Origin of the sequence: Paenibacillus sp. UNC217MF (genome assembly GCF_000686865.1) — a bacterium.
Lineage (GTDB): Bacteria > Bacillota > Bacilli > Paenibacillales > Paenibacillaceae > Paenibacillus_B > Paenibacillus_B suaedae.
In genome coordinates this window covers 1,180,270-1,235,552 of sequence record NZ_KK366027.1, presented here as the reverse complement: position 1 = coordinate 1,235,552, position 55,283 = coordinate 1,180,270, and the positions used below count along the sequence as shown (strand labels likewise).

Here is a 55,283-nt window from a genome sequence, read left to right as displayed (position 1 = left end):
CGGTGTATGTAGAAACAAGGCCTTGTTCCTTCATAATGCGGCCAATTCGACGTCTTGATACGATAAGTCCACGTTCGTGAAGCTTTGCTTTAATCTTTCTTGTACCATATGCATTTCGGTTCTTCTGGAAGATTTCAACGATAAGCTTCGTAATACCATCTTCATTGCTGGAGTTTTTTGCTTCATAATAGTACGTACTTCTAGTTATTTGCAGGACGTCGCACATTGCTGATACCGAGTATTTGTCGCGATTTTGATGGATGACACTTACTTTCGTCCCATGATCAGCGCTGCTTGCTTTAGAATGTCATTCTCCATTTTGAGTCGTTGGTTTTCTTTCCGTAATGCAATAAGTTCATTTTCTTCTGGAGAGCGGTTGTCCTTCTCTGAGAAGGAACCTGTTTGGTGGGCTTGTTTAATCCAGCGATCCAATGCAGATGCACTCAACTCATACTCACTTACAATGTCTGCTCTTGATTTCCCATTCTCGTATAGCTGAACCATCTGTTTCTTGAATTTATCTGTAAATGTTCGTCTTATTCTTGGCATAGTAGATCCGCTCCTTGTTATGATGTGTTAATTCTACTAGCCCTTAATTTTTCTGTCCAACTAAGTGTAGCCGATCTACTTCAAAGTCAAGTAGATATGAGGTTTTCCTTTAAACGGTGCACTTTACACAAAGACCTCGGTCTTTCCAGTCGGAAAAACCAAGGTCTAAAGAGTTTAAGCCGAATACAACAATGAACTTCTTGAACTTCACAATGAACTCTATTTAGGACGGCGTTGGTTTTATTTTTGCTTTCTTGTTCCTCTGCTGCTATTGCATTTATTCTCTGTCAAAGGATCATCGACCACACGAATGCTGGCAATTTGGTTCGATCGATAGAGAATTTGAACGGGACCTGCACACTTAAAACATTTCCACAGTGTAATCCAACTTCTCCCTTGTCTAACGACTACCTCTTGTACAAAGGAAGGAAACCCTTTATTTTGGCCCTTAATACGTACGAATACATATTTACCGACGTACTTTTTTAGACTGGCTATTGACATGGTACCACTCCCTTATCATAGGCATATTTTTTTATATTCTGTTCACTCCTTCGTTGTGTGGGTTACCTTTGCAGTTGTATGATCGCGATGCGTGGCCGATGGGTAGATGGAGTGTGCATGTCTCGTTGTGATAAACCCGTCTTCAATATCATGCGACCGGTAACAAAGATGAAACTACAGGATTGGGGTCCGAGTCTTTTTACTTTCAACATGTTCTTAAAGAGCTTTTATTGAACCTGTCTTGGATAGGGAGAAAATGGAAAGAGCCCTTGTCTTAACAAGGGCTCGGAAAGCTTCTATTCGATCACATGTATGTTTGGGAGGACATATTTTTGAAGATGGGTAAAACAAGGTACTGAGGGATACAGCATGTTGTATTCTTGCAGAACTAATTTAGCGTGGAGCTAATGTATAGGTTTCACCCAGAGCTGTAATGTTGCTGAGAGTATCTTTCCAGCCTGATTTTTCTACAAGAGTTTTAACGCCTTTTGCAATCTCCTCATAGAACTGCTCTTGTTTTTTGTTGTATTTGGGATTGTCGTGAGGATTCGGAGTGATTTTGTACGTATGTTGACCTGGGTTGAATGTAATCCCTCGATTTTTTCCGAAAGATTCTTCGATATATTTATATGTTTCTTTGTTGATCGTGATTGAGCCACTTACCCCTTTAGCATCTACATTAGTGCCGGAGAAAGGAAACACGATTAAAGCAATGGCCAAAAACAGGGACAATGATACGGCAAGAAATCCTTTTTTCATGAAAACACTCCTTCTTTCGAACTGAGAGGTGGCCACCTCCTTATTTTATATATTCCATTTTGCGTGATTAATACCTTAAATTTACTTTTTTTGTTATGCGAATGACGTGTTGGTGCTGCACCATAAAAAAATAAAGCCTCGGATTGCCCGAGGCTTGTTTGTTACTTCAGTGGCTCAGTTTTGAACTTGGAACGCATCTCATCATAATTTTTCTTCATACTCTCACTTTTGCTATCAGACTCGAAGCCGAATCCTATTTTCCCATCCATCGTTAACACGATCATTTCTTTATCTTTCCCGTCTACAGTTCCTGACAGCAATACAAGAATAGCTTTCTCTCCATCCTTTTCATACTCCGTTGATTCAATAACTTTCGGGTTTTTGTACATATTCTTTTCAGGAATTTCTAGGTTTATCCCCATAGCGAACAGCGGCATCGCTTCTGGATGTACCTTCTCTTCAACGAACTTTTTCTTAGCCTCTTTGTCGGTGCCGTTTAGGTATGTATTGATGTAATCGAGTGCTAAAGCTTCATCTTTGGATGCTTGTCCACCTCCGCAGCCTACCAATACTAATACGCAGATTAAGAATATTGCACTAATTTTCTTCAAATAAATAACCTCCTTTTTTCTACATTATATGACCAATTGCTCATATACGCACGAAAAACATCATAGACGAAACTGATTCGTTTGAACGTACCTATTAGGATTGAACGAATTGATAGGAAAAAGGAGTTACGAGGTCGAAAAAAACGGCAACCCAATAGGTCGAGTTAGGGCTTGCAAGTGCCTCCATACTCGACTTTTTGGTTTACCTGTACATATGGATTATCCATAATTGCAGCGGAGCGTCCTTACTCAGAACCGTTATTTTCCTCGGATTTGGATACTTCAATGGCTGCGGCATCGACCGCCTGTTGGCCTTTTTCATCGATTAGAATTAACGCTTCTTCAATGGTTAGTTTATTCGCAATGACGTCCTCCACGATTTGGTTCCCGACGCTTTTGAAAGCGTTGATGATATCGTAATGAACGGATTCATATGGATTGTGATTGGATGGGGAAGCCTTAAGCATTGTCAATGGGGATAGGTCATGTCCCTTCACGGCAGCAATAAGTTCGGTTCGCGCCGGAAGTCCGTGGTTGATTTCCGTAGAAGTCACGGCTCCTCCTTGCATCATCCACTTCAGCAATTCCCAAGCTGCTTCCTGCCGCTCCGAAGCTGCTGAGATTCCGTAAATTTCCTCAATGCGATAGTAATCGCTGTATTCCGGCTTGCGCGGATCTACAGGGACAGTTACCATGTCCCAATTAATAGCCTTTCCGCCTTCGAAATTACGATTGATGTCAAAATTATAAGCGGCGACCTGGGATTGCAACACCATAGCGGCATTGCCTGTGTAGATCGGGTCGAGTGACATCGTACCTTCGGCTTGCTGCGTTTGCTTATAGATGCGTCCAGAGCGCAGCGCGTCAATCGTTCTACTCCATATTGCCTTCCATGCGGGTGTGTTCATCTGGATTTTCAGAGTTTCGGGATCGATGAATCGCAATCCTTCCGTTTGTCCCCAACGCATAATGAGCGAGATTCCTACATTTTCATAGTAATTGGGCTTAAATCCGTATAACGGTTCTCCATCATCGGTCTGCAATGGAAAGCGGGTCGCCAAGTCAAAGATATCTTTCCAAGTGGATTGATTCTTCGGAAACGGGATTTTGTATTTAGCAAACAGATCTTTATTGTAGTAAATGGCGTAGCTTGAGAAGGTAGGCGCCAAACCGTAAAGCCGGTCTCCAGAAATCATTTTTAAGGAATCGAACATGATCGGAGATATATTCTTCCACGCATCAGGATCTTGCTTGATAAACGGTTCAAGATTAAGTAGATCACCTGAGTCGCTAAGCTTCTTATAAGCGGATAAATTGTCCATATAACGTAGATCAGCCGGTGATGACTGATCCGCCTCGGGGATAACTTGAATGCTAATAAAGGAGGATTTTTGCTCAAAGGCATGACCATATCTCTTGTAGAACTCGGTTGGTGAAGGATATTCCACCGTGATCGTTATCGGCTTCTCGACTTTGCTTTGGCAAGCTGATACTAATAGCATCGAGAGTATAATACAGAGTATTGCAACTTTGTTCTTCCCCATGATGATACCTCCAACGAATATAAACAGAATATAAACTGGAAAACAGGGTGGGAGGCCCACCCTGTTTAGCTATTACCAAGAATCGCTTGCTGATGATTGATCGCTTTCTGTTCCATCCTTGTAGTATGTACGCGACAATGCATTCAACTTGTAGGAACCTGTTGCACTGTATTCGCTTGTGTACCATGCTGTTTCATCGCCGCTGGTAGTCGTAGAATTGGTTCCTTGTTCCTTTTGGGTTGATCCCTCGTAAAAGGTGCCGAACACATTGATTTTTTTCATGTTTGAATTGGTTGTCCGGGCATAGGCTTTGCCTTTCACTTTCTTTTGGTTTCCGATTACATAGCCAATGTAAGCATCCGTGGATGCTTTCGGGTCTTTATCGGCAGCAGATACGGACATTGCACTTACGAGACACAAGGCAGTTGCCAGGCACAACACAGTAATTTTCTTTTTCATTCTTCACATCTCCTTCATTTATTGTTGCAAATCCATTCTGCAGTTCTGCGGTGCAACAATGAATCACCCCCAGCAAGACGTAGTAACGACTCACTTGTACATTCTGGATGATGTGATATATGTAAACGGAATGATCCGCATACAACGAAATTATTGTGGAAGCCGCTGCGCCTCGTTCTGTAATTGTTCCAAAGCATCTTCCAGCGACTGACTGCCATTCAGTATGTTTTTGATTGCAGCATTCGCCTTATCTACAAGTTCAACCGGTACTTCTCCCATGGGATGATAGGATTGCCGCGACGCATACATGGCAGATAGTCGTTCACGTTCCTCTTGATTCGTGCTCAATTCGTTTTGTAAGGTGGAAAAGCCATATAAAGAGCGGTAATTCCATTTCGCAACGGTGCGAGAATTAAGAAACTTCACCAGTTCCCAAGCTGCTTCTTTCTCTGTAGATTGAGCGGATACTGCATACAATCCGTCAATTAGCATTGTATCGTTGTTGTCTGACTGGTTGGGGTTAACAGGAAATGGAGCTAGCGCCCATTGAAATGTAGTTTTTTTCTGAGCGGCCAACTGCTTGTACTCTTCATACGTAACCACAGCCATTGCTTGCTTGCCGGCAAGGAAGGCCTCCATATACGTATTGAGATCGGAGCTATTTATTAATAGTCCACTCTTCAATAGGGGAAGCGTAAGCTGCCAAATTTGCTTCCAGGAGTCGCTTGAGACTGTCGCTTGGGGCGGATTGCCCTGCATCATGGTTAGGCCTTGTCCGAAGCCGACTTTCAGCATGAATTCAAAGGAAGAAGAATCATTGGTTCCAAGACCGATAAGCGTGTTGCCACGCCCATCATCCTTGGGAAATTTACCGGACAAGCGGAGCAAGTCCTCCCAAGTCATTCCTTCTTGCGGATATTCGATATGGTACGCTTCGAAAAGGTCTTTATTGAATGCGATAGCTTGTCCGTAGAAGGTAGGAGGTAACCCATATAGCTGCCCATTTCCAATCGAGCGGGCATATTCGATGACTTGCGGAATGTACTCTTCCAGCGGGAAGGAATCTCGTTTTATCCATAAGTCTAATTCTTGCAAATCGTTGCGTTCAGCCATTTCTTTTACTAGATCAGGCGGCAAATAGATAATATCGAATTTGTTCTGCTGAACCCAATTCTCCACAGATAACTTCTTAGTCATGAGAGGAATCGTGGAAACGATAGAAAGCCTTATATTAGGGTACTCTTGATTAAATAGATTGCCGTAGCGCTTTAGAAAAGCATTTTCATTCGTATACGCAATCGTAAGCTCTGCCTTTTTATCCTTAGAGAATGAAGGGGCCTCGTTTTTTTGACACCCCGTTAATATACTAGCTAAGCATAGAATTGAAGCGAGAAGCGTTGGAAAGAGTCTTCTTTTCAATAGAAACACCTCGATGTAGAAATTAGACTTCTAAAATATACCAATTAGTCTGTAAGTCGTTTATACTATATATTGGTATAAATGTAAATAGGGAGTGGGGAAGTTATATTGAGGTGTTAGAAGAACATCTATATAAGTCGCAGTTGTTCGGTTGGTCGACGAGCTTTCACGGAACAACAATGATGAGTACGACTAAAGAGTATGTTTAATTAAATTTAGCCCGTTGCTTATGAATGTTCAGATAGTTAAGATTAAAGATAGAAAGATAGAGAGAAAGAGCAATTCTACATAAAAGGTAAACAAGCAGCTGAAATCTACGTGTATGATTTCAACAAATGGTGCTGTTCAACAAATTGTCTTCGACCTCCAATAGCGTAAAATCTCCGGGGGATCGACGACAATTTGAAAATTGAAGATATCGTCAGTAAAAAGTAGATGTTTTGAGATATGGTATTGTATTTGGGAAAATAGAAATTAGTGAAGCTGACTTGTAGGAGTAATTGCTGTTTGGTATTATTGGCGTAGTGACGCCACTTGTTGGGGTTTTGAAAGTACCTATAAGGAATTGAAATTTTGATGGGGCAATGTAATAGCATAAGATGGGTTATAAGTTTTGAAATTACCTATGAGGAATTGAAATCAATGCGGACAGGTGAAGTATGTCTTCTCTATTCCACGTTTTGAAAGTACCTATAAGGAATTGAAATTAGTAATGCAAATACCTCGTCTCAGCGCTCAATCTTGTGTTTTGAAATTACCTATAAGGAATTGAAACTCTGGCTTTGCTTCAGTTTCCCTCATAAGATGTTCTCAGTTTTGAAAGTACCTATAAGGAATAGCAACCATGAGAAAACACAGGAGAATCAGGGGGCGAAGCATCTGCTCGCAAGGTTAACGAAACGAAATGAATATGATAAAATGATCGCAATATTGAGAAACGTCGTCTTGTCGAGAAAGCTTTAATGACAAAAAATAAGTCAATAGCATAAACATTCAGGTCTCGCTTACGGCGTGGCCTTTTTTGATTGAGAGGAGGTGAAGGATGTGAACAACGAATAAGGGAGTTCGTGAGGGAAGAGCTAGCTGCCCTACAATCTGGGCAGCTAGAGGAATAATCATTGAGATCGATAAAGCAGAGTTGCGAAGAACGATTGCGGAGGCTTTGAAAAGCAAAGAAGAAAAATCCTATAAGCTATTACTTTCTATCTACTCTGAATCGATAAGTTCGAGGCGCTCAAGAATTTTAATTGTCGTCAGAGCTGATAAGCGAACAGTCAATTCAACATTATCTGTTAAGACAGAATCATCTTCCAGGGCTTCTTTATTTTTGGCGAAAACCTCTTCGGTAACTTCGTTAACTAGTTTAAGAATTATAGACTTATCCATAAAAATAACCTCCATTTCGTCGATAGCTCTACATACTTCGACAAATAAGGAGGTTTTTCCTTGCGAACAAATGTTTCTAAAGGGAGCGCGATAAAAGCAATGGCCAAAAACAGAGACAATGATACGGCGAGAACCCCTTTTTTCTTAGTAGCAAATAAACAAGAGCCGTTGAGGAAAGTGAACTGCACCCCGTCAAGTAGACAGTATAAAAAATAAAAATCAATTATGCGGCCTTGGTTCTGAATTCTATCGGACTAAGGCCGTTTAGTTTTGCTTGTAATCGTTCGTTATTGTAAAAGTGGATGTAGGCACGGATGTCTCTCTCGAGATCATCAAAGGTATGGTAGGTATGTAAATAATATTTCTCGCATTTTAGAATTCCCCAGAAAGATTCCATCGGTCCATTATCAATACATCTTCCAGCACGGGACATACTCGGAGTTATTTCGTTATCATCCAAGATTTTCTTGAAGCCCAAGGAGGTATATTGATAACCCCGGTCGCTATGAAGCAAGGGCTTGCTTCCTGGAGCTTCTTGCAAGGCGTGTTTCAACGTCTGAAATACGAGAGAATTGTTATTGGAATGCCCTAATACATATGAGACGATGGATTTATCATGAAGGTCGAGAATAGCGCTTAAATACGCTTTTTGGCCGTTGCCGTACTTGAATTCCGTCACATCCGTAACCCATTTTTCATTTGGCGCGTCTGCAGTGAATTTGCGGTCTAGTACGTTCTCAGCCACCTGCTGTGGAATGGAACTCGTATATTTCTTCTTCTTCCTCCGGATGACGGATTGAATTCCTTTTACTTTCATCAAACGGTATACACGCTTTTGGTTAATCATTTTCCCCGTTTGGCGACGCATGTGTAGAGTCAATTGACGGTATCCAAAGGTACGCTCCACTTTCTCATAAATGGACATCATGACATGCGTCAGCTCTACATTCTCCTGCTCACGGTAACTGGGTTTGGAACTTCTCCACTTGTAATAGCTTGAACGCGGAATGCCTGCAATTTCACACAGCAACTTCATGCTAAATGTTCCTTCTTGTCGAATGCCTTCAATGGTGCGATAGACCATCTCTTGTCGGTATTGGCTCAACGTCGCCTCCTTTGGAATTCTTGTAGCTTTTTTAGGAAAACATTTTCTGCCCGCAGCCGCTCATTCTCATATTCCAGCTTTTTCATCGCCAGTCTTTGGCGATCTGCTTCCGATAGCTCCTCTGGTATCTTCTTTCGTCCTCGTCCGTCTTGTAATGCATCCTCGCCACCAGCTTCATACTTCTTTACCCACTGATATACTTGCTGGTATGAGACCTGATATTGATTTGCTGCCTTCTGATACTCATGGTTATGGGCAAGACAATAGTGAACAATGTCCACTCGTTCTTGCCAAGTTGTAGACCGACCCCTAGCCATAGCTTTCGTTCCCCCTACATAGGTTTTTAAGCTGCTATGACTATTATACTTCTTAATCCAGTTACGGAGTTGGGTACGAGAGGCAATCTTGTATTTCAGAATAACTTGCCGTTGGGATAAACCTCCGAATAAATGATCTTTTACCGCTTGGAGTTTGAGCTCAACAGAATAACTTCGGTTATGGGGCTGGTGTTCCAACCCCCTATAACCATATTGTTCATAACGATCCCGCCATTCAAGTAGGGTTGTTCCCCCAATGCCGTACTTTTTGGCGGTTGACTCGATTCCTCCGCTTTTCAGTTCCTGTAACACCGCCAGTTTCTCTTGTGCGCACCATTTTTTTTGCATGTAAAAGCTCCCCTTAAGCAGAAGGTTTTATTATTTCACCTGTCTACTTTAAGGGGAGCATATCAAAGAATCCCACGGCTCTTTTGCAAGAAGTAAATTTAAATTGTTTTTTTGAACTCGAACTTGTATTTCGAATTAGGATCGAAATCGTTCGGCCCAACTGGCATTACGCGATAAAAAGCTTTTTCTCGCGGCTTAACGGTTCCACTATGAAACTCTTGTAAGCCCGGGCCGTTTTGGTTTATATATTGAATCGAGATAATATTGTTATCATAATCCGTTCGAACGTATTGGAGTTGCAAATTCAAACCAAATGGGGGAGTCAACAATACATAGTAATTTTGTTCCCATTGTCCGTAGGAATTATCATAGACATACCAATCTTCGTCAGTCAAGCTTTCGAGAGGTACCCAAGACTGGTAAAAAGAACCGTCTGACATGTCGTTAGCTGTTCTCATTGTATCTCCCCAACCATGGAGTGCAAACGACGAACTTGATCCAAAGACCATTAAACAAGCGACCAGCGCGATTGATGCTGATAGTTTCTTTAATCTCTGCATATTTCATGCCTCCCATTATTTCAGAATCTGAATGTAGATCCTAGTAGCGTGTATGAAATACCAAGATGTAAAAGAACTCAGTTTCTGGCTGGCCAACCATGATTAATCTTAACATACATTATTGTCCGAGTATATAGTATTTATGGATATTATTGGATTATTTTTTTGTGTTGAAATATAGTTGGTTATTCCGGATATTGGTTCCATTTTACAGTTTTGATATAATGATGATACAGATCTTTACAGCAGCTGGAGGAAATATGTTCAAGGAGAGAAATGGGGTTGGGTATTTTCGTATTTTCTCATTCACAACATGCATCATACCTTATGGTGCGTTTTTTAGTTCAATAAACTAAGCATATATGTCAGATTGACAAGGAGAGGTGCTGAATGCCAGTAAACGTAATCATAGGTGATTTATTGAATGCGAAGGAATTGATTATTGGACATCAGGTGAACTGCCAAGGGGTAATGGGCTCTGGTATAGCGAAGGCGCTGCGGGACAAATACAGTACATTGTATCCAAGCTATAAGCGGTATTGTTCCCAGCATAACAGTCCAGATGAACTGCTGGGCAAGTGTCATATCGTCCAGGAAGGTTCCAGACATATAGCGAATCTGTTCGGCCAATTAGAATATGGCCGACAAAAGAGTAGAGTATATACGAACTATGAGGCGCTTCGAACCTCCCTGACTACGTTACTAGAATACGCTGTACAGAACCAATTATCTGTTGCTCTGCCGTATGGTATCGGTTGTGGCTTGGCAAATGGAGATTGGGATGTTGTCAGTGAGATGATTGAACATGTATTCGTCGATTATGATGTTAAGTTGTACAAGCTATAACTGTATCGTTTCGATATTCCAATCAATACCTCTTCCCGCTACTTATCGATGTTGGTACTGATCTCGGAGCTGATTGACAGGTACTGAGGAGATTGTGGCTCGATCAACTCAGGCAGGTGAATGAGGAAGACTACTTCTATCTTGTATTTGCCTCTAGGTACCGGCTTGTCTTCATGGTCTAGAAAAGACCATCGTTCCTCATAGCTCATCTTCTCATCATTGTTCAAGGTTCGTTCGACTACTTCTGCGGTAAAAAATTTATTCAACGACCAACGGTACACTTCCTTGCCAACTTCATTCGTGACGATAAAGTCATACGGTTGCGAGCCGTAGGAAATGACCAGATCTTCTCCTGCCACATTGTGTATCCCGAATTGCAGTGTTATGTAGTCCTTATGCTGCTCTGTTGAGAGAAACGTTGTAAGCATATGACTCGCCCCTTATCTATCCATATGATAAAAAACAGAAACAACCTCACCCCTCATAGCGTGCAACTGCTGCGAAAGATTCCACCCGAGAGTTACTATCCCCGAAGCCGGTTTCTCTTACAAATTCTCTTCCCATCTCTATCCAAACCTGAGTGAGATGTGCCAAATCCGCTGCACCTGACCTCGGTACAACGGCAGGAAATAAGTATTCGACCTCTGCTGCTCCCCCTGTAATCGATTCTACCGATGTTATATCCAAAATGTCTCATAGAATAACATTACAATTAAGCTCGCAAGTACACCAACCACCACCCAACCCCATATGTTTGTGAACAGGCTGTTTTTATATTCGCCCATATACTTCTTGTTGTTCGTTAGAATCATGATGAAGATAAGAACTGGCACCATCAGCATGCCGCCTATTGCTTGTGTGAGTACAGCGATGAAGTTGAACGGCAAATCCGGGATCAAAATAAGTAGTGCAGCTAATACAAGACTGCCGATGTAGACGAGATAGAACTTCGGCGCTTCTTTTATCTTATTGTTTAAGCTATGTTTCCAATTGAATGCTTCTGCAAACGTCCATGAGGAGGATAGGGAGATCGTGATTGCTGCGAGGAAGCCTGCGTTGAATAGGCCGAATCCGAACAGGCTACTTGCCCATGGGCCGAACAGATCGTGCAGAGCCATAATGATTGTCGACGGATTATCTTCATTCAAGATTTCAGCCTGACCGAATAATGAGGCTCCGATTACAATACAGCAGATCGCTATGAACACTTGGCACACGCTGCCGATAATGGTGTCAATGCGGGCGAGACGCAGGTCTTTGGCGGTAATGCCTTTGTCAATTATGGCGCTGCCCTGAAAGAAGATCATCCACGGTGCGACAGTATTGCCGATCGTGGCGACAATATACCAGATAAGACTGCCCTGAAGTAATTCAGGAACATTCCAGCTGGCAAATGCGCGACCGATATCGGAAATGCTCGGACGAGTAATGAAGGTGACGATCACAAATACCAAGTTCAATGCGCCAACGAACAGTGCCAGACGTTCCTTCGTCCAATATCCAGTGAAGATCGCAACCGAAATGACCAGCAATAAGCTGAGCAGTGTACTCAGCCATAATGGGATGCCAAGCAGCACTAAGCCTGCGGTCATACCAATGAATTCGGTCATGAGCGTGAACAGATTCTCGAAAAATAGGGAGAATATGTGATAGAATCCCCAGCCCCGTCCGAAGTGCTCGAAAATAAGCTTCGTGAATCCTTTCTGCGTAACCGCACACGGTAAAGGTGATCAACGCAAGGCAAGCCACTAAAGGAATAAACAGCCCAATTCCGAAATGAGCCCCTGTAATGACATACTCCAGCACTCCGCCAGCATCATTATCGCCGATCATTGTGAGAAGCCCTGGCCCCATTAAGGCCCAGAATAGTAAAGCGTGGCGTCTAAATCCTTTTTTTCGCTTCGAAATTAAATGTTGAAAGGTGGATAATCCCGTCTCAGCACTTTCTGCATTCTGCTCTTGCTCCTGCATGCCAAGCTCCTCCTCGTTGTGAGATGAGAATATCCTATGAGTCATGTTGCAAAAAGTGCATGGGCACCTAAAATTTTGTTGTGATTTTGCAACAGAGCGGCTAGGAACAAGCAGAGTGTTGAGAAATTCTCAACATCAATTCAGTTGGACTAGCACATTTTGATCAACAGGAGAAGTAGAATATAGAAATATTTTACAGGAGGGGAAAGGTATGAGTACAGGAGCATTTATTCTAATGGTGGTTTCGACAATCGTATCGTATTCGCTAGGAATATATGTGTTGAATAAATTTCATGGGAGAAGAAAGTAAAAGTAACTTTGGTGATTCACGTGTTTTTGAAAAAAGAATGAAACAATTCTGAAAATATTAGAATATAATATAAATTCTGTATTTTATAGGTAATATTGTTTAGACAGGTTCATGTTTCTTCCCTAAGATAGTTGAGGAAAATAAATCAATGGGGGTAAGAGAGATGAAAGCATCGAAGAAGTACCTGGCATTTTTAGCTTTTATGCTAATTTTGCTGGTGGTACCACAGAAGGGTTATGCAGCAGTGGATTACCGTGGAGGGATATTAGACGGGGTTGGTCTGTATCTCAATTCGAGCGAATACGTAGGCGGTTCGCTATTGAATGAAGCTACGGACAATAATGAAGAAACAAAAATCGCGATGACAGGCCGAAATGTCGGCGGTGATCGGGATCATATCGTGAAAGCATTCACGGAACCTGTAACTGTTAGTGAAATCAGAGTAAAAGCCAATAAATCCATTAATGTCGGGTTTTACGACAAAAGCGGAGAATATATAAAAGTTAACGGAAAAAATCTGAATAAAATCCCTGCCGAAGAAGCAGACGGAAGATTGATTTCGATTCCGCAAACTAGCGGTATTTATAAAGCCATTTTGTTTAACGACTTAAGTGTGCCCGTGGATGTTTACGAATTCAATCTCTATAACGGGAACGGTTATATGTCTGAATCTGTACTGACTGCCAACGGAGCCGTTAGTAGTGTGAACTTGAAATGGGATCCAGTAACCAATACAACCGGATATACAATCGAGCGTTCCAAGACGCATGGCGGCCCATATGAGAAAATCGCCACTGCTAGCGTAACAGAGACTACCTACACGGATTTGAACGTTGTGAACGGCACAACGTACTACTACATTGTTACTCCGTTCAATAACTCGGGAATAGGACCTAGAACGAATGAAGCTTCGGCTACGCCTCTCGTTTCAGAAGTGACCCTGGACATTGAGTCCGCGAAGGACAAAGTATTTCTGAATGAGATCTTTACCGTACAAGCCGTATTGAACAATGCAACGAACATTTACGCAGAAGATTTTAACGTGAAATATGATAAAACGCGTTTCCAGCTTGTAAAGGTAGAAGCGGCAGACCATATGGGGTTATTCCATAATGGAACAGTAGCTGATGATACAGTAAGATTGATCACTGCAAGTTTGGGTAAAGATTATGGCATCAACGGAAAAGGTACATTGGTTCACTTTACGTTCAAAGCAATCGGTCTTGGAAAAGGCAAAATTGACGCAACAAAAGGGAAAATCGCGGATAACGGAACCACTGAGGTTACATTGACCGAGGAAAATTGCGGTGAAAAAGAGATTGAGGTCATTGGTGGCGAATTGACAAATTTTACGCTGAAGCACCTTGGTTTTTTAGGCTTTAACTATTCAGAGGACAAAAATAAATTGACCGATGAGTTGAAAAACTTGTTGGGCTCCACAGGCAATGTTGCGGATGTCGATCTCGTTCAGTTGACGAATGCAATTTTGGCTAATCCGAACTACGATTTCAATAAATAATAGGTTTGCCGCTCCTTATGGGGGCGGCTTTCTTTGTTTGATCAAGCAAACAGAAGAGTTTCAATACCAAAATCGTCTTGAATAATTTGGAAAATGGATCTATAGTAAGTATGACGTTAACATACTAACCGGTCAGTATGTTGGGTGAAGGGAGGCTATGCCAATGAATTTCGATTATTCCAAGAAGGTTGAATCTTTGCGGAAAACGTTGCTGGAATTCATGAATGATGTGGTGTATCCGCAAGAACGAACGTACGAGGAACAGCTTGGTCAGGCCGGAAGCAGATGGGAGATCCCTCCGATCATGGAGCAGATGAAGGAGCAGGCTAAGCGGGCCGGTCTCTGGAACCTGTTCCTGCCGGACAGCGAATACGGTGCAGGCCTCAGCAACCTAGAATATGCGCCCCTGTGCGAAATTATGGGACGTTCCCTTATTGGCCCAGAGGTATTCAATTGTTCGGCGCCGGATACGGGCAACATGGAGGTGCTTGTGCGGTATGGGACGCGGGAGCAGAAGGACAAATGGCTTGTTCCTCTGCTTGAAGGGAATATCCGTTCATGCTTTTCGATGACGGAACCGGATGTCGCGTCCTCAGATGCAACGAACATTGAAGCGACCATCGAACGGCAAGGCGGCGAATATGTCGTAACCGGACGCAAATGGTGGTCTTCCGGTGCCGGAGATCCGCGCTGCAAGGTGGCGATCGTGATGGGGAAGACGAATCCGAACGCGCCGGCCTATGAGCAGCAGTCTATGATTCTCGTGCCGATGGATGCACCTGGTGTGAATGTCAAGCGCATGCTGCCCGTGTTCGGCTACGATCACGCACCGCACGGACATGCGGAAATTGAGTATGATCGCGTACGAATACCGCTCGATTCCATGCTGTGGGAACCGGGCAAGGGATTTGCCATTGCGCAGGGAAGGCTTGGTCCAGGACGCATTCATCATTGCATGCGCCTGATCGGTGCGGCAGAACGCGCGCTCGAAGTACTGTGCAAGCGTGTACGGCAGCGTACGGCATTCGGCAAGACGCTAGACCGTCAGGGCGTCGTGCAGGATTGGATTGCCTCCTCGCGTATTGAAATCGAGCAGGCGCGCCTGCTGACGCTGAAGGCGGCTTACATGATGGACACAGTCGGAAATAAAGCGGCGAAAGCGGAAATTGCCATGATTAAAGCGGTCGCTCCCAATATGGCGCTGCAGGTCATTGACCGGGCCATTCAAGCGCTTGGGGCCGCAGGTGTCTGCGAAGACTTCCCGCTTGCCTCGCATTGGGCCAATGCAAGAACGCTGCGCTTAGCGGACGGGCCGGATGAGGTGCACAAGGCCGCCATCGCCAAAATGGAGCTTCGCAAGTACGAAGAGATGAAAGCGATTACGATGTGAAAAGGGTAGAAACGATTAGAACAAATTTGAAGGTACAAACGAGACTTTAGCCTTTTCATGAATGGGGGATGGAAGGTGAACGTCAAGCAATTATTTGACTTATCGGGTAAAACGGCGATTGTAACTGGCGGCGGGCGAGGGCTCGGCGAGCAAATTGCTCATGGCTTGGCTGAAGCGGGTGCGAATCTCGTTCTCTGCTCGCGCAGGGTTGACGCATGTCTGGAGACGGCGGCCCGAATCCAACAGGATACAGGCTCCTCATGTCATGCGATGGCTTGTGACGTTAGAAATCCAGACGACGTACGGCGTGTGGTGGAACAGACGGCAGAAAAGTTCGGTCGTCTCGACATTTTGGTGAACAACAGCGGTGCTTCTTGGGGCGCGCCAGTTGTCGATATGCCGCTCGAAGCTTGGAATAAGGTAATGGACATCAATGCAACCGGTACGTTTTTGATGTCACAGGCAGCTGGGAAGATCATGATTGAGCAGCGCGGCGGCAAAATCATTAACATCGCTTCCGTGGCAGGACTGGGCGGGTCGGATCCGGAATGGCTGGATGCCATTGGCTATAGCGCAAGCAAGGGCGCGGTCATTGCATTCACGAAGGATCTCGCGGTCAAATGGGGCAAGCACAACATTCATGTCAATGCGATTGCTCCGGGATTTTTCCCAACCAAGATGACCCGCGATGTTCTTCAACACGGAGGCGAACAAATAGTAAGCCTCACCCCGTTGAGACGGCTCGGATCTGATCGCGATCTGAAGGGAAGCGTCGTATTTCTGGCATCCGAGGCTTCCGATTACATCACCGGTGCGGTGCTGACTGTGGATGGCGGCATGACAGCCATGTAACTGTCCCTGAATCGCGATCCATGGCAAGTGTCTCGTCTTTTTTATCCAGTAAAGCTATTTTGAAAGAATGAAGGAGGTCTGCATACCATGACGTCCAGGCAAGAGACATTACAGCAGGATACGATTCCCGTTCGCAAGGGCGAGGAGTTGAATGTTGCTGCGCTAGAAGAGCATTTACGTGAGCATCTCGATCTTCCGGAAGCCCCATTGGAAGTGGAGCAGTTCGGGGAGGGACATTCCAATTTAACATACGCGATAAGGAGCGGGGATTGGCAGGCAGTAGTGCGCCGTCCTCCATTGGGGCCAGTCGCTCCTAAGGCACACGATATGCAGCGCGAATATACGATTCTCTCAAGACTGCATCCATTTTTTTCGCTTGCGCCTCGTCCGTATTTGTACTGCGGCGACACCTCAATCATTGGCAGTCCTTTCTTCGTGATGGAGCGCCGGAACGGAATCGTGTTGGATCGAAGCTTTCCTTCGGATGTGGAATATACTCCTCAACTGGGCAGGGACATTTCCGAGACGATGGTCTCGACATTGGCCAGGCTGCATGAAGTTCCTTATCGGGAAACGAATCTAAGGGCGATTAGCCAGCCAGACGGCTTTATGCGTCGGCAAGTGCATGGCTGGATAGAACGTTATGAGCGAGCCAAGACGGATGAGATCCCAGGAGAAGAGAAACTCAAAAAATGGCTGGCTGATTTCTTGCCGAATTCACAGACACCGACCGTCATCCATTACGATTATAAGCTGAACAACATCATGTTCGCAGGCGACAATCTTACAGAGATCGTCGGCGTATTTGACTGGGAGATGGCGACGGTGGGCGATCCAATGGCCGATGTCGGAGCAGCGCTCAGCTACTGGTTTGAACCGAATGACCCGTCGGAGCTGCTGCACGGCTTGGGCCATGTTCCGCTTACGGTTCGCTCCGGCTTCATGTCACGTGCCGAATTCCTAGAGGCATATGCGTCAAAAAGCGGGCGAGATGTATCGGAGGCCCATTACTACTTGACCTTCGCTTACTTCAAACTGGCGGTCATCTGTCAGCAAATTTACTACCGTTGGAAAAAAGGGCAGACGAGCGATGAGCGCTTTGGCCGTTTCAACGATACCGTACAGACGCTGATTGCACACGCTTGGCAGCAAGCAGAACGTGGCAAGCTGTAAACTAGATTACGATTATTGCGCAAGATAGAGTTGCGGTTCATCACAATAGGGAGGTTCTTTGAGATATGGGCAATGAGCATTTACTTGTACAAAAGATAGGGCATGTTCTGTCGTTGAAGCTGAATCGTCCAGAGAAGCTGAATGCGTTCAGTCCTTCGATGATTCGGGGGATTATCGATGCGCTGGAGGAGGCGCAGAGAAATACAGACATTCGAGTCATCTGCTTGTCGGGGGCAGGACGCGCCTTCAGTGCAGGCGGAGACGTGACGACAATGAGCGGCGCAAAGCCGAATAACGTCTATGATCATATTGGAATGATGAATGAACTGGTTCATTCCATTAAAGAAATCGAGAAGCCCGTGATAGCGGTCGTGCATGGATTCGCGGCAGGTGCAGGTTTCAATCTCGCGTTAGCTTGCGATTTGATTGTTGCAGCCAATGACGCCAAATTTGCGATGAGCTTTGCCCAAGTCGGTCTCATCTCCGATGGAGGGGGATTGTTCTTCTTGCCGCGCCTCATTGGCATACACCGAGCTAAGGAACTGCTATTCAATGCCGAGCCGATCGATGCGGAATATGCCCACCGCTTGGGTATCGTAAATAAGCTGTATCCTTTGGAGCAATTGGAATCCGGTGCGCTGGAATACGCCTCCCGCTTGGCGAAGGGTCCCATTAAGGCGTATGGGATGCTTAAGAAAATCGCCGACCAGTCGTTGACTTCCTCGTTGGATGACATATTAGAACGGGAGAGAGTTACGCAAGCCATGATGGTCACGACCGAGGATCACCAGGAAGGTGTTCGGGCGTTCGTCGAGAAGAGACAGCCTTCATTCAACGGTCTGTAGCACTTGTCGGTTTTTATTCGTTCTGAATGACAAAATGGTTAGCAATGAGGAGGCGATTTTTGATGACGCAGTCCCATTATGCGTATTGGCCCGCACGATTGCCTGTTTCCATTTCAGTTCCGGACACGACGCTTACTGACAACTTGGAGGTTTCTGCCCGCCGTTATCCGGATAAGACGGCCATCATTTATTATAACAACTCTATTTCCTATCGAACCTTATGGAAAGAAGTCAATTTGATGGCCGCTTATTTGCTCCATCTCGGCGTAGAGCAAGGCGATCGCGTGCTGTTATATATGCAGAATAGTCCTCAGTATATTATCTCTTATTACGCGATTATGCGATCCGGCGCTATCGTTGTACCTATCAATCCTATGAATCTCACCGAAGAGCTTTCCTACCTTATTGAAGACAGTAATGCAAGAGTTGGCTTTGTGAGCCAGGAGCTGTACTCACGTATCGAACCGTTATTATCAGATCGTCGCCTCGAACGCATCATTGTTGCTACCTATTCGGAATACTGCAGCAATGTGGGTGAAGAAGTGCCTGACATCGTCAGGGCATCACGTCTTGAATCAATATCCCCCCAAGCTGTGTCCTGGACGGAGGCCATGAAAGTAGCGACTGTTCATCGGGGTTCCTTCCCGACGACGAAGGGAAGTGATCTGGCAGTTCTCCCGTATACATCGGGCACGACCGGCAAGCCAAAGGGGTGTATGCACACCCATAAATCCGTACAAGCGAACGTGATTTCATCTGCTTACTGGGGAGGATTGACACCGGAGGCAAGGGGATTGGCGACACTTCCCTTCTTCCATGTCATCGGCATGATTCATGGCATGCACGCTCCCATTTTTGTCGGTGCAGCCATGGTCATCATGACGCGTTGGGATCGCAGCACGGCCGCCCTGTTAATGGAACGCCACCAATGTACGTATTGGACAGGAATCAGCACGATGATTATTGACTTTTTAGCCAACCCTGAACTATCTCAGTATGATTTGAGCTCGCTTATGCTGATTAACGGTGGCGGAACTGGGCTGCCGGAGGTCGTAGGCGAGAAGCTCTACCAGGTTACGGGACTGCGATTTGTAGAAGGGTATGGCTTATCCGAAACGATGGCGCAGACGCACTGCAATCCGCTTGACCGTCCGAAGCTGCAATGTCTTGGCATTCCAGCCTTTGGCGTAGACTCGCGGGTCATTGACCCGATGACACTTGAAATAAAAGGGCCGGGGGAAGAAGGAGAAATTATTATAGATGGACCGCAGTTATTTCAAGGCTACTGGAATGATTCAGAGGCTACGCGGTCCGCTTTTGTAACGGTGGAAGGCAAATCATACTTCCGCACGGGAGACATTGGGCGGTACGACGAAGATGGATACTTCTTCATCGTCGATCGAATGAAGCGCATGATTAACGCCTCGGGATTCAAAGTATGGCCGACGGAAGTAGAATCGATTCTATATCGGCATCCGGCGATCCAAGAAGTATGCGTCATTGGCATTCCGGATGAGCGCAAGGGAGAGGAAATCAAGGCTTACATCGTCCTGCGCGAAGGGGAGCGCGGCAACGTGTCGGAAGGCGATATGATAAGCTGGGCGCAGGAGCACATGGCAGCTTATAAATACCCTCGAATTATCGAATTTGTCGCTTCGCTTCCGGTTACTGGTAGCGGCAAAATTTTGTGGCGCAAATTGCAGGACGAGGCATGGAAGAAAGCCGGGGAAAAATCGAGCTCCAGATAGAAGAATCGTATCAACGATTTGAAATGCAAAATATCCACTTGTTCCCTTTACATGTCTCTATTGTTCAAGCTAACATAGAAACATATTATTCGACATGAGGGGAGAATCACGCTTGGAGCTGTCCATGAAGGATAAAATCATCAGACACAGTATTGCGCTGTTCGAATCGAAAGGGTTCAGCGAAACCTCGATTCAAGATATTGTCGACACGCTCGGCGTGACAAAGGGCACTTTTTATTATTATTTTACGAGCAAAGAACAGCTGTTAACGCATATTCATCTGCAATATATTGACTATTTACTAGCAGAACAGCAAACCATTTTTGAACGCCCGGATAGATCGTGTCAGGAAAAGCTGGCTGGCGTAATCAACATGATGATTCGGGAAATCGCGGAAAAGGGTGCCAGCGCACGGATATTTTTTCGCGAACTTATTCATATTTCGGGCGAGGATCTAAATGTAATCAAGGGGAAGCGGGATCAGTTCCGGTTCAATTTACAATCCGTCATCGAGCAGGGAATGGAGAACGGAGAATTCCGCAATGATATCCCGGCGGATATGATGACATTCGGTATCCTTGGTGCCTGTAACTGGTGTTACACCTGGTTCAATCCGGAAGGCGCCGTATCCGATGTCGAGGTTGCTTCGATCTATACGAAGATGTTTTTGAATGGTTTGAATAAGCAATAAAACGTATTCTTAATTGACAATACGCTTCAGGCTGTGGAGGTTCGTGAATCACGGCAATTCCATCGTATTTATTGGCCACTATAGAGACGAGACCTCCCGTTTCGAATCTATCCCCGGCAAGGAGCAGACCAAGCAATCCGTGGTCTGCTTTTTGCGTGTGCAAGACAATCATCGCGTAATCGCAAGTTTCGTACACCCAACTGTTTCGAAAGGTTCTACCTGGAATCGTTCATTTCCTTGTTTCCTGCTGGAACTTTAATAGATGATGATCCAGCTCTTGGCTTAAGACAATTACCTTCTCATCGGTAAGGCTTTTTCTCTCTGTTGCCACCTTAAGCAATTGCTGGCGAATTCGCTCGATTTTATCTTTCAAATCTTCTTTTTTCTGATCATCAGAATTAGACGGGGCAATAGCCACTCACCCTCTCTACGTTGATAAATGTTGTCTGGCTCATTCTGGCTCCTATAATGAAAAATATACCACATCAACTTTTTTTTGAATCTAAAACTTGCCGAATGTGTTCCATTAGCAAGATAAATGTGATTATTGTGTTGAGGGTATTTTATCCTAAGGAAATATAAGTTGGGAGATATTATGATGTTTATCGGAGATTTGGGAGAGTTTATGAAGGGTTTTTCTATAAAATGGGACAAAAGTACAAGCTCCAATTCGCATCGCGAGATGACCAAATCGAGTAAAATGAGATATTGCAGATTCGAATTATAGATAAAAGAAGTAACCTATGATAAAACGATACAATGCGATTCATGATAGGAGAGGCATGACAATAGAATAGGAAAATCGTTCCACACGATAATATTAAAATAGACCGTTCCCAGCAAGGAAACGGTCTATTTTTCTTTCTATTCGGTTTTAAATTTCGAAGAAGCTTCCTTCAGTTGCTTGGTAAGGCTGTCAATTTCCTCAATCATCGAGGACAATTGCTGCACCATAGCCGATTGTACTTGAATCGTAGAGGTTACCTGCTCAACGGAAGCAGACACTTCTTCGCCAGAAGCGGACAAGTTCTGAGCCAGTTCCATAACGTCCTCTTTGCCCCGCTTCATGTTGTCCATTTCGTAGGCCATGCCCTTGACTTGATCAGTGATGTCAACAACGTTGTTCAAAATGGCTTCAAACGCCAGCTTCGTATCGCCCACGTATTGATTCTGCTTGGCAGATACATCTTGAAGGCTTCTTACTGATCCGTTTGCCTCTTGCGCCAAGCTTAGGTTGTCTGTGATGATTTCCTCGATCTCGCTTGACTGCTTTGCACATAGCTCAGCCAATTGTCTTACTTCGGAAGCAACAACAGCGAATCCTTTGCCATGCTCCCCAGCTCGTGCGGCTTCTATCGATGCGTTAAGCGCGAGCAAGTTCGTTTGCTTTGCAATCTTGCCAATGGTTTCTGTAATGGAGGCAATGCGCAAGGAGCTTTCCTCCAGCTTGGCCGTGATGGCTGCGATTGAAGCAACTTCCTGTTCACTGTCACCATGGGTATGTATCAGCTGATTCACGATCTCATTTCCACTATGGAAGACTTCAATAATGGAATCCGTCCGATCCTTCACAGCGGATGACAATTGATTGACAACTGCAATTTTATCCCCGAGATCACCGAACTTATTTACGATTTGCTCGGTATCAAGCGCTTGGGACTCTATAGCTTTGGCGATTTCCATGGTCGTAATCGAAGTTTCCTGAATGGATATCGTCGTTTGCTTGGAGGCGGTATCCAATTCACTTGTGCTTGTGTTCAAATGTTCGATTGAGTGATTCATTTGGGAAATCAGGCTCTTATTTTGTTCGACCATGATGGTGAAGCTGTCCGCCAAGTCTTTGAATTCACTCTTGTAGTTGCCTGTTGCAGCAACGGTAAGATCGCCGGACGCCAATGTCTTGAATAAGTCGGTTAGTCTTGCGATTGGCCGCGTAATCGTACGTGAGATGAGGATACCCACCGTCAAGGATATCAATAGGGCAACAAGCGTAATGATCGATATTTTGGCGAATAGATCATTAAGAGGTTTCTTAATGTTCTTATAGCTGTCTTGTACCACAATTGTCCAATCTGCTTTCGGAATTTTGGAATAACGGATAAAGTATTCCGGATCCTCAATACCTCCTCGGGAGATTTGCCCCTTAACCGGAGTCTGAACGACTGAATTAAATTTGTCGGATTCGACCATATTTCCGATTGCCGAATTATTGTTCGAGTGGAAGATGGTTCGGCCTTCGCGATCCAAGATTATGGTGCTTCCTTGCCCATTATCGTCCGCATGCTTCAGTTGGTCTACAAAAAACGAGGTGTTCACGGTCATAATAAACACACCTTCAACATTCGAGCCATCCCCCAGGATAGGCTGAGCGAACACAACCACCTGACTGCCAGTACTTTTGGATACAATCGACTCGCTGATGAACGATTGTCCTTTCATTGCCGCTTGGAAATAGGCCCGATCCGTGCGGCTGCTTCCAATGTTGTCTCGGTTCGAACTCGCAATGATGATGCCGTTCTTATCGATGAGACTGCCCGAGCTCGTTTTGAGACTATCAGCCATCAGCTTATTCGCCTTCATGAAAAGCGGATTACGTTCAGAGAAAAAATCGGCATCCTTTAAGGAATGCTCCGCCCGAAGCTGCAGCAAGGAGAGGTATGTCTGATTAATAGACGCCAAATAAATGGACTGCTCCTCCAGCTGCACGGACGACCATAACCCTTCACCGATGCGGTTGGCATTCAAAATCATGTTGTTCTTGCTTTCCTTCAAAAGCATGTCGGATCCGTACCAGTACAATATGGAACTCGTTCCGATCAACATGCATACCGCCAAGGTGCTGATTAACAACGGAAGCTTTACTTGCAGTGACATATTCCCGATGCGAAAGCCCCACTTCTTAGATTTTATCATCCTCGTCTCACCCCTGATGTACAAAATATGTTCCAATGACTCCTATGTAAATCCGATTTTCCATCTCTGTATATGCCTCCTTCCAACTATTTGGAAAAAATATGATCAGAAGTCTGTTAATCTATTCAACGGAAATATTTACGTGTTTTTATATAGGTAAATTACGGTAAATGGGCGCAGTGAACACTTGAGTCAAATAAAGAAAGGGGCGTCCCTAGTCATGTCAAATGACTTTTGGGAGCCCCATTTTGCATGCTATTCGGTTTTAAATTTCGAAGAAGCTTCCTTCAGCTGCTTGGTAAGGCTGTCAATCTCCTCAATCATCGAGGACAATTGCTGCACCATAGCTGATTGTACTTGAATGGTCGAAGTAACCTCCTCAACGGAAGCCGATACTTCTTCGCCAGAGGCGGATAAGTTCTGTGCGAGCTCCATAACGTCATCTTTGTTCTGTTTCATAATATCGATCTCATAGGCCATGTCTTTAATCTGTTTGGTGATATCCATGACATTATTCAGGATCACTTCGAATGCTTGTTTTGTCTGGTCGACATATTGATCTTGCTGAGTGGATACGTTTTGGAGACTGCGTACGGAATCGTTCGCCTCCTTGGTCAAGCTTAGGTTATTTGTAATGATTTCCTCAATATCACTAGACTGCTGTGCACACAGTTCTGCGAGCTGTCTGACTTCGGAAGCAACGACACCGAATCCTCGGCCATGTTCACCGGCGCGAGCGGCTTCAATCGATGCGTTCAGTGCTAATAAGTTCGTTTGCTTGGCGATTTTGCCGATCGCTTCCGTAATCGAAGCAATGCTGATCGAGCTTGCCTCTAGCTTGGTGGTTATGGTCGCAATGGAGCTGACCTCTTTCTCGCTGTCGTCATGAGCCCGGATGAGCTGGTTGATAACTTCATTTCCGGTATGGAAGACGTCAATAATAGAGTCCGTACGCTCCTTAACTGCCGACGACAATTGGTTAACGACTGCGATTTTGTCACCGAGATCACTGAATTGATTAACAATATGTTCAGTATCGAATGATTGAGATTCCATCGCTTTCGCGATTTCCATCGTGGTGATCGAAGTTTCCTGAATGGATATATTCGTTTGTTTGGAAGCAGCGTCCAATTCGTCTGTATTTGTATTCAACTGTGCAATGGAGCGGTTCATGTGGCCAATCAAGTTTTTATTTTGTTCTACCATGACCGTGAAGCTGTCTGCCAGGTCTTTGAATTCACTCTTATAGCTTCCTGTAGCAGCGACGGTGAGATCGCCGGAAGCCAGCTTCTTGAACGATTCTGTTAATCTGCCTATTGGCCGCGTTATGGAAAGCGAGATAAGTAAGCCAGCAGCTACGGACAGCAGCAGAGCGCCAAGCGTTATAATTGATATGTTCATAAATAAATGATCGAGTGGGCGCTTAATGTTCGCATAACTGTCGAACGAGAATACAGTCCAATCTGCTCCTGGAATCTTCGAATACAGAACATATTGATCGGCATCGTCAAGATTACCGCGAACAATATCCTTGTTTCCAGAAGCTTGGAAAATCGATTTCAGCTTGTTGGACTTAATCTGTTTTCCAGTCGCGGTCTTATCCTGTGAATGGAAGAGCGTATGGCCTAGGCGGTCTGTAATAATAATTGTGCCTACATTATCGCTGGTCATTTGCTTCAACTGCTCCACGAAGAACGAGGTGTTGACTGTCGAAATAAAGACACCGTCTACCTTCGAGTCGTGCGCTGATATCGGTTGGGCGAATACGACGATTTGGCTTCCAGTGCTCTTCGAAGTTAAAGCGTCACTGATGGTCGGCGTTCCCTTCATGGCAGCCTGGAAATAGGCGCGATCTGCGCGGCTTTGCCCGATGGCTTCCGGAGTGGAGCTTGCAATGACGATCCCTTTCTTATCAATGAGCTGATAGGATTCCGTGCCCGTACTGCCTTGGAAACTTTGGGTTAGCAGTCTATTTGCTTCGTTGAACAAGGAATTATCCTTCGAAAAAAAATGAGCATCATCCATAGACGACGCTGCTCGAAGATCCAGCAATGAGCGGTATGTACCATGTATTGAGGCCAAATATACGGACTGTGCTTCCAGCTTTACGGAAGACGATAATCCTTCGCCGATGCGGTTGGCGTTCATAGTCAAACTATTTTTGCTTTCCTTCAAGAGAATGTCAGAACTGAACCAGTACAGTATCGTACTCGTTCCAATCAACATTGCTACTACCAATGTGCTGATTAACAGTGGGAGCTTTACCCGCAGCGACATATTGACGATGCGTGAAATCCACTTCTTCTGTGTTACCATGCTAGTCCACCCCTGCTGTTCTATTTTGCGATGCTATGGTCTGCTTCTACGCGATTGAACGCCTAGACACCTCCCTTCTGAATAGGTTGGAAAAATATGATGTAATGCTCATTCAATCTATTAAACATTTAATTTTAAGTAAATTTCTATAGGTAAATTACGGTAAGTGGGGTGAGTGAGGGGGGATCTCGTTCAAGAAAAAAAGGCTGCCTCGTCTTGGATGAAGATGAAGGCAGCCCGCGAGAGCATTTACAGATTGGTGAGCATTTGAAAATCATATAAGTAGACGCCGGAGGAGAGTTTCGAAGTCAGGTTAGGAATAGGGAGTTTTTTTAGCAATTTGCCATCCGACAATTGGTATTGTTCAATCTTATGTACTTGGTCGGCGTCATCATAGCGGAACAGATAATAGAAAGTGCCATATACATAGCCCATCGCATCGTTTACATTGGATGACCGCTGGAACTTGGCAAGGGTGTTGGAGTTCACAGAAGCCTTTGTATCCAGTGAGAACGAGAAGATTGTACCGTAGCCGTCTACATAATAGAGCATCTTATCCACGATGCCGATACTATTGGCGCTAAGCGAGAAATATGCATTGTCTGGCTCTTCTCCGTATGTATGAAGCGAATAGGTTGTTGCCGTATGTGTGGACTTATCAATTTCCATAAGCTGAAGATGGATACGATTGTGCTCATCTCGGGTTGAGAAGACCACGTACATATTATTTTGTGTGGAAACCATCTTCGATTGCACGATGAGCGATCCTGTATAGATGTCCAATAGAGGATATTTCGTTTGTTGAAGCTTGCTTCCCTCTAGCTCCATCACAACAAGGTTTAGGCCTTGCAGAGAGGCATGATCAGAGGTCAATACATAAATATGATTCTCATCGCTGCCCTGCGCCTCAACAAACTCTGGAATATCCGCGCAATTATGGTGCTGCGCATCTCCCCAGCGGATGGTAGATATATAGTTGTCATGGGTGTCAATCCCTTTGTTGAACAAAGCGTAATACAACTTGCTCGAGGTTAAGTAGCCCGACATCTGCCTATACCCTGCACTTACTCTACAACGTGAAGAATATGTATCCTCAATTCCCTTGCCTTGCTGCACATGAACCTTCTCTCTTGCTTGGATGACAATGCGATTCGAGTCCTGAAGCTGGACAGGGGCATTCCATTCCAATCCATCTCCGTTCCGAGTCTGAATGCTCCCGTCCTTGTCGATAGACAAGAAGTGAGAGTTCCCGCCGCCGATGATTTCCTGAGATAAGGAAGTAGAGTAGTAGACAAGGGCGACGGGAGGGTTATTCAGCTTGGTATTATTGTCTTGTGGAGACGATTGAGAACAAGAGATGAGAAGAGAGGAAATGGCTAGGAAGACGGTATAGATAAAGATGCGTAACATAGCATGATTCGAGGTCTTCAAGCTTCTCATCTCCGTTCCAAACAAATTAATAGCTTCTTAATGTTGTGAACATGGATGAGTCGCGAATATCGACAGGATATACACCGAGTCCGCCATCTCTATCAATATCGATGTTGGCTTTCTCTTTGAAGGCGCACCATACTAACTTGGAGCAGTTCTTGTCGCCGGAGCATGAGGTAAGACGATTCGTAGCAAAATTGTAGGAGTACTTTTCACCGATGCGGCCATTTGCCCAGTCAGCAGCTTGGGACCGCGCAGTTGCGTTGGCATATTCGTTCTTGAGGGTGAGAATCTTGGAGCCGCTATCTACTCGCTTATCAATAAGCTTTACTTTGCGGACTCCTGTGCTAGGGACAGACTCGACGATATAATCCGGTGTGTAGTAGATGCCTACATGGCCGTGAGGGATGCCGATCGTCGAAGCGGTCTCGAAGAACACATCGCCTTTGCTGGAAGAGGCGAGCTGATAAGCTCCTTGTCCTTTGTCCCCTGAGGCGATGCTCATCTGTGGTGTTACCTTCTTAGAAAGGAGCTCCTTGTACATCTGTTGGATGATGACGTTGCGTGGCTGATTTGTAACACGGGAAGCGTAATCAATTTCGGACAAGAGCTGTTCCTTCGTCACATCAGGGTATACCCCTAACACGCGATCCAACTGTGCTTCTTCATCTTGACCCAACGCGCCAACGGTAGTAGGAACGAACAACGTCAACAGAAGCATAACAAGCAAAATCTTTTTCATTCAAATCCTCCCATCTATCAATTGGTAACTTTCACTCCTATCATACAATCATTTTGGATAAAAATTCAATAATTTTACTAATTATTAATTTTTTTGTATTAAGGAGTTGCATTGAGCCATTGTTCGATGACATTTACGGATTGCGGAGCCCAGGATAGTTTTAAATGATTGAGCTTCAAGGTAACATTTCCTGTGACAGTTCCAATTCCATCCGTTGCGGAAGCACTGTTCACGAATACCACTCCATCACTAGGCCCTGTATGCTCATTGTGCACATTCGGAATGTTGTTTTCATTGCCAGACAGCAGGTAAGTGTTAATTGTACCTGGTATGCCAGAGCCTATAAGTTTGTTAACAAGCGAGCCCTGCTGGATTGCGGCATCGATCCCATCTCCCTTCGTGAAGAATCCCGTACCTCCATAATAGGTTGTGAACCAATCTTGCTCAGTCGCGGGAAGCGGGTACGCAGTGTCCCATTTCGCCAACATTTGCTTTTGCCCGGGGAAATAGTTACCTTGAGATGTGCTGTATATGGACAGCTCGGGATGATTGCGCCAGATGCCATAACAGATCATTTGTGTGTGGGGAGAAGGGGCATTGACATTGCCGCCGCACTCTGGAATGATTCCATAATTGAAGGTCCACCCGTGCCTGAAGATAAAGTCCGTTCCTTTATTCGGACTGCCAATGAGAATAAGTTTTCGAATATCATTGGCATATGGAATTCCGCCGCCTTTCACTACGGAGGAAGCATACATCCGCGAGGCGAAGGCCCCTTTGCTCCAAGCGACAACATCAACTTTGCTGGCACCCGTTGTTTGCTTAATAATGTGGATGGCATTCTGGATGTGCTCGGCGGCATAGTAATTGTCTCCATGCTTGTGGCCGAATCCGATTGCAAATACTTTATATCCTTGGCTGACAAGCTGCTGCATCAGGCCTGTGCTCGGGCATGTGGAAGCTCCACAAGTATTCGGCCCGAACTCATTTGGGTTAGCCCAAGCCCGGTCGGCATTGTCGTTGGCACCATGGACAAGCAGAACGGGTGTGGATTTTGCATTGGTGTCATATTGAGGTGCATAGTACAGCAAGAAGCGGCTTGAATGGGGCTGGCCAACGCCTCCGAAGAAGGTGAGCCGCTGTCCATTCTGATCTCCCCGGCCATCTGGGGGATATTGTTCCGCTGTGAACATGGGATTACTGTCCTTCCAGCGTTCTACCTTCGCCCAGCCATTGGCGACATTTGGGAATGATTGCTCCATGGCCAGCGTTGATCCGCCAGCCTGGGCTTGCGAGAAGGGAATGAGCAGCGTGCACATGAGAAGCGCGATGAGGGCCACCTCGATCTTCTTGCCATGCTTAAAACGGGACATAGCATCCTCCCTTTCCTGGACTGCTTCGAGGCAGTCATTCATTAGTTATCGGGAGTCCGTGAAGGAACTCCTAAATTTCATTATAGAGAAAGCGGTTACAATTAAGTTGCTGAATTGCCTGCTTTCATCCAAAGATCGCTCTGACGAGGATTCTTATATTCAATTATTCCGGCAATCGGAGACTCATGTATAAGTTTCCTGAACTGGAATTAGTTTTTTGTTGAGATGAAGAAGAAGTCTCCTTGAATTTCCTGGACGCTCAATCACATAATAAAGTATGGAAAGGGGGAGCTTGATTATCCGTTACTTATACGAGTTTATACAGCACCAAGACGATTTGCCTATCAAATTATTCGTAAACAGCGTGAAGCATATCCATTTCCATTGGCATAAAGAGATTGAAATCATTTATGTTCTTCAAGGCACGGTGGTCATGTATACGGATCAGCGTCAATATACCCTTCGTCAGGACGATATTATTGTCATCAATAGCATGTCTGTGCACAAGATTGAGCGCACGAACGAGGATAACGTGCTGCTGACGCTGCAATTCGGCCCGGAGTGGCTCGATACGAGCGCGTTTATTCATTGCAATTCCAGTACACAGACGGAGGAGAATCGCAGCAGCTATGATGTCATTCGCCATTATTTGGCGAAGATGGTCTATGAGATTAACAAGAAGGCAAGCGGCTTTCGCAGCTACACCCTGGGGTGCCTACAGATGCTGTGCGGTCATCTGCTGCGCTATTTCGCATCAGGAACTAACGAGGCGGTAGAGGAAGATACGAAGTCGTATGATTACAAGCGGCTGAATCGGGTGCTCGAGTACATTGATCAGCATTATAACCAGAAAATTTCGCTTCAGACGATGGCGGATCAGGAGCATTTAAGCCTGCATTATTTTTCGCATTTCTTCAGTGATAAGATCGGCATACCCTTTCAAAAGTATTTGACGCTTGTTCGTCTCGAGAAAGCACAGGTAGAGCTGGCTAATACGGCGAAGAGCATCACGGAAATTGCGCTCGACTGCGGCTTTGCCAACGTCAAGCTGTTCAATAAATATTTCAAGGAAAAATACAACAGTACGCCGAGCGCGTATCGGGAATCTTTCGCCTTGACCGATTTGCCGGATCCAGACCGAAAGCCGCTCACCTATGAAGAGTCATCCAGCGGAGACTATTATGAAACCGATACGATTCAGGCAATGTCTTCACTATATCGCTACCTTCATCTCCATACGGACGAGGGAATTGAGTCTAGGCCCGTTTCCTCGGTGGCGGGAACTATATCAGCGGCTGCTTCAACGTCGGTGAACGTAATGGTTCAAGCGAATGAGCAGGGTGCGCCTTTCGATAAGCACTGGAACGTCGTCACGACGGCAGGGCGGGCGGTCGAGGGATTAAGAGAGGACTGGCGATGCCAGTTCAGCGGGATGCAGCGCCGATTCCCTTTTCAATATATTCGCTTCCATGGCATCTTTAATGATGAAATGATGGTATATAGCGAGGAGGCTGACGGTACGCCGATCTACAATTGGTCCTACGTGGACAAGCTGTATGATTATTTGCTTCAGCAGGGCGTAAGGCCGTTTGTCGAGCTTGGGTTTATGCCGAGCCTGTTGAGAAGGTCGAATGAGACGGTCTTTTGGTGGAAGGGATGCATTTCCCCACCTAAAGAGCAGGCCAAATGGGATGCTCTGATTCAGGCCTTCGTCCGACACTGCTTGAACCGCTATGGCTGGGACGAGGTGAGCCGCTGGTACTTTGAAGTATGGAACGAGCCCGATCTGTCCGGCGTGTGCTGGGCAGGGACGAAGGAGGAATACTTTGCGTTCTATGAATCGACGACGCAGGCGATTAAGTCCATCTCACCGGAGCTTAAGGTCGGTGGACCTGCTCTTGGCTACGGTTCGTTATGGAACGATACCTGGGCAGAGGAGTTTTTGGCGCATTGCAGCGATCGTCAGGTGCCGCTCGACTTTTTCTCCTTCCATGTGTATTCGGAGTACCCTTTCCAGAAGGAGGAGAACGATCGCCTGACCACGATCATGCCGCCGTCCTTTTATATGGAGAGTATTGAACGATTGAAAGCCAAGCTCTCGGTTACGTCTTATCGCGATGTGGAACTGTTCATGACCGAGTGGAACTTCTCGCTGTATGACCGCAATCTCGTGCATGATACGGCGTTTATGGCCCCGTTCGTCATTTATCATGCGCTCACAACGCTTGGCACTATGAAGGGACTTGCCTTCTGGTCTTTTACAGACGTATTCGAGGAAAGCATCGTTCCGTCATCCCACTTCTACGGGGGATTCGGGCTTATGAATCGGGACGGACTAAGGAAGCCAAGCTACTATGCCTTTGAGCTGCTGCACAGGCTTGGGGATCAGATCATCGCTCGCGGAGACGGTTATTTTGCGACAAGGCACAGCGACGGCAGTGTGCAGCTGCTTCTGTACCATTACGTGCACGTCGATCAGCTATTCGCAAGCGGAGATTGGTCGGAGCTGTCCGATATGAATCGGTATGCTGTTTTCGAGGAGAAGGGGAATAAAAGATTCCATATCCGCCTCGAAGGGCTTGTTGGGAGCTATAAAATGACAAGCTACCTGCTGGATCGCGAACACGGATCTGTGTTCGATGAATGGGTTCGACTTGGCACCCCTCAATTTCTCACCGAGGAGGAGCTTCATTATTTGGACGCCAGAAGCGGGCCGGTGATGAATACCCGGATGATTCATGCTGAACAGGGCTGGCAGCAAGAAGTGACCCTTTCGCCTCATGGTGTGATGCTGCTTACGTTTGCAAGGCAATTCTAGTCGGCCTCAGTTACAGCAGGAGGCTTCTGTTTCTTAATTACTGGTGCCATGAAACACAAAGCGCACCCCTTCTCGGAGGGGTGTTTTTTGTTGTGTAAACGGTTTCCATTCTGCAAATGCTAATCTGGTCGGATGAAGGAGAACAAGAAACGTCCCTAATTGCAGCAAAGAAGAACGGGAAAGCGCTATCAATCAATTCTATACTTAAGACATGACATAACCAATCAATAATATGTTGCGAAGGGGGAATATACATGGATCGTCTCATGAAGTGGATGAACGAAAAATTTGCGCCGCGTTTGGAGGCGTTTACAAACAACGTATGGGTATCTTCCATTCAGGAAGCCATTATGGTTACCCTACCTATGATTTTTATTGGATCGTTTGTTACCTTGATCTCGATTCTGAAAGACTTTATTCCGGGAATGCCGGACTTAACGCCTATAACTACATTCAGCTTTGGCCTGCTGGGAATTTTTATCGCTTTCCTAACGCCCTACACGGTGATGCAGAAGAAAGGGCGCGACAAAATCAAGCTCATTGCCGGAGCGACAGGCATCTCCTTATTCCTGATGCTGCTGAAGCCCGTCACGAACGAAGACGGAACGATTCAGTTCATTATGGAACGTTTCGGGCCTTCTGGAATGATTACCGCGCTGCTTGTCGGAGTTGCGGTGGCCGTTGTACTTAATGTGTTCAACAATTTTTCATTTTTCAAAGAGGATTCGACTCTGCCAGAGTTCATCATGGAATGGTTCGACTTCCTCGTTCCGATTGCGATTATTCTTACGCTCGGATGGGTGCTCGTATATCAGCTGAACTTCGATATCTTTAATCTGATTGTAAGCGTATTCGAGCCAGTTAACGCATTAGGCCAAACGCTATGGGGCTTCCTGCTCTTTAACATGATTGGCGTTGCGTTGTACTCCTTCGGGGTCAGTCCGTGGGTGATCATCCCAATCTTCTATGCAATCTGGATTCCAGCGATTGAGCAGAACGCAGCCCTGGTGGCGCAAGGTCTTGAACCGGTCAACATTAATACGTTTGAAACATTCTTCTCCGGTTGGCTCGGAGTAGGCGGACTTGGTGCGACCCTGCCGCTTATCATCTTGTTCCTGTTTGCCAAGTCGCAGAAGCTGAAATCGATTGGCAGGGCGACGCTTGTTCCATCTTTATTTAACATCAACGAGCCTGTGATATACGGAGCACCGATCGCATTTAACCCGATTTTGATGATTCCGATGTGGATCAACGGTATCATTACACCGATTATCGTATACTTGGCGCTAGACCTTGGATTCGCTCAGATTCCAAGCAAGGTGTTCCAGCTCTGGTATACGCCGATTGGAATCTCCACATACCTCATGTCCGGCTTCAATGGGCTTATCCTGTTGGCAGTCGTACTGGCTATCATCTTTGCCGTATGGTATCCGTTCTATAAGATTTATGACGCGCAAGAGCTGAAGAAGGAGCAGGAAGAAGCGAAACAGCAATAAAACGTAGAAAGTGGGGATATATTATGAATCAAAAGATAAACGATTGGATGAAGGAATTAACGCTAGAGGAGAAGGCTTCGCTATGTGCAGGACTGAATATGTGGATGACGAAGGGGATCGACCGCTTGAACATCCCACCGATCCACATGTATGACGGTACGAATGGCATACGCAAGACGAATAGCGATGAAGAGATGGGGATTGCTACGGAGGGAAATATTCCAGCTACGTGTTATCCAACCGGCTCCGCGATTGGTTCCTCTTGGAATATGGAGTTATTGCACGAGGTTGGTGTAGCGCTTGGCGTTGAAGGGAAGGAAATGGGCGTCGAGCTTCTGCTAGGGCCTGGCATCAATATGAAGCGCACACCGTTAGGCGGCCGCAACTTCGAATATTATTCCGAAGACCCTTGTCTGTCCGGTGAGCTCGGCGCAGCCTTCGTGAATGGGCTCCAAAGTCAAGGCGTTGGCGCTTCCGTGAAGCACTTTGCCTGCAATAACCAGGAGTTCGAGAAGATGGTGACAAGCTCGGAGGTTGATGAGCGTACCCTGCGCGAGATTTACCTGAGTGCGTTCGAGCGAATTATTAAGAAGGCCGATCCGTGGACAATTATGTGCTCTTACAACCTGCTTAACGGCTCCTATACGAGCGAGAATGAGCATCTTCTGGATGACATTTTGCGTAAAGAATGGGGCTATGAAGGCGTCGTGCTGTCAGACTGGACAGCAGTCAACGATCGTATTCGCGGTCTCAAGGCAGGACTTGATGTTGAAATGCCAGGACCTGCTCATTACAATACGACTGCGATTGTAGAGGCGGTTCAGAATGGCACCTTGCTGGAAGAACAGCTCGATAAGAGCGTACGGCGCATTCTTACATTGGTAGAACAGGTAACGGCCAATGAAGAGGAGTCGAATACGGCTGCAATCGATTATCATAAGCTGGCGAGAAAAGCAGCGGCTGAGAGCATTGTACTGCTCAAAAATGATAACGGCATTCTGCCGATCGACCCTGCTAAAGCTCAATCTATTGCCGTGATCGGTGCATTCGCGAAGAAACCGAGAATTCAAGGCGCCGGAAGTGCCGAAGTGACGCCAACGCGTGTCGACATCCCATGGGAAGAGGTGCAGAAGATTGCTGGCGAGTCTGTACAATTCAGCTATGCGGAAGGCTACCCGAAGGATGAGCGAATTGATGAGGCCATGATCGAAGAGAGCGCAGCGCTTGCAGCGAAGTCTGATCTAGCGATTCTGTTCGTCGGACAACCCGAATATGCGGAGTCCGAAATGCATGACCTTGAGAGCATCGATCTTCCCGAGCATCAGGTGAAGCTAATTCAGGCGGTAGCGGCTGCACAGCCGCGATGCATTGTCGTAACGAGCAGCGGTACTGCAATGGCGATGCGCCCTTGGGTGCAGCATGTACCGGGTGTGCTCCACTCCTGGCTGACAGGGCAAGGCTCAGGCCGTGCGATTGCGGAGATTCTATTCGGAATGACGAATCCATCCGGCAAGCTGTCCGAGACATTCCCTGTGAAGCTGTCTGACAATCCATCCCATATGCGAATCCGCGGCGAGAACGGCAAGCTGTTTTACCGTGAAGGACTGTTTGTCGGGTACCGCTACTATGACCGCAAGGAGCTTGCACCGCAATTCCCGTTCGGCCATGGATTGTCCTATACGACCTTTGCTTACTCGGACATGAAGGTTTTACAGCATGACCGCCGCGTAACCGTGTCTCTGCAAGTAGAAAACACGGGAGCCGTAGCAGGGAAAGAGGTTGTCCAACTGTATGTTCACGACGAGGAGTGCAAGTGGACGCGTCCAGAGAAGGAGCTCAAGGCCTTTGCCAAGATCGAGCTTCAGCCGCATGAGAAGAAGGAAGTCGTGTTCGAGCTGGAAGAGCGGGACTTCGCTTACTACAATACAAAGTACAATCGTTGGGTCGCCGAAACGGGCTATTTCAAGCTTGTTGCAGGCAGCTCTTCCCGGGATATTCGCCTGACGGAGCGCGTATTCTGTGACTTTGGCAAGGAAGAGGTGTCTTTCCACAAGTTCAGCCTGTTAAATGACTGGATCGCTGATCCGCTTGCCAAATCGGTATTGGAAAAGTGCTTCAATGAGATGAATAAGCATGTTATCGACCAGGTGGTATTGAATGAAGGGTTTGTCGGATTCTGGGGAGACTTCCCAGCGATAAAGGTTCTGCAAATGTTCGGTCAGAACTGGCTCGTTCACCGTACTCCAGATCAAGTAATAGAAGAGCTGATTGCCGAAGTGGATCGCGAGCGCCGTCAAGCGGTTCAATAAAGGAAAAATACGCCGTGGTTATTCGGTTAATTCATAGATAGGAAAGAGGAATCCCCCCATGCGTTGCCATCGGGGGATTTTTCTTTGTTTGCGGAATATCTATAATTTGCTTGCCGCTGTGATCGATTTCAAAAAAACGTTCGTTGAAAAGGATAATAGGGAGGAAATCCATTTGCTGAATAAGCAGGGTGTTGATACTGGGAGTAAGGGGAGTGTGGATGTGAAGACGAGTTAGAGGAATAGCTGTAGGTTGAATGCGTCGTATCATCGACTTCCTGTTCACAACATGCTTGGCAATCTGCCGGTGGCCCGATGACAACGGTCTTTGTAATTGGGGCTAATGTATCTTTTACTTTCGCCTCATCAAGGCAATACGAATGCGCCCAGGCTGCTGGAGGGGTCAATCGGAGTATATCTGAGCCGAAGATGACTTCTGGAGTAGGTGCATCGAAGATCGCAATCAGATGCGTATTGTCTTGGTTCGCAACCTCATAATGCCACCAGCCTTGGGGCACATTGGCGACCTGGCCTGGCTTGATTTGATAGTTTAATAATTGATTCGTGAACGGATTAATGAGGCTGACAAGTGCTTCTCCTGCTACACAATAGACCAATTCACTCGCGTTCTGATGAATATGGGGTTCTACGGTATTGCCGCTGCTTAAATAGATATCCAGTAACGAGGCGTTGCCTAGCGTGTTTAATTGGCTTACGCCTAATACGTTAATGTAGTTGTTTGCATCTTTGCGAAAGAATAAGGACTGATTCACATCATAAGCAAAATGAGCATCCGGTGAAGCGAAATCAATAGAGTTATTGGTAGCCACTGCTCGTAACCTGCCTTTACGGGAATTTGTATGCCATATCATATGTATTCGCCTACAAGACGTGAGCCCAAATTCTCTAGTTGGAGTGCAAACCTCAGGTAAGGTAGAATGAAGTGGTAATCTATGGATAGGTGCTAGACGCATTTATAGATACGGAAGGACAAGGAAGTTGCGACAACATGGAAAAGGGAGGCATCATGATGACATATGATGTTATATGGAAACGGCTTGAAGGCGAAGGCCTTGAATACTGTACAGTTACTTTGCAGCCTGCAACGGTAATTCAAGGCAAAGTAATCTGTGCCGATGCGGATCGCTGCTTCGTTGAATATGAAGTGAAGTGCGATGCAGAGGGGGGAACTGAGGAAGTCGTGGTGCGTTACCACGAAGAACAGAAGTTAAGAACGCTCAGGCTGGAGCGGGATCATCAAGATCGCTGGACAGTGAATGGGGTAGTTCGAGAAGAACTAACAGGCGCCAAGGATATTGATATCGGTGTAACGCCATCGACCAATGTGCTGCCTATTCGGCGTCTGCAGCTCGAGATTGGCCAATGTGCCGAGGTTATGGCGGCATGGATCTGTTTCCCCGAATTCACGGTGCAGCCATTGCTGCAATCCTATGAGAAGACAGGTGACAACACCTATATCTATCGCTCCATCGATAGCGGATATATGGCCCATCTGCAGGTGGATGCGAATGGGGTTGCTATGAATTATGAAGATCAGTGGAAGGCATTATAGGCATTCTACAGGTACAGGCAGGGTGCTGAAGCTGGAACAAGAAGATCAGGATTAACAAGTTTCCTTAGTTTGCCTTGCTTATCGCGAAAATAGAGCAGACCCCATGCTGTATGTGGCGGCAATGAGGTCTGCATACTCTCATTCATTCACTTTACTTGTTCAAGTGCTTCGTTAAATAATTGACGATTCCATCCTTCGCATCTTGCGAATATTCCCAGACCATTGCACCGCCCAGTTCATGCTCCTTAATGTATGCAATCTTAGCCTTCAAGGCCTCCTCATCTTCATAGGAGATGAAGGTATCACCATTAAACAAGTAAGCGGCCTTAGCGGTCTCATCGAAATAACGCTTGAATCCCTTCTGATTCAAGTATTTCTTTACGATCGTGCTATAGCTCAGATCGATCTTGTCAATGTCGATAGGCTTGCCGACGGAGAAGGCGCCATTGCTGCCCGGCTCCCTCTTGACCTTCTCCCATCCATAAGAATAGGCGGGGATGCCCAGCAGCAGCTTTTTGCTGTCTACATCGTGAGCCTTGTAGCGCTGAATAATGTCATGGACGCTCTCTTTGGCTTTGCCCTTCGCATCTTTGTACAGATTCGCATTATAGTCGGTCGTATCCGACCATCTTCCTGTTAAGTCGTAGCTCATGACATTGATGTAGGAGACGTATTTCTCTATTTCCTTGACGTCGACCTTCTCGAAATACCAGTCCTGCGTGCCCGCGGCAAAGGTTAACAAGTACTTCTTATGCACATGCGGAAGTCGGTTCAACTGTTCCCTCAATTCCTTCATCAGCGCTGTAAAGTTGACGGAATCCTCAGGACGTGCCTTAATCGCACCCCAGGCATCGAAGGCGGGATACTCCCAGTCGATATCGACACCGTCCAAATCCAGTTCCTTCACCATGCTAATAATGCTTTCCGTGAACGAATAGCGATTTCCATCCATCGCAGCGTCAGAGAAGCCATCGGCATTATATCCGCCAACGGCGAGCACGAATCGAGTCTGAGGGTGCTGTTCCTTCAATTTCGTGATTTGCTGCTTAATCCGCTCATTTTCGTCCTTGTTCTCGTGGAAATAGATGTTGTTCTTATCAATTCGGGCAAATGCAATAAAGGCGATATCAATCGCTTGATCCTTCCAGTTCATTTGACTGATATCTTTCCAGATTGGAATATACACCGAAGTGATCTTCTGTTCGGCCTGACTGCTCACATTGTAAGCATAGAGAGACATTCCAACCAGCAGAGCAGCAATAAATAATTTCGTATAGAGACTGACCTTCATTCGCGCTTACCCCTTTCCACCGAACAGAACGGTAGTCATGACCTTGCTGAGATTCAACATTTTCACAAGCAGATAGCTGACAGTGAATACGGCGATAACATTGAACACGAGATTGGATGATGTCTGGAGTAGGGACGCTTCTGTTTCGGCCCTTCTCGATACAAGCAGCTCAATCAATAAATGAATGAGATAAATACTGAAGCTTGCTTTCGAAATCGAGCCAATCATTTTTTGTAGCTTGTAATTGACTCGCTCATGCAGGGTTGGTTCCTTCTCCTTAAACCAAATAAACATGGCCACAGCCATGAAAAAGGTCGTAATGGAATAGTTCCCGTAGAAGGTCTCATCCAATATCCCTAGATGTCTAGAAGCGAAGTAGGTGGCCACTGGTGTTAGGAAGAAGGAGACGATGCCTAAATTGAACAATACCTGCTTCCATTTGTCCGGCAAGCCATATGTAAATAAATAATGTCCCAAGATGAAGTAGCCGAGAAACCCTGTGAACAGCGGAATGTTCAATAGCGGGATATTGATATACTGTCCCGTCAGCTTGACGATAATGTCTGAAATAAATCGGTAACCGATGCTAATGGCAGCCCACCAGGATAAGTAATAGCGCAAATCCTTCTCACTGCATGTCTTAACAAGCTTGCTAATTAAGGGAATCGTCATATAAATGGCGATGATCGCATACAGGAACCAGAGATGGACGTAGTTGCCGTCCGTCAACAGCTTATAGCCGAAATCCTGCAGAAACGCAAGTGCATTCATCTTGCTGTTAACGATAACGTATTGATTGTAAAGCGCATAAATCAGTGACCAGCTGATTAGTGCGATGACGAGTGGAAGTACTCGTTTTATATAAAAATCCCTGTATGTGGTAATGTTCACCCGCAGCATCATGGCGCCGCTTATCATGAAAAACACAGGAACTGCAAATCTCGATACGGAGTTGAAAATATTGCTGACCCACCAAGACGATGTGTCGAAATCATTCGTTCTCGTCAGCAAATCTGCAGTAATATGCAGCACGATGACGGCAAGAATGGACAGAATGCGTAGTATATCTACATAAATGATCCGATTGCTCTTCCAAATACTCTCCATATTCTCCCTCCCAAAATGAACATGCGGCATTCTATTTGTTATATGGCCGCAATGCTGGTTGCGCAGATACAGGTATTAACTAATGGTGGCTACGCCTTTGCGTTCTACGAAGCCCCAGCCCTCATCATTATCAAAGTACTTAATGGTGCCGACAATATTCAAGTACAGCAGTAGATTACGGTATGTGAGCAGCTCGTACTGACTGAACAAGAACATATAGATATAATCTCGGAGCGAGTAGCTGCTGTCGTACTTCTTGCATAAATACAATGAGGTGATGATTTGAGCGGCATTTACGAGAACAATGATAGAGAACAGGATGAGCATTTGTGTGATACTGCCGCCGAATAGAAGCATGTTAATAAGATAGATAATCGTCGTGAACGCCGTAAGGGTTCCCAGCACAAAGCCATCGATAGCAAAAAATAGGCTGACGCCTAGGCTGAATTTCTGCGATAGCTGGGACCAATAGATCAAGATGCAGTCTACGAAAGCCTTCTGCCAGCGTATCCGCTGTTTATTGAAGTTCTTCAGATTCTCAGGGCATTCCGTATAGCATACGGCTTCAGGTGCATAGACCAGCTTCTTCTTCAGTTGATTGGCCTTCATGTATTCATGAATCTTCAAAGTAATGTCGATGTCCTCGCCAACGGTGCTGCGGAAGCCATTCACTTGAACCAGCACATCTTTGTAAAAGGCGCCAAACGCTCCAGAAATGACGACGATCGAATTGAATACGGATTGGGTTAGCTTCCGGACATAGAATCCGTGAATGTAATTCAGAATTTGGCTCTTGATTAGGCCTTTCCCCATGAATTTCTCTACGATGACGCCATTTTTCTTCTCAGCGCCCTGCACAATCTTGACCGTACCGCCAAGTGCGATAATATCCTCATTGTGGAAATATTGATTGACATACTTCAATGAATTGAATTCCAGCATACTGTCTGCGTCAAGTGTAATGACGATATCCGATTGTGCGCAGTCAATGCCGGCATTGAGCGAATCAGCCTTGCCGCCATTAAGCTTGTCGATCACGAAAATATGCTTATATGTAGTAGAGCCATAGATGCCCTTGATCGCTTGATACGTTAGCTTGCCGTCGCCCGTACGCTGAACTGGCTTCAAATCAAGGAGCTCATCTAAACGCTGCATGGTATTATCCTTCGAGCCATCATTAATAATAATGACCTCGAAGTTGTGGTAATTGACACTGTTCATTGCCTCGATGCAATTTTTGATCGTGAGCTCTTCGTTGTAGGCAGGGACGAGTACGCTGATTGACTTTTCGCTCAGGTCATTATTCAATTGCTTCACCTTGCTGAACAATAAGGGAACGATCGTATACAAGAGCTGAAATCCTAAAAAGATGAACGTTGTCACATAGAAAAAATACTGCATGTAGTTTCACTCCTTCTCTCTCTAATTCGAACGAAACATGAAAAATCTTCCTTGCTTTGTGGTGATAAAGCGAAAAAGTGTGTAGGTGTATGTATGCGCGAGATGAATAAATTTGATGCTGCTTCAACAAAGTAGGGTATCGTGCCGTGATGATGTGGTCTAGGTGGAAAAGCATTGCGGTGTGGGAAATATTGACCAAGCGTTTATTCGTGTTTCCATTATCCTCCAATCTGTTAATTAGGCCATATTCTACCTAATCACAAACTATCCTAATGATTACCATATGTAAAACCGCTTTAACTTTCAAGAAAACGAATACATCACTTTCTATCGTGAGCAGACGAGCATTTTTGTCATTTTTCGTGGAACAGTGAAATTTAGGAAGTCTTTAACATTGTGAAACATAAATGACATATCAAAAAGAGCCGAGTGCTTAATGCACCGGCCCTTCGTCATGAGATGATAGTAGATATGGAACAGCTGTTATTCTGTCTTCACAGGTTCTTGCCTCACGCTAACCTCAAGCAGATCTAAGAAGAACATGAATATCGGTACTCCGAGAATCAATCCCCATACGCCGAGGAAATGCTCTGCAATAATAAGAACGGCAAACGTATAGAAAATTGGCAAGTGAACCTTCGCTGACATCAGTTTCGGATTTAAGATATACGCCTCGATCGCATGGATGACGATGACCATAATGACGACGTACAAGACCTTAATCAAGCCGCCGATGGTGAAAGCAATCGCACATAACGGAATGAGTGAAATCACAACGCCCATTACCGGGATCAGCCCGAGCAGGAAGATCATGATAGCTAAGCCGAACAACTGCGGGAAGCCGAGCAACCACAAGCAGATAGTGGACAAGACGGTATTCACGATGGCGATGAGGAACTGTGCTTCAATGACCTTGCCAAATGAATACAAGAACTTATTTCCGAAATACTCCAATTCCGAATAGATGAATCCAATCTTGCTCGTTCTGAACTTCTCCGTAAATTCCATGACACGCTTCTTCTCCAGTACGAAGAATAAGCTGAGGACGAAGGAAATGATAGCTCTCGTACCCCATTGTCCAATATCAGAGACTGATTTCACGATAAAGTCGAAGCCCTTACTCACATAGCTCGCTAGGTCGATCTTCTGCAGCGAGTCTGTAATGTATTGCATGAACTCGAAATCAAAATCGTAATTCATGAAAGCCTTCGAATTATAGAACTGAATAATATTGTTCACGAGCTGCTCAATCTGTGTAATCACTTTCGGGAAGACACTGTATGCTCCACCAATGATGGCGAGCAGCAGTACTGCATAGAGAAGCAGTACGGTTACTTTGTAATTTACCTTTATGATCTTGTTGATCCTCCGATGGAGGAATGTGTGCAGCCTGTCCACTAAGTACGTTAAGATGAACGTTATAAGGATGAGGTGGATCATGCTTCGCATTGCAAAGAGCAAGGCGATAAGTACAAGAAGAATAAAGATGCGTTTGACACCAGGACCTTTGAAAAATTCTTTCACTGTTTCCATCGTAAATCTGGGGCTCCTTTGATTGTCACTTGTGAGAGCAGTTCGGTCCCTTGCCATATCTGTTAGAAGAGAACGCTCTTCCTTTCACTGTATTCAAGCATATGACATTCCATACGCGATAGCAAATGTAAGGATTCAATCTTTTACTGAAAAAAGTAAATAACTTTCTTACTTTTTTCTTAAGTAGGTGACATCACTCGGAAATATGGTGAAATTGTAAACTGACAAATGGAATATATTGCGCTAAGATGTGAAAGAGACGAGGCGATTGACATAAGAAGGAGAGGCATAAATGAGCATCCGGTGGAAAAACAGAATAGGGTTTTCGATTATTGTCATCTGCATGTTTGCAATTTTTACGTATCAATATAATGCGTCGAGCAATCAACTGAGCACAATGAAAGAGATAAAGGAACGAACACTTCAATCAACATTGCTCGCAGATAATATGAAACTGTCGGTCGTTCAAGTTCAGCAGTGGCTTACCGATATTGGGGTTACGAGAGCGCAGGATGGTATGGACGATGGATTCAACCAAGCCGCTAAGTATGTCTCACAGTTCCAAGCGGATGTTCAGCACTTCAAGCAGCTTCATCCAGAGCTGTCCAGCAAATTAGATGAGATTGAGGGATCGTTTAAGAAATTCTATGAGATGGGCCAACTGATGGCGCATGATTATATTGATAAAGGAACGGAAGCGGGGAACCAGACGATGGGCTCCTTCGACCAAGCTTCTGAACAAATTAACAAGCAGATGGACGACATACGGTCGCAGCAATTGGACCGTATTCAGCAGGAGATGAATGCCGTGGAGCAGGCGAATCGTTCTCATCAGTCGGTCTTATTCATTTTGCTGCTTGCAACCGTTCTCATTGCGATTACGACAGCGGTGGTGTTGACCAGATCCATCGCTCGATCTATGAAGCAGTTGAATGAATCTGCCCGTGTAATCGCAGACGGTGATTTGCGTCACCCTATTATTCGGACTACAAACGATGAGATGGGGCAATTGGCGAAATCATTTGAGAAGATGCGTGTTGATTTATCCCAATTGATTAGTCATGTTCAATCCGCAACTGATATGGTGGCGGATTCGTCAGAGCAGCTTCAGCAGTCGGTATTGCAGACCACGGACGCGACCAATCAATATTCGGAGTCGATGCATCGAATTGCTGAAGGCGCCGAAATACAAATGCGTGCATCTGCCGAGAGTGCAAGAGCAGTAGAAGAAATGGCACAAGGAATTGCAAGAATCGCTGCAACATCGGCTGAGGTTGCTGATTCCGCCCTCCATACAGAAAAATCGGCCTCAGGTGGGGATGAGCTCATTCGTCAAGCGGAACAGCAAATCGTGGCAGTTCATGAGGCGAACCGCAATGCCTCATACACGGTCGAGCAATTAAGCAAGCAATCTGCTGAAATTCAACAGATGGTAAACGTGATGACGACTATTGCTGCGCATATTCAATTGCTTGCTCTAAATGCCTCTATTGAAGCGGCACAAGCTGGGGAGCATGGCAAGGGATTTGCTGTTGTGGCATCAGAAGTAAGGAAACTGGCAGATCAGTCTAAGCATGCGGCAGGGCAAATTGCAAGCCTTGTAGGTCAAGTGAATGAGAAGATGGATGCAGCGGTTGAAGCGATGGAAGAGAGCACACGAGAAGTTCTCCTCGGGCAAGAGGCAGTGCTGCACACTAGGCAATCCTTCCATAGTATCACTCAATCGACGGAGCAGGTTGCGTCGCAAATTCAAGACGTGTCCGCATCTACGGAAGAGTTGTCGGCAGGATCAGAGGAGGTAGCAGCTGCGTTGTCGCAGTTGAGCGATCTTGCACAGCATGCATTTCATGAAAGTGAGCTGTTATCTTCCGCATCACAGGTTACATCGACGGCCATGGAAGATATGAATCGATCGGTTACGCGATTAAACGGTCTTGCTGGTGAGCTGCAAGCTTCTGTACGTCATTTCAAGCTAAGCTAAGTGACTGGCATCGAATCGGATTTTTACCTATAATGATAGAGATTGAAGGATGAAGTGAGGGATAATATATGAGTGTAACGATAACGAAAGCATCGATGCGTCAGAATGAAGACAAGACTTATATCGGACAAGTAGTCTTCCAGTTAGAGCAATTGAAATCACCGTATGAAGTTAGCTTCTTCAGCAAGAACGGGAAGGATTGGGATTACAACCTGCACTTCACTGCCCAGTCTGGTGACGAAGAAGAATTCTACGAGTTGGATACGAAGCTCGAAGGAGACGACGATTTGTTCGATGAATTGTTGTCTGCAGCATGGGATACGCTTGAAGCACCTGCAACCGACGTATAGCATATTTGGATGAAGGCAGGAAATAAGTTGAAGAGGGTAAAGGATATGATGCAGCAGCTTCATATCCTTTTATTTTTTTGAATGGAAGGAAGACATTTTATGAGATGGAATGGTATAATACGGAAACGTAAATGGATTCCAAGACATCACAGAAGCAGGCAGGAAGGTAATCATTGTGTGGAGGTGTAGCCTTGAGAAGGATTTGTTGCCTTGGCTTATTTCTATGGCTGACTATATCCTTCGTAATCCCTGTTCAAGCCGCAGATGTACTACACCGATTGACTCACAACGACCAAGATACGCTGCTTATTGGGCAAGTGATACGAAATGAGAAGGCAGGGGTGGCGATTCAAGTCATCTATATCGTGTCAGGTGAGCAGACGAAGCAAGACATTACAGTTACCTATGCTCAGCAAGCGAATGTGTGCGATGCATGGAATGTTGGAGATATGGCGTTATTCTCACTCGATAGGACGGATACAACAGATAGGAACTATAAGATGAAGTGGGGAAGTTATCCGCTTAAGATTGCAGAAGGTAAGGCGCTTTTGAAGAATGCACAGGAAGAGCCGGACATTGCAGCCTTGCAATACTATGTGAATAGCGGCGGAAAGTCATTATCGTTTGTAATTGATGGAGAGCGGGTTCTAGGCAGGTATGACAATGGTGAGATTGTTCGAATTGCGCCTAAGCTGGATCATGCGGCGCAGAAGCATACGGAGGATGGGATTGGGCAGCTGATACGCCCTCATGAATATAATCATCAAGTTACACAGCTGAAAGACATGGATCATGTGGAAAATCGGTATACTCGCGTTATTTGGATTGTTGCAGAAATTCTCGGTTTTTTGATTGCGGGTGCCCTATTACTTGGGAAGAGATAACGAAAAGCCATCAATAATGTTACCGATAACTCAAATACTCGGCATGTCTCGACTCAAAACAACCGGATATTACATGATTCGTAATAGATACCAAGTTGAATTGTTCTAGCAGGGCATTGATCCTCTAGCCATCGTGGTATTAGGCTGAGGGCTCATGGATTTCTGCACAACAGATGAGAATGAGTGCATCCAGATGGTTCTTGATCATAAAAAAGCCAGCAAGCTGTCTCTGTAACAGAGGAGGCCTGCCGGCTTATCTTGATCGTAGGATAAGTGCAGCAAATCTTAGTAAATCATATCATTGAATTGAAATTAGAGATTACCACTTCTCTGATACAAGCTTCGCTTGTGTGAAGAGGAGCAGGTAGTCTCTTCCTCCTGCCTTCGAGTCGGTTCCTGACATATTGAATCCGCCAAATGGATGTACGCCTACTAGTGCGCCTGTACATTTACGGTTGAAATACAGGTTGCCGCAATGCATATGATGGCGCGCATATTCCAGATGCTCGCGGTTCATGCTGTACACTGCACCGGTCAAGCCATAATCGGTATTGTTGAAAATATCGATCGCTTGCTCGAAGTTCGAAGCCTTGCTGATCGCCAGTACGGGACCAAATATTTCTTCCTTCATGATGGTTGCTTCTGCATCAACATCTACGTACACTGTCGGTTGGATATAGTATCCGTTGCCATCGGCAATACTGCCTCCGGCTACGAGTCTGCCTTCGCCTTTGCCAACCTCAATATATTTCATAATGCTGTCGTACGCATGCTTATCGATGACTGGACCAATTGGGGCGTTCTCCTCAGCAAGACCTACACGCAAAGCTTGCGTTTTCTCGGTGACGAGTCGAACAACTTCGTCGTATACCGCCTCATGGACAATGGCGCGCGAACCGGCGGAACACTTCTGTCCTTGGAAGCCGAAGGCAGATTGTACGATCGCAGTTGCTGCTTCTTCCACATCTCCGGTTTGATCCACGACGATGCCATCCTTACCGCCCATTTCTGCGATGAAGCGCTTGATCCACAGCTGGCCTGGCTGTGTCTTAGCAACACGCTCATTGATGCGAAGTCCAACGTCGCGTGATCCCGTAAAGGATACGAAGCGAGTACGCGGATGATCAACTAAGAAGTCGCCAATTTCTGAGCCAGAACCAGGAACGTAGTTCACTACACCTGCTGGAAGGCCAACCTCCTCCAATAACTCAACGAACTTCGCTGCAATGACAGGAGAGGCGGAAGAAGGCTTCAACACGACGGTATTCCCTGATACGATAGCTGCACAGGTCATGCCAGCCATAATGGCTAGCGGGAAGTTCCACGGTGGAATGACGATTCCGATGCCTAGTGGAATGTAAGTGAGACGATTGTCTTCACCAGCAATTGTTGTAATCGGCTGTGGACCACTGAGACGAATCATTTCCCGCGCATAGAATTCTAAGAAATCAATTGCTTCCGCCACGTCCGCATCTGCTTCTGCCCAGTTCTTGCCGACCTCGTATACAAGCCAAGCAGCATAGTCGAACTTGCGGCGGCGCATGATGGCAGCTGCCTTGAACAAATACCCTGCACGCACATCTGGGGTAACGTGCTGCCACTTGGAGAATGCTGCATCCGCAGCTGCAATTGCTGATTCTGCGAGGTCGACGCCAGCTTGAGCAACCTGGCCCACAATCTGATCAAGGTCGCCTGGGTTCGAAGAGGTGCTTCGCTTCTCTGTCAAGATTCGCTCGCCGCCGATGACCAATGGGTAGGTATTACCCAGCTGCTCACGCACTCTAAGCAATGCTCCTTGCATTGCCGTGCGATTGCCCTCTGCTGTGAAATCCGTAAATGGCTCATTCCGATAATCGATTACTGTCATCTAGATGACCTCCTTAACGAATGGATACTTAGTAATATGGAGTTGAGTGCTGTCAATTTGTATGAGATGGATCTGCTATAGCATGCAGGATGCTATGCCTTAAACATCGATTTGAGAACGAACCCGACGTTCGCAGGACGTTCTGCAAGTCGGCGCATGAAATATCCATACCAGTCATTTCCGTATGGGACATATACGCGCATGGTGTAACCTTCGTCAGCAAGCTGCTGCTGTGCTTGAGTCCGAATGCCGTATAACATTTGAAATTCGAATTGTGTGCGTGGAATATTGTGAGTTTGTGCGATTTGTTTGACGTGATCGATGATGTGGTCGTCGTGTGTGGCGATCGCGGCATAATTGCCGTTGGCTAGATGCTGTTCAATGATGTGGATGAAATTGCGGTCGACATCAACCTTGTTCGGGTATGCAACCTGTGGTGATTCTTTGTATGCTCCCTTAACCAGCCGCAGATTGGGTTTGTAGCGGTTAAGATGTTCGATATCCTCGCTGCTCTTGTACAGATAAGCCTGAATGACAAGGCCAACCGTGCTGCCGAACTCTTCGCGAAGCTGATTGAAGATGTTGATGGAAGCTTCGTTGCGAGCGTAGTCTTCCATGTCGATGCGCACGAAGTTATTATGACGGCGAGCAGTATCTAGGATGGCGCGCATATGATCCATGCAGAGCTGTGGCGAGATGTCCAAGCCGAGCTGAGTTAGCTTGACTGAGAGATTGGACGTAACTTGATGCGCGGCTATTTCATTTAAGGTGCGGATACAATACTGTGCTGATTCTGCTGCTTCCTCTTTGGTGGAAATAAACTCGCCAAGATGGTCGAGCGTGGCTACGATTCCACGATCATTTAATTGCTTAACCGTTGTAATCGCTTCCGAAATTTGCTCTCCCGCGACGAATCGTTTAGCGCCAAATCGCAGTCCGTATTTCTTCGCTGTGCGATTGGCCAGCCGATTCTTCGAGAGAAAGAGAAATGCATTGCGCATGATTGCCTCCATGGCGTGCAGCTTCCTCTCTTTACTGTAATGGTATTTTTACATTCTTCTCATTCGCAATACGTTCATTAGCACTGGAATAAGTGTTCAAAAATTATACACAAATACAATTTATGATTAATTATAATCACATCAAGCGCATAAAGTAAATCATTATTTTAGCATCATATGGAAAATGGGTTGGGCTCTACATGTGCACGGAACAGGTGTCTATTTGTGTTTTCGTTGCTTTTTCCCACTCTTTTTGCCATAATTTAAGAAAAAATAGAGAAGAATCGGTGATAGAATGCTAGAGTCGCAACAAATACAATCATGGCTCGAAGGCGTGTTGAAAGCGACGAATGATGCAGTGACGATTGTTGATCCTGAGGGTACGGTTATCTATTGGAATGGTGCCGCTGAGCGTACGTATGGCATTGAGCGGACTGTCATCGTAGGGCGGAAGATCGGAGACTACTTCCAACGGGAATCGATTATGCTGCTGCAAGTGATGGAGAGCGGACAGGAAGTGCGCGAGGTCTATCATGAACCGCGCCCGGGGATGCATGTGATGATCAATGCCATTCCTGTATTCGATCAGAATCAGGAGCTTATGGGCGCCATTTCGATTGAACGGAATGTAACACAATATGTGAAATTGAGCGCAGAGATGGTCAGCCGTCCAAGTGAAGAGGGAGTGACGACATCCTTACTGCCGCTGACCGCGGAGAAGCAGAGCAGTCTAGGGGCCTTGGCTCGGATGAAGTGTCCGATGCTGCTAACCGGATCTGCAGGAGCAGGGAAGAAGTCGGTTGCGAAGTGGATGCACGCTCACTGTGGTCGTGAAGGACAGTTCGTCTATGTAAGCTGTAGTGGGATTCCAGCAGGCCTGCTGGAGGCTGAATTGTTCGGCTATGAAGGAGAGCACCCACGAATAGGCAAGCTTGAGCTGGCGCAGAATGGAACCTTGTATTTGAAGGATGTGCATATGCTTCCGGCTTCGGTGCAGGAGAGGTTAATAGAAGCACTGCAAGAAGGTCAATATGTTCGGTCGGGAGAGATGGAATTGAAGGAAGCCGTCACGCTCGATGCGCATGTGATAGCCTCGATTCCAGAAGAGAACGGTGAGTGGGCTGGATTTGAGCGGGAACAATCTGCTCAATTGTTGAAGGAGATGTACTATGTGTTTCAGATCGAGCATATTCCTTCTCTCATGGAGCGCCAGCAGGAGCTTCCGGAATTGTCACGCTTCTACTTAAGCGAAGCTGCGGAGAAGGTTGGCGCGGCTATACCGAGTCTAGGCGCGGATGCAATGGCGGCGATAACGTCTTATCGTTGGCCCGGCAACATGGCGCAATTGGCCAATGCGATGCAATATGCGCTAGCGTCTCATCTAGGGCGCGGCGGAGACGGGGTCATTGCCGCTCAGGATCTGCCCGACTATGCCCGGCTTACGACACTGAATGAGTTGACGCAGCCCGAACTCCCGCTGAGCGTTCATTCGGAAGAGATGGAACGAGCGCTTATCTCGGAGACGCTGCAGCGAACGAAGGGCAACAAGGCCAAGGCAGCTAGACAGCTCGGCATATCGCGCGGAGCGTTGTATTATAAGATTAGGCAGTATGGACTGGAAGGTTCATAGTATTACAACTGCATCATAGAATAGACAACTTAGATAGAGATAGGAACAGGTGAGACATCATGAAATTAGGATTGGCCTCATTCCAATGGCTCGTATTTATTTTGGCGGGAAGCCTCGTTGCTCCGCTGGCTGTTGGACATGCGTTTGGATTTTCACCGCAGGATATTGCGGAATTTATGCAGCGCACGTTTTTGATTATCGGGATATCGGGTATATTGCAGACGATGTTCGGTCATCGGCTGCCGATTATGGAGAATCCGGCTGGTTTATGGTGGGGCGTCTTCGCAGTCTACGGCGGCCTCATCGCGGCAGGAACAATATCGCTCGAAGGCGGACTGCGGCAGCTGGAGATGGGGATGCTGATTGCAGGCGCGCTCTTCATTATCATTGCTGTGCTGCGCTTAACGTCGGCAATTGGCAAGCTGTTCACACCGCTTGTCGTAGGGACGTATCTGCTTCTGCTTGTTGCACAGCTTAGCGGCTCCTTCATGAAGGGAATGCTCGGAGTTGGCTATCGTGCCTCTACACATGTAGAGCTTCAGGTTGCGATTCCCGCAATTATTACATTATTGTGTGCTATGCTGCTGCCACGGAGTTCGAAGGCCTTTTTGCGCAATTATTCTGTGCTCATTAGCTTGTGCATTGGTTGGCTGCTGTTCTATTTGCTCGGCATCACAGAGCCTATACAGCCTTCTGCTTCATGGGTATCAGCGCCCATGCCATTCGCTTGGGGCCTGCCTGAACTGGATTCCGGCATCTTGATGACGTCCTTGTTCGTCAGTCTTCTTCTCATTGCGAATATGATGACGAGCATTCGCGTCATGGAGGGCGTTATGGATAATTCAGGAAAGCCATCCGAACCTGTCAATTATGATCGTACAATGCTGATGATGGGTGCGAATACAGGCTTAGGAGGCATTTTCTCCGCAATGGGATGTGTTCCGATTTCAGGGACAGCGGGCTTCATCATGACGACTCGAATTTATGAGCGTCTGCCGTTCGTTATTGCCTGTTTGCTCATTGCAGGGATTAGCTTCTTTCCGCCAGCGACGGCCTTTTTTGCATCGATTCCCATGCCGGTAGGGTATGCAACGATATTCATCCCATTCGCTTCGATGGTCGGATTGGGATTGAAGGAGTTCCAATCGATTCCTATGAATGAGCGCAATCGCTTCATCCTCGGCGTATCTATTATGATGGGGATTGGCTGTATGTTCATCCCGGCTGAAGCAGTTGGGCAATTGCCAGGACTGCTGAAGACTATGGCGAACAACGGATTGATCGTAGGCATGATCCTGTGTATGGCGATGGAGCAGGGAAGCCGCTTGCTGGATCGTGGAGCGGGCAGAACACAGAAGGAAGAATCGTAGGAAGCTGAATGTTGTATATAATCTTGCAATGGAACGAAGAGAAGAACAACTAAATATATCGAAAAGAAAGGCGTCAAATTGGATTTGTCGCCTTTTTCGTATTATAATAGATTGGCAAAATAGGGAAAATAGTATATTAGTTCACTTCATCGTTTTTCATGGTTAGAAAAATGAGAACAACCATCATGAATGTAGTCAGTCGATCCGCAGGGAACAAGCCATTCCACTCTGAGGACATCCACATGCCGAACCATTCGCCACCGATTACCTGAAAGCCTAGGAACCACACGCACAAGCCAAGAATAAGACCCGCGATCGACACGTTCTTCGCCTTGTGGAAGGATTCTGCTTCTGCATGCAAGTGGGAGAACAGGCGAAGTGATCCCCAGATGCAAATGAATGCGACAGCTGCCTCTGTGATGATAATCGCAATATAACCAATATGATGAATCGTCGTTCCTGTTATAGCGCGGTACATAATGTTGTTATCGGGAAATGTGGTGTCCATACTAAGCACATGCTTCACGAATTGGAAGTTCGTATTGTAATCTGTAATATTGCCGAAGGCGACGAGGAACACATACAGCCCGAAGAACATCACGGCTAATGCTTTGGTAAAGCGGATTAACACACCTGTTGAGAGATTCATAGCTGTTACCCCTTTTCTATGTTTTTCTATGTAATGATTTAACAATACTACTATAGCACCCATGAATATGTTGTCAAACGTTCATATTGGCGTGCGAAAATATCAAATTGCAAGACATACATCATTGACACAGGGAGAGATTTCAATCGACATGGAAGCTCATAAACTATCAATTATTCATCAATTGAATCTAGCTGTTCAATCAATTCGCGGCATCTTGGAACAGGTAACAGAGCAGCAGTTGGATTTGCAGCCCATGTCTCATAAACGTTGTTTACGAGACATGCTCGCTCATTTGACTCTCATTTGTGCGGCCGATCTGCATATTATGAACGAAGCAACACAGACCGATATGGATCGTTTCTATGAAGAACATACGCCATATACAATCGATGAAATGAAGGAAACGTTGGCAGATGCTCACGAATCATTAGTTGAAGCGATGCGTTCGTGGTCGGAAGAGCAGTGGCTTGAAATCAAAACCGCGTATTGGGGAGTTGCATATTCGCGCTTTGAGTGGATGCTGGAAATCATCCTTCATTTGGCGCATCACCGGGGTCAGTTGTTCACCTTGCTGTGTGAGCATGCGGCGGAGCCTAAGATAGTAATGTTTGAATAGACGGGATTGGAGGCATTACACCATGGATGGAACTGAGAAGATGATAGAGCTGAGATCGCTCAAGCTTACAGATGGTTATGATGTTTATGAGATGCTGCAGGGGATCGGCCCAGGTGAGAATGGCTTCGTCAATAGTGCGTACGGCATAAGAAGAGGCCAATTCCGAAGCTACCTGAGACAGCACTGGAATATATCGCAAGGGATAAATCTAATGCCGCAATATGTGCAGCAGACGATATATTGGCTGTATGTGGACGGTCGACCGGTTGGATATGGGAAGCTTCGGCACAGATTGAATGAAGCGCTGCTTGAACGAGGCGGTCATATTGGCTACGTCATCCGGCTAGATGAGCGAGGCAAAGGATATGGAACGCTCTTACTCCGTGAACTTGTTCGTGAAGCAGCGGGACTTGGGTTGACAGAAGTGCTGCTGACAGTCGATGAAGATAATCTTCGCTCACGAAGAGTGATTGAAGGCAACGAGGGCGTTTTAAGCGACACCAAGGATGGAATATGCAAGTATTGGATTACGATCAAGACGTAAGTTATCAGCCTTATCAGCCGGGGTTATACTCAGAGTCAACAGATAAAGGAGCAGGGGACTGCATGGGCGTAGGAGGATTCAATGAGCCAGCATCAATGTTTAATCTGATGTCTACGATCTTCCCAATTTTCATTGTTCTGTTTATAGCTGTCTTCATCTTTGTGATTATTAAGGGTATTATGCAATGGAACTACAACAATCAACAGCCTGTTCTAACTGTGGAAGCGAAAGTGACGGATAAGCGAACAGAGGTGTCCAATAGTCATCACGCGGATCATCACAGCCATTATTCAACCCATTATTACGCGACGTTCGAAGTGGAGAGCGGGGATCGGATGGAGTTCCATGTGAAGAAATCGGACTACGGATTGCTGGCCGCAGGAGATCGCGGGAAGTTGACATTTCAAGGGACGAGGTTTTATGAGTTCGAGCGGTATCACGTTCGTTGAAAGAAGGATGGTATCATACGCGCAGCTAGCCGATAGTTGGGCATGGAACTGGCGAAATGATGTTGAAGCAGCTATCATATAGAGAAGACAGAATAGGAACTTTGCAAAGGATGATTGTACATGTGGTGGATTGGAGCGGCTGCGTTCATTCTTATCCTGATCATTGTGATTTCAACGATTGCAGTGAGCCGGTATGCTTTCCGTCAGGTAACGATGTGGGAGAGAAGCACGCTGGACAAAGCGTTTGACGCGGTTGAAGGGTTCGGCTTGATGAGCAGGCAGGAATTCGCTGAAATGGCCAAGGAAGATGTTTTCATCACTTCGGAGGACGGTCTGACGCTGCGCGGGTACTATATCGAGCCCTATCCAGAGCGCAAGAAAGTCATGATTATCGTCCACGGCTATACGGCAAATCATATTATTGGCTCGCAGTTTATCAATCTATTTACCGAGGAAGGCTATAATGTGCTCCTTGTGGATCAGCGGAGCCATGGGCGAAGCGAAGGGACGTATGCAACGTATGGCTACTATGAGCGTCAAGACCTCGATCGCTGGGTTGCATGGGTACGTGAACGAGTTGGTCATGATGCCTTCATCGGTCTTCATGGGCAATCGATGGGTGGAGGCACAGTACTGATGTATGCAGGCATTAATAAGCATGCCAAATTCATCATTGCGGATTGCCCCTATTCGGACATGGAAGACTTAATGAAATATCAAATGAAGGAACTGA

The 55,283-nt window shown here is 46.0% G+C and carries 47 protein-coding genes and 1 pseudogene (1 of these 48 running past the window's edge); 21 read left to right on the top strand and 27 right to left on the bottom strand.

All coding sequences use genetic code 11. The features are described from left to right. From BP95_RS34085 to BP95_RS0121570, 10 genes and pseudogenes are all read right to left on the bottom strand, one after another. A pseudogene (locus BP95_RS34085) lies at positions 1 to 549 on the bottom strand (IS3 family transposase); the annotation flags it as partial. A gap of 897 nt (positions 550 to 1,446) precedes the next feature. Further along, positions 1,447 to 1,812 carry a hypothetical protein gene (locus BP95_RS0121615; protein WP_021253174.1) on the bottom strand — a complete coding sequence of 122 codons (366 nt, stop codon included), beginning with the start codon at positions 1,810 to 1,812 and terminating at the stop codon, positions 1,447 to 1,449. Positions 1,813 to 1,973: 161 nt separating this feature from the next. Further along, positions 1,974 to 2,423, bottom strand: a complete 450-nt coding sequence (locus BP95_RS0121610; protein ID WP_021253173.1) for a hypothetical protein — start codon at positions 2,421 to 2,423, stop codon at positions 1,974 to 1,976. Positions 2,424 to 2,668: 245 nt separating this feature from the next. Further along, complete coding sequence (locus BP95_RS0121605; RefSeq protein WP_028533220.1) at positions 2,669 to 3,967, bottom strand: ABC transporter substrate-binding protein; 1,299 nt, start codon at positions 3,965 to 3,967, stop codon at positions 2,669 to 2,671. Between the two features lie 72 nt (positions 3,968 to 4,039). Then, positions 4,040 to 4,426 carry a hypothetical protein gene (locus BP95_RS0121600; protein ID WP_021253171.1) on the bottom strand — a complete coding sequence of 129 codons (387 nt, stop codon included), beginning with the start codon at positions 4,424 to 4,426 and terminating at the stop codon, positions 4,040 to 4,042. A 150-nt stretch (positions 4,427 to 4,576) separates the two neighbouring features. Continuing rightward, a complete protein-coding gene (locus BP95_RS0121595; RefSeq protein ID WP_231515158.1) occupies positions 4,577 to 5,854 on the bottom strand; it encodes an ABC transporter substrate-binding protein in 1,278 nt (425 codons plus the stop codon). Positions 5,855 to 7,051: 1,197 nt separating this feature from the next. Then, positions 7,052 to 7,231 (bottom strand): hypothetical protein, encoded by a 180-nt coding sequence (locus BP95_RS0121590; RefSeq protein WP_028533218.1) that lies wholly within the window; start codon positions 7,229 to 7,231, stop codon positions 7,052 to 7,054. A 223-nt stretch (positions 7,232 to 7,454) separates the two neighbouring features. Continuing rightward, positions 7,455 to 8,336 carry an IS3 family transposase gene (locus tag BP95_RS0121580; protein WP_081819940.1) on the bottom strand — a complete coding sequence of 294 codons (882 nt, stop codon included), beginning with the start codon at positions 8,334 to 8,336 and terminating at the stop codon, positions 7,455 to 7,457. Further along, a complete protein-coding gene (locus BP95_RS0121575; RefSeq protein WP_028533216.1) occupies positions 8,333 to 9,001 on the bottom strand; it encodes a helix-turn-helix domain-containing protein in 669 nt (222 codons plus the stop codon). The genes BP95_RS0121580 and BP95_RS0121575 overlap by 4 nt, the downstream gene beginning before the upstream one ends. 98 nt (positions 9,002 to 9,099) lie before the next feature. Beyond that, on the bottom strand, positions 9,100 to 9,561 hold the full coding sequence (locus tag BP95_RS0121570; protein ID WP_028533215.1) for a hypothetical protein: 462 nt from the start codon (positions 9,559 to 9,561) through the stop codon (positions 9,100 to 9,102). A gap of 390 nt (positions 9,562 to 9,951) precedes the next feature. Here BP95_RS0121570 and BP95_RS0121565 point away from each other — a divergent pair, with 390 nt between their 5' ends. Continuing rightward, positions 9,952 to 10,407, top strand: a complete 456-nt coding sequence (locus tag BP95_RS0121565) for a macro domain-containing protein (RefSeq protein WP_021253169.1) — start codon at positions 9,952 to 9,954, stop codon at positions 10,405 to 10,407. A 38-nt stretch (positions 10,408 to 10,445) separates the two neighbouring features. Here BP95_RS0121565 and BP95_RS0121560 read toward each other — a convergent pair whose 3' ends face one another. The 3 genes from BP95_RS0121560 to BP95_RS31095 are packed head-to-tail and all read right to left on the bottom strand — an operon-like array spanning position 10,446 to position 12,092. Next, complete coding sequence (locus BP95_RS0121560) at positions 10,446 to 10,835, bottom strand: BsuPI-related putative proteinase inhibitor (RefSeq protein ID WP_021253168.1); 390 nt, start codon at positions 10,833 to 10,835, stop codon at positions 10,446 to 10,448. Positions 10,836 to 10,881: 46 nt separating this feature from the next. Beyond that, positions 10,882 to 11,094, bottom strand: a complete 213-nt coding sequence (locus tag BP95_RS0121555; RefSeq protein WP_028533214.1) for a hypothetical protein — start codon at positions 11,092 to 11,094, stop codon at positions 10,882 to 10,884. Continuing rightward, positions 11,085 to 12,092, bottom strand: a complete 1,008-nt coding sequence (locus tag BP95_RS31095; protein WP_231515171.1) for an NRAMP family divalent metal transporter — start codon at positions 12,090 to 12,092, stop codon at positions 11,085 to 11,087. The genes BP95_RS0121555 and BP95_RS31095 overlap by 10 nt, the downstream gene beginning before the upstream one ends. Positions 12,093 to 12,851: 759 nt before the next feature. Here BP95_RS31095 and BP95_RS0121540 point away from each other — a divergent pair. The 7 genes from BP95_RS0121540 (at position 12,852) to BP95_RS0121510 (ending at position 20,906) form a co-directional block, all read left to right on the top strand. Then, positions 12,852 to 14,207, top strand: coding sequence for a cohesin domain-containing protein (locus BP95_RS0121540; RefSeq protein WP_028533213.1), 1,356 nt, complete (start codon positions 12,852 to 12,854; stop codon positions 14,205 to 14,207). A 163-nt stretch (positions 14,208 to 14,370) separates the two neighbouring features. Next, complete coding sequence (locus BP95_RS0121535; RefSeq protein WP_021253165.1) at positions 14,371 to 15,597, top strand: acyl-CoA dehydrogenase family protein; 1,227 nt, start codon at positions 14,371 to 14,373, stop codon at positions 15,595 to 15,597. A gap of 75 nt (positions 15,598 to 15,672) precedes the next feature. Next, positions 15,673 to 16,449, top strand: a complete 777-nt coding sequence (locus tag BP95_RS0121530) for an SDR family oxidoreductase (RefSeq protein ID WP_021253164.1) — start codon at positions 15,673 to 15,675, stop codon at positions 16,447 to 16,449. Between the two features lie 87 nt (positions 16,450 to 16,536). Continuing rightward, positions 16,537 to 17,622: a phosphotransferase family protein gene (locus BP95_RS0121525; protein ID WP_021253163.1), complete on the top strand. Its 1,086-nt coding sequence runs from the start codon at positions 16,537 to 16,539 to the stop codon at positions 17,620 to 17,622. Between the two features lie 65 nt (positions 17,623 to 17,687). Further along, on the top strand, positions 17,688 to 18,467 hold the full coding sequence (locus BP95_RS0121520; protein ID WP_028533211.1) for an enoyl-CoA hydratase/isomerase family protein: 780 nt from the start codon (positions 17,688 to 17,690) through the stop codon (positions 18,465 to 18,467). Positions 18,468 to 18,529: 62 nt separating this feature from the next. Continuing rightward, positions 18,530 to 20,215 carry a long-chain fatty acid--CoA ligase gene (locus tag BP95_RS0121515; protein ID WP_021253161.1) on the top strand — a complete coding sequence of 562 codons (1,686 nt, stop codon included), beginning with the start codon at positions 18,530 to 18,532 and terminating at the stop codon, positions 20,213 to 20,215. A 124-nt stretch (positions 20,216 to 20,339) separates the two neighbouring features. Then, entirely contained in the window at positions 20,340 to 20,906 is a 567-nt protein-coding gene (locus BP95_RS0121510) for a TetR/AcrR family transcriptional regulator (RefSeq protein WP_028533210.1), read from the top strand. A 229-nt stretch (positions 20,907 to 21,135) separates the two neighbouring features. Here the strand turns inward: BP95_RS0121510 and BP95_RS0121505 are convergent, their stop codons facing one another. The 6 genes from BP95_RS0121505 to BP95_RS0121480 all read right to left on the bottom strand — a co-directional run bounded on the left by BP95_RS0121505 (position 21,136) and on the right by BP95_RS0121480 (position 29,681). Next, entirely contained in the window at positions 21,136 to 21,324 is a 189-nt protein-coding gene (locus BP95_RS0121505; protein ID WP_021253159.1) for an aspartyl-phosphate phosphatase Spo0E family protein, read from the bottom strand. 446 nt (positions 21,325 to 21,770) lie between these two features. Beyond that, positions 21,771 to 23,819: a methyl-accepting chemotaxis protein gene (locus tag BP95_RS0121500; RefSeq protein ID WP_028533209.1), complete on the bottom strand. Its 2,049-nt coding sequence runs from the start codon at positions 23,817 to 23,819 to the stop codon at positions 21,771 to 21,773. A gap of 255 nt (positions 23,820 to 24,074) precedes the next feature. Next, positions 24,075 to 26,135, bottom strand: coding sequence for a methyl-accepting chemotaxis protein (locus BP95_RS0121495; protein ID WP_028533208.1), 2,061 nt, complete (start codon positions 26,133 to 26,135; stop codon positions 24,075 to 24,077). Positions 26,136 to 26,384: 249 nt separating this feature from the next. Beyond that, a complete protein-coding gene (locus tag BP95_RS0121490; protein WP_231515157.1) occupies positions 26,385 to 27,566 on the bottom strand; it encodes a hypothetical protein in 1,182 nt (393 codons plus the stop codon). Between the two features lie 25 nt (positions 27,567 to 27,591). Beyond that, positions 27,592 to 28,308 (bottom strand): YiiX/YebB-like N1pC/P60 family cysteine hydrolase, encoded by a 717-nt coding sequence (locus BP95_RS0121485; RefSeq protein ID WP_028533206.1) that lies wholly within the window; start codon positions 28,306 to 28,308, stop codon positions 27,592 to 27,594. Between the two features lie 98 nt (positions 28,309 to 28,406). Then, complete coding sequence (locus BP95_RS0121480; protein WP_051614157.1) at positions 28,407 to 29,681, bottom strand: esterase/lipase family protein; 1,275 nt, start codon at positions 29,679 to 29,681, stop codon at positions 28,407 to 28,409. A gap of 292 nt (positions 29,682 to 29,973) precedes the next feature. On the opposite strand from BP95_RS0121480, the gene BP95_RS0121475 reads away from it, so the two are divergent. From BP95_RS0121475 to BP95_RS0121465, 3 genes are all read left to right on the top strand, one after another. Next, positions 29,974 to 32,499 carry a GH39 family glycosyl hydrolase gene (locus tag BP95_RS0121475; protein WP_231515156.1) on the top strand — a complete coding sequence of 842 codons (2,526 nt, stop codon included), beginning with the start codon at positions 29,974 to 29,976 and terminating at the stop codon, positions 32,497 to 32,499. A gap of 254 nt (positions 32,500 to 32,753) precedes the next feature. Continuing rightward, positions 32,754 to 33,995, top strand: coding sequence for a PTS sugar transporter subunit IIC (locus BP95_RS0121470; protein ID WP_021253152.1), 1,242 nt, complete (start codon positions 32,754 to 32,756; stop codon positions 33,993 to 33,995). A 23-nt stretch (positions 33,996 to 34,018) separates the two neighbouring features. Continuing rightward, on the top strand, positions 34,019 to 36,304 hold the full coding sequence (locus tag BP95_RS0121465) for a beta-glucosidase family protein (RefSeq protein WP_028533203.1): 2,286 nt from the start codon (positions 34,019 to 34,021) through the stop codon (positions 36,302 to 36,304). Positions 36,305 to 36,432: 128 nt separating this feature from the next. Here BP95_RS0121465 and BP95_RS31090 read toward each other — a convergent pair whose 3' ends face one another. Beyond that, positions 36,433 to 37,131, bottom strand: a complete 699-nt coding sequence (locus BP95_RS31090; RefSeq protein WP_036667332.1) for a cupin domain-containing protein — start codon at positions 37,129 to 37,131, stop codon at positions 36,433 to 36,435. A gap of 197 nt (positions 37,132 to 37,328) precedes the next feature. On the opposite strand from BP95_RS31090, the gene BP95_RS0121455 reads away from it, so the two are divergent. Beyond that, on the top strand, positions 37,329 to 37,874 hold the full coding sequence (locus BP95_RS0121455) for a putative glycolipid-binding domain-containing protein (protein WP_028533202.1): 546 nt from the start codon (positions 37,329 to 37,331) through the stop codon (positions 37,872 to 37,874). A gap of 151 nt (positions 37,875 to 38,025) precedes the next feature. On the opposite strand, the gene BP95_RS0121450 is transcribed toward BP95_RS0121455, so the two are convergent. From BP95_RS0121450 to BP95_RS0121435, 4 genes are all read right to left on the bottom strand, one after another. Then, the gene (locus BP95_RS0121450; protein WP_028533201.1) at positions 38,026 to 39,165 is read right to left on the bottom strand and encodes a glycoside hydrolase family 18 protein; all 1,140 of its coding nucleotides are present in this window, start codon (positions 39,163 to 39,165) and stop codon (positions 38,026 to 38,028) included. 6 nt (positions 39,166 to 39,171) lie between these two features. Further along, positions 39,172 to 40,272: an acyltransferase gene (locus BP95_RS0121445; protein ID WP_028533200.1), complete on the bottom strand. Its 1,101-nt coding sequence runs from the start codon at positions 40,270 to 40,272 to the stop codon at positions 39,172 to 39,174. 75 nt (positions 40,273 to 40,347) lie between these two features. Then, entirely contained in the window at positions 40,348 to 41,673 is a 1,326-nt protein-coding gene (locus tag BP95_RS0121440) for a glycosyltransferase family 2 protein (RefSeq protein ID WP_028533199.1), read from the bottom strand. Positions 41,674 to 42,156: 483 nt separating this feature from the next. Then, positions 42,157 to 43,206, bottom strand: a complete 1,050-nt coding sequence (locus BP95_RS0121435) for an AI-2E family transporter (protein WP_028533198.1) — start codon at positions 43,204 to 43,206, stop codon at positions 42,157 to 42,159. Positions 43,207 to 43,498: 292 nt separating this feature from the next. On the opposite strand from BP95_RS0121435, the gene BP95_RS0121430 reads away from it, so the two are divergent. From BP95_RS0121430 to BP95_RS0121420, 3 genes are all read left to right on the top strand, one after another. Further along, positions 43,499 to 45,187 carry a methyl-accepting chemotaxis protein gene (locus BP95_RS0121430; RefSeq protein ID WP_028533197.1) on the top strand — a complete coding sequence of 563 codons (1,689 nt, stop codon included), beginning with the start codon at positions 43,499 to 43,501 and terminating at the stop codon, positions 45,185 to 45,187. Positions 45,188 to 45,255: 68 nt separating this feature from the next. Then, positions 45,256 to 45,537 carry a hypothetical protein gene (locus tag BP95_RS0121425; RefSeq protein ID WP_028533196.1) on the top strand — a complete coding sequence of 94 codons (282 nt, stop codon included), beginning with the start codon at positions 45,256 to 45,258 and terminating at the stop codon, positions 45,535 to 45,537. A gap of 191 nt (positions 45,538 to 45,728) precedes the next feature. Continuing rightward, positions 45,729 to 46,421, top strand: a complete 693-nt coding sequence (locus tag BP95_RS0121420; protein ID WP_028533195.1) for a hypothetical protein — start codon at positions 45,729 to 45,731, stop codon at positions 46,419 to 46,421. Positions 46,422 to 46,740: 319 nt separating this feature from the next. Here BP95_RS0121420 and pruA read toward each other — a convergent pair whose 3' ends face one another. Continuing rightward, positions 46,741 to 48,288, bottom strand: a complete 1,548-nt coding sequence (pruA, locus tag BP95_RS0121415) for an L-glutamate gamma-semialdehyde dehydrogenase (protein ID WP_028533194.1) — start codon at positions 48,286 to 48,288, stop codon at positions 46,741 to 46,743. A gap of 92 nt (positions 48,289 to 48,380) precedes the next feature. Next, complete coding sequence (locus BP95_RS0121410) at positions 48,381 to 49,301, bottom strand: proline dehydrogenase family protein (RefSeq protein WP_028533193.1); 921 nt, start codon at positions 49,299 to 49,301, stop codon at positions 48,381 to 48,383. Between the two features lie 283 nt (positions 49,302 to 49,584). Here BP95_RS0121410 and BP95_RS0121405 point away from each other — a divergent pair, with 283 nt between their 5' ends. Then, positions 49,585 to 50,919: a sigma-54-dependent Fis family transcriptional regulator gene (locus tag BP95_RS0121405; RefSeq protein WP_021253139.1), complete on the top strand. Its 1,335-nt coding sequence runs from the start codon at positions 49,585 to 49,587 to the stop codon at positions 50,917 to 50,919. A 59-nt stretch (positions 50,920 to 50,978) separates the two neighbouring features. Next, on the top strand, positions 50,979 to 52,289 hold the full coding sequence (locus BP95_RS0121400; protein WP_021253138.1) for a purine/pyrimidine permease: 1,311 nt from the start codon (positions 50,979 to 50,981) through the stop codon (positions 52,287 to 52,289). A gap of 136 nt (positions 52,290 to 52,425) precedes the next feature. On the opposite strand, the gene BP95_RS0121395 is transcribed toward BP95_RS0121400, so the two are convergent. Then, positions 52,426 to 52,938: a DUF2165 family protein gene (locus BP95_RS0121395; protein WP_081819939.1), complete on the bottom strand. Its 513-nt coding sequence runs from the start codon at positions 52,936 to 52,938 to the stop codon at positions 52,426 to 52,428. A 151-nt stretch (positions 52,939 to 53,089) separates the two neighbouring features. On the opposite strand from BP95_RS0121395, the gene BP95_RS0121390 reads away from it, so the two are divergent. From BP95_RS0121390 to BP95_RS0121375, 4 genes are all read left to right on the top strand, one after another. Then, positions 53,090 to 53,557, top strand: coding sequence for a DinB family protein (locus BP95_RS0121390; protein ID WP_028533191.1), 468 nt, complete (start codon positions 53,090 to 53,092; stop codon positions 53,555 to 53,557). 22 nt (positions 53,558 to 53,579) lie between these two features. Beyond that, a complete protein-coding gene (locus BP95_RS0121385) occupies positions 53,580 to 54,101 on the top strand; it encodes a GNAT family N-acetyltransferase (protein ID WP_028533190.1) in 522 nt (173 codons plus the stop codon). Beyond that, a complete protein-coding gene (locus tag BP95_RS0121380; protein WP_231515155.1) occupies positions 54,071 to 54,550 on the top strand; it encodes a DUF2500 domain-containing protein in 480 nt (159 codons plus the stop codon). Before BP95_RS0121385 ends, BP95_RS0121380 begins: the two co-directional genes overlap by 31 nt. A gap of 120 nt (positions 54,551 to 54,670) precedes the next feature. Continuing rightward, on the top strand, positions 54,671 to 55,283 hold the 5' portion of the coding sequence (locus BP95_RS0121375) for an alpha/beta hydrolase (RefSeq protein WP_028533189.1). It continues 362 nt past the right edge of the window; 613 of the gene's 975 nt are visible here — the first part of the coding sequence; it begins with the start codon at positions 54,671 to 54,673; the stop codon falls past the right edge of the window.

Coding starts and splice junctions, on each gene's coding strand:
- BP95_RS0121615 (WP_021253174.1), bottom strand. CDS start 1,812: ATGAAAAAAGGATTTCTTGCCGTATCATTGTCCCTGTTTTTGGCCATT.
- BP95_RS0121605 (WP_028533220.1), bottom strand. CDS start 3,967: ATGGGGAAGAACAAAGTTGCAATACTCTGTATTATACTCTCGATGCTA.
- BP95_RS0121600 (WP_021253171.1), bottom strand. CDS start 4,426: ATGAAAAAGAAAATTACTGTGTTGTGCCTGGCAACTGCCTTGTGTCTC.
- BP95_RS0121590 (WP_028533218.1), bottom strand. CDS start 7,231: ATGGATAAGTCTATAATTCTTAAACTAGTTAACGAAGTTACCGAAGAG.
- BP95_RS0121575 (WP_028533216.1), bottom strand. CDS start 9,001: ATGCAAAAAAAATGGTGCGCACAAGAGAAACTGGCGGTGTTACAGGAA.
- BP95_RS0121570 (WP_028533215.1), bottom strand. CDS start 9,561: ATGCAGAGATTAAAGAAACTATCAGCATCAATCGCGCTGGTCGCTTGT.
- BP95_RS0121565 (WP_021253169.1), top strand. CDS start 9,952: ATGCCAGTAAACGTAATCATAGGTGATTTATTGAATGCGAAGGAATTG.
- BP95_RS0121560 (WP_021253168.1), bottom strand. CDS start 10,835: ATGCTTACAACGTTTCTCTCAACAGAGCAGCATAAGGACTACATAACA.
- BP95_RS0121540 (WP_028533213.1), top strand. CDS start 12,852: ATGAAAGCATCGAAGAAGTACCTGGCATTTTTAGCTTTTATGCTAATT.
- BP95_RS0121535 (WP_021253165.1), top strand. CDS start 14,371: ATGAATTTCGATTATTCCAAGAAGGTTGAATCTTTGCGGAAAACGTTG.
- BP95_RS0121525 (WP_021253163.1), top strand. CDS start 16,537: ATGACGTCCAGGCAAGAGACATTACAGCAGGATACGATTCCCGTTCGC.
- BP95_RS0121520 (WP_028533211.1), top strand. CDS start 17,688: ATGGGCAATGAGCATTTACTTGTACAAAAGATAGGGCATGTTCTGTCG.
- BP95_RS0121515 (WP_021253161.1), top strand. CDS start 18,530: ATGACGCAGTCCCATTATGCGTATTGGCCCGCACGATTGCCTGTTTCC.
- BP95_RS0121510 (WP_028533210.1), top strand. CDS start 20,340: ATGAAGGATAAAATCATCAGACACAGTATTGCGCTGTTCGAATCGAAA.
- BP95_RS0121500 (WP_028533209.1), bottom strand. CDS start 23,819: ATGATAAAATCTAAGAAGTGGGGCTTTCGCATCGGGAATATGTCACTG.
- BP95_RS0121495 (WP_028533208.1), bottom strand. CDS start 26,135: ATGGTAACACAGAAGAAGTGGATTTCACGCATCGTCAATATGTCGCTG.
- BP95_RS0121485 (WP_028533206.1), bottom strand. CDS start 28,308: ATGAAAAAGATTTTGCTTGTTATGCTTCTGTTGACGTTGTTCGTTCCT.
- BP95_RS0121480 (WP_051614157.1), bottom strand. CDS start 29,681: ATGTCCCGTTTTAAGCATGGCAAGAAGATCGAGGTGGCCCTCATCGCG.
- BP95_RS0121470 (WP_021253152.1), top strand. CDS start 32,754: ATGGATCGTCTCATGAAGTGGATGAACGAAAAATTTGCGCCGCGTTTG.
- BP95_RS0121465 (WP_028533203.1), top strand. CDS start 34,019: ATGAATCAAAAGATAAACGATTGGATGAAGGAATTAACGCTAGAGGAG.
- BP95_RS0121455 (WP_028533202.1), top strand. CDS start 37,329: ATGATGACATATGATGTTATATGGAAACGGCTTGAAGGCGAAGGCCTT.
- BP95_RS0121450 (WP_028533201.1), bottom strand. CDS start 39,165: ATGAAGGTCAGTCTCTATACGAAATTATTTATTGCTGCTCTGCTGGTT.
- BP95_RS0121445 (WP_028533200.1), bottom strand. CDS start 40,272: ATGGAGAGTATTTGGAAGAGCAATCGGATCATTTATGTAGATATACTA.
- BP95_RS0121440 (WP_028533199.1), bottom strand. CDS start 41,673: ATGCAGTATTTTTTCTATGTGACAACGTTCATCTTTTTAGGATTTCAG.
- BP95_RS0121435 (WP_028533198.1), bottom strand. CDS start 43,206: ATGGAAACAGTGAAAGAATTTTTCAAAGGTCCTGGTGTCAAACGCATC.
- BP95_RS0121430 (WP_028533197.1), top strand. CDS start 43,499: ATGAGCATCCGGTGGAAAAACAGAATAGGGTTTTCGATTATTGTCATC.
- BP95_RS0121425 (WP_028533196.1), top strand. CDS start 45,256: ATGAGTGTAACGATAACGAAAGCATCGATGCGTCAGAATGAAGACAAG.
- pruA (WP_028533194.1), bottom strand. CDS start 48,288: ATGACAGTAATCGATTATCGGAATGAGCCATTTACGGATTTCACAGCA.
- BP95_RS0121410 (WP_028533193.1), bottom strand. CDS start 49,301: ATGGAGGCAATCATGCGCAATGCATTTCTCTTTCTCTCGAAGAATCGG.
- BP95_RS0121405 (WP_021253139.1), top strand. CDS start 49,585: ATGCTAGAGTCGCAACAAATACAATCATGGCTCGAAGGCGTGTTGAAA.
- BP95_RS0121400 (WP_021253138.1), top strand. CDS start 50,979: ATGAAATTAGGATTGGCCTCATTCCAATGGCTCGTATTTATTTTGGCG.
- BP95_RS0121395 (WP_081819939.1), bottom strand. CDS start 52,938: ATGAATCTCTCAACAGGTGTGTTAATCCGCTTTACCAAAGCATTAGCC.
- BP95_RS0121390 (WP_028533191.1), top strand. CDS start 53,090: ATGGAAGCTCATAAACTATCAATTATTCATCAATTGAATCTAGCTGTT.
- BP95_RS0121385 (WP_028533190.1), top strand. CDS start 53,580: ATGGATGGAACTGAGAAGATGATAGAGCTGAGATCGCTCAAGCTTACA.
- BP95_RS0121380 (WP_231515155.1), top strand. CDS start 54,071: ATGCAAGTATTGGATTACGATCAAGACGTAAGTTATCAGCCTTATCAG.